Source organism: Plantibacter sp. Leaf1 (assembly GCF_001421315.1).
Taxonomy (GTDB): domain Bacteria; phylum Actinomycetota; class Actinomycetes; order Actinomycetales; family Microbacteriaceae; genus Plantibacter.
Genome location: NZ_LMJX01000003.1, coordinates 386263 through 442906, shown reverse-complemented (window position 1 = coordinate 442906; position 56644 = coordinate 386263). Strand labels below are relative to the sequence as shown.

The window sequence follows — 56644 nt, the reverse complement described above, 5'->3', positions numbered from 1 at the left end:
CGGTTGATCTTCTTCGACCTCGCGGGGTCGGCGTGCACCGCCGGGTCGGCGAGCTGATCCTGGAGATCCTTGTGCTCGGCGACGAGCGTCTCAACTGATTCGAACATCGTTCACTTCCTTCATCACCATCATGCGGCACCGGGGCGAAACAGGACCGACCCCATCCGTTCCCGGCGCCATGAGGGCTCCGGGTACGGATGGGGTCGGTCGGGACCGCTAGCGGTGGTTGTTCTCGTGTCCGTGGCTGTGCGAGGTCGGTGCGGGCATCGACTTCTGCATCTGGACGAGGAACTCCACGTTGGACGTGGTCTCCTTGAGCTTGCCGAGGACGACCTCGAGGGCCTGCTGCTGGTCGAGGCCGGCGAGGGCGCGACGCAGCTTCCAGGTGACCTTGACCTCGTCGGGGGCGAGCAGCATCTCCTCGCGGCGGGTCGAGGACGCGTTGACGTCCACGGCCGGGAAGATCCGCTTGTCGGCGAGCTGGCGCGAGAGACGGAGCTCCGAGTTGCCGGTGCCCTTGAACTCCTCGAAGATGACCTCGTCCATCTTGGACCCGGTCTCGACGAGCGCCGTCGCGAGGATGGTGAGCGAGCCACCGTTCTCGATGTTGCGCGCGGCACCGAAGAAGCGCTTCGGCGGGTACAGCGCCGCAGCGTCGACACCACCGGAGAGGATCCGGCCCGAGGCCGGAGCCGCCAGGTTGTAGGCACGGCCCAGACGCGTGATCGAGTCGAGCAGCACGACGACGTCGTGACCGAGCTCCACGAGACGCTTGGCGCGCTCGATCGCCAGTTCGGCGACCGTGGTGTGGTCCTCCGCCGGGCGGTCGAACGTGGAGGCGATGACCTCGCCCTTCACCGTGCGCTGCATGTCGGTGACCTCTTCAGGCCGCTCGTCGACGAGCACGACCATGAGGTGGACCTCAGGGTTGTTGATCGAGATGGCGTTGGCGATCTGCTGCAGCACGATCGTCTTGCCGGCCTTCGGCGGCGCGACGATGAGGCCACGCTGACCCTTCCCGATCGGGGCTACGAGGTCGATGATGCGCTGCGTGAGCTTGTTCTGCTCCGTCTCGAGGCGGAGGCGCTCCTGCGGGTACAGCGGCGTCAGCTTGCCGAACTCCACCCGCGTGCCGGCCTCGTCGACGGACAGACCGTTGACCGAGTCGACCTTGACGATGGCGTTGTACTTCTGACGGCTGCTGCTGTCGTTGTCGCGCGGCTGGCGGATGGCACCGACCACGGCGTCGCCCTTGCGCAGGTGGTACTTCTTCACCTGGCCGAGGGAGACGTAGACGTCGTTCGTGCCGGGCAGGTAGCCGGAGGTGCGCACGAAGGCGTAGTTGTCGAGCACGTCGAGGATGCCGGCGACCGGGATGAGGACGTCGTCCTCGGAGATCTCGGGCTCGACGTCGTCGTTCTGCACGGACCCACGACGCTTGCGGTCGCGGTAGCGGCTGCGTCCACCGCGTCCTTCGGCGTCGTCGCCCTGAGCACCCTGGTTGCCCTGGTTGCCGCGGTTCTGACCGGGCTGCTCCTGCTTCGCTTCGGCCTTCTGACCGGCGTCGGCGTTCTGGTTGCCGGCGTTCTGGCCACCGTTGTTCTGGCCACCGTTGTTCTGGTTGCGGCCTCGGCCACGACCGCGGCGTCCGCCGGAGGACTGACCGTCCTGCTGCTCGGCGTCCTGGTTCTGGGACTCGTCGGCATCCGTGCCTGCGGCGTCGTCGTCGGCGGCGTCCTGCTCGGGAGCGTTCTGGGCGGCGCGGTTCTGCTCGCCGCCACCCTGCTCGGCGGCGCTCTGCTCGGCGTCGTCCGTGTTGCGGTCGCGATCGCGGCCACGGCCACGGCGGTTGCCGCGAGAACGCCTCGGGGTCTGCTCGGGCGTCGCCTCGTCGGCGTCGGTGGACTCGGAGGTTCCTGCGGAACGGTCGTCGCGCGACTCGGCGGCGTCGGCCTCGACGGGAGCGGAGAGCTGCGAGCCGTCGGACTCGGCCGGCGCTGCCGGCTCGGCCGGGGCGGTTGCGGCGGGCGCCTGAGCGACCGGCTCCTGCACTGCGGGTGCCTCGACGACGGGCGCGCCGACGATCGGGGCGGCGTTCGGCGCGACGGTGGCGGTCGTGGCACGACGCGACTTGCGTCGCGCCGGCGGAGCCGCCTTCTCGGCGCCGAAGGCCTGGTCGAGCGCGAGGTCGAGCTCGGGCAGCTTGGACTGCACCGGCGCCTCGGGGGCGACCTCGAGCGCGGAGACCGACTCGATGACGTCGGACGTCTCGGTGGTCGCCGCGGCGGTGTCGGTGCTGTTCTGGATAGTCTGGATGGCTTCGACCAGTTCGCCCTTGCGGAGCTTCGAGGCTCCGGCCACTCCGAGAGCGGCGGCGAGACGCTGGAGGTCGGCGACCTTCAGTGTCTTCGGGTCGGCATCCAGCGAGACGCCGGAGGCGCCTTCGTTGACGTCTGTCACGTGTGTCTTCCTTCCCTTGCGTCGAGACAGAGCTGTCTCGCGCAGGCGGCGATCGCACCGGAATCCTGTGCGGCGGGTGGGTGATGTTCACACGACGCAGAGCCTGTGCGGATAGCCCGGTGCGACGATCCGGCGGAGCGATGCTCAGCAGGATGGAAACACGGTGGGACCCGAACAGACGCGATCAATTGGTGCGAAAGCGATGATTGTGCGGAAATGCCCCGGAAGCCGGTTACGCCGAAGAGGCGGGGTGGGCCGGGTGCCCTCCTACTGTAGCACCCTTGAAGTCGACCGCGAGCATGAGCGACTGCCACGGGGTGGCGGAGTGCTCGGCGACGAGGGCGGTGGCCTCGAGCCGGCGGCCCGGGTCGTCCGCGAGGACGAGGATCGACGGGCCGGCGCCGGAGACGACCGCGGCGAAGCCGTGCTCGCGCAGCATCGTGATGAGGCTGTTCGTCTCGGGCATGGCCGCGGCACGGTAGCTCTGGTGCAGACGGTCCTCCGTGGCCGCGAGCAGGAGCTCCGGGCTCTGGGTGAGCGCCGCGACGAGCAGCGCCGACCGGGAGACGTTGAACGCGGCGTCGGCGTGCGGCACGTTCGCGGGCTGCAGGCTGCGGGCGAGTTCGGTCGACATGGTGTGCTCCGGCACCAGCACGAGGGGCGAGACGCCACGGTGCACGATCAGCTTCTTGTGCTGGGGCCCGTCGTCCGTCGTCCACGCGATCGTGAGCCCGCCGAACAGCGCCGGCGCGACGTTGTCGGGGTGGCCCTCCATCTCCGTGGCGAGCCGGAGGAGGTCGTCCGGGCCGAGTTCGACCTGTCCCTCGAGCAGCCCCTTCGCCGCCATGATGCCGGAGACGATCGCGGCACCCGAGGATCCGAGCCCGCGGCCGTGCGGGATCACGTTGCGAGCGACGACGTCGAGACCGGGCAGCTCCCGACCGTAGGCGCGGAGCGCGTGCGCGATCGCGGTGATGACGAGGTTCGTCTCGTCGGTCGGGACCTCGCCGGCTCCGACGCCGATCACCTCGACGAACACGCCGGGCTCCTCGCGGACCGTGACGGTCAGTTCGTCGTACAGCGCGAGCGCCAGTCCGAGCGTGTCGAACCCGGGGCCGAGGTTCGCGGTGGTCGCGGGGACCTTGACGGTGACGGTGCGCCCGATCTCCAGCGTGTCGGAAGAGCTCATACGGTGGCCTGCAATCTGAAGAGGGGTCGGGGTTCGACGCGGTCGGGGGTCGTGCTGCTCGGCACCTACTCGGCTCCTTCGACCCGGAGCACGGACACGACCCGCTCGACATGGGCGTTCGAGGCGAGCTGCTCGACGGTGGCCGCGAGAGCCGATTCGAGCGCCCGGTGGGTGCCGATGACCAGGGTAGCGGTCGACAGCGTGCCGTCCGAGGAGGCCACGGACTGCTGGAACGTCTCGACCGAGACGCCGCCGTCGCTGAGGATGCCGGCGACGGACGCGAGGACACCCGGCTCGTCCGCGACCTCGAGGGTCACCTGGTACCGGGTGGTGACGCGACCGATGTCGAGCACGGGCAGGTCCGCGTGGGTCGACTCGCCGACCCCCGGTCCGCCGGCCACGTGACGCCTGGCCGCCGAGACGAGGTCGCCGAGCACCGCGGAGGCGGTCTCCTTGCCGCCGGCGCCGGCGCCGTAGAACATGAGGCTGCCGGCGTTCTCGGCCTCGACGAACACGGCGTTGTTCCCACCGTGCACGGCGGCGAGCGGGTGCTCGCGCCCGATGAGCGCGGGGTAGACGCGGGCCGACAGGCCCTCCTCGCCGGTGGTCTCGTCGACGATCCGCTCGGCGATCGCGAGCAGCTTGATGACGTAGCCCTCGCTCCGTGCGAGGTCGACCTGCGCCTTGGTGATGCCGGTGATCCCCTCGCGGTGGACGGCCTCGACGGGCACGGTGGTGTGGAAGGCGAGACTGGCGAGGATGGTCGCCTTCTGGGCGGCGTCGTACCCCTCGACGTCGAGGGTCGGGTCGGCCTCGAGGTAGCCGAGCTCGCTCGCCACGGCGGCCGCCGCCTCCATGGTGTCGCCGAATCGGTCCATCCGGTCGAGCATGTAGTTGGTGCTGCCGTTCACGATGCCGAGCACGCGGTTGATGCGGTCGCCGGCGAGGCTCTCGCGCAACGGGCGGATGATCGGGATGGCGGCCGCGACCGCCGCCTCGTAGTAGAGCTGCGCGCCGACCTGCTCGGCGGCGTCGAAGAGCTCGGGACCGTGGGTCGCGAGCAGCGCCTTGTTGGCGGTGACGATGTCGGCACCGGCGTTGATCGCCTGCAGGATGTGGCTCCGCGCCGGCTCGATGCCACCGATGAGTTCGATGACGATGTCGGCACTCAGGATGAGCTGTTCGGCATCCGTCGTGTAGAGCTCGCGTGGCAGCTCGACGTCCCGTGGGGCGTCGACGTCGCGCACGGCGATGCCGATGAGCTCGAGGCTCGCTCCGGCGCGGGACGCCAGCTCGTCGGCGTGCTCGAGCAGGAGGCGGGCAACCTGCGAGCCCACCGATCCGGCGCCCAGCAGGGCCACTTTCAATCCGCGGTATTCGATCATTCCGTGTCCAATCCCGCATCGCGGCTGAGGAGGTCGTGCTCGGTCTCGCCACGCACGATGATGCGGGCCTCACCGCCTGCGACGGCGACGACGGCCGGGCGACCGAGGTAGTTGTAGTTGCTCGCCAAGGACCAGCAGTAGGCGCCCGTTGCCGGGACGGCCAGGAGGTCGCCGTCGCGCACGTCGGCGGGCAGGTAGTCGGCGTTCACGACGATGTCACCCGACTCGCAGTGCTTGCCGGCGATCCGGACGAGCGCTGGGCCCGCCTCGCTCACCCGGTCGGCGATGCGGACCGTGTAGTCCGCGCCGTACAGCGAGGGGCGCGCGTTGTCGCTCATGCCGCCGTCGACGCTGACGTAGCGGCGGACGGCCGTCTCGCCCTCGTCGTTCCACGCGACCGTCACGTCCTTGATCGTGCCGACCTCGTACAGCGTGATGCCGGGACCGCCGATGATGGCGCGACCCGGTTCGAACGCGAGCTTCGGGATCGGGACGCCATGGAGCTCGGCGGCGGTCCGCACCCCGGCGAGGATGTCGGCGGCGAGCTGTTCGATCGGCGTGGGGTCGTCCGCACTCGTGTAGGCGATGCCGAAGCCGCCGCCGAGGTTCAGTTCGGGCACGGGGCCGGTCTCGAGCAGGCGTGCGTGCACGGCGAGGAGTCGGGCGGCGGACTCCGCGAAGCCGTCCGACCCGAAGATCTGGGAGCCGATGTGGCAGTGGAGCCCGAGGAAGTCGAGCGAAGCGTGCGAGCGGATCCGTGCCACGGCGTCGGCCGCGTCCTCGAGGGGCAGTCCGAACTTCTGGTCCTCGTGCGCCGTCGCCAGGTACTCGTGCGTGTGCGCGTGGACGCCGCTGTTGACCCGCAGCCGGACGGACTGGACGCGGCCGGCGCGCTCCGCCGCCGCAGCGACCCGCTCGATCTCGACCAGGCTGTCGAGCACGATGGCACCGATCCCGACGCCGACGGCGCGCTCGATCTCGGCGACGGACTTGTTGTTGCCGTGGAATCCCAGCCGGCCGGGGTCGGCCCCGGCGGCGAGGGCGACGGCGAGTTCTCCCCCGCTGCAGATGTCGATGCGGAGGCCCTCCGCCGTCATCCAGCGGGCGACCTCGGAGGACAGGAACGCCTTCCCGGCGTAGTAGACGGCGACGCTCGTCCCGTGCGCGGCCGCCTCACGTTCGAAGGCTTCGCGCAGGCGGCGCGCCCTGCTCCGGGCGTCGTCCTCGTCGACGACGTAGAGCGGCGTCCCGAACCGTCGACGGAGCGTGTTGACGTCGACCCCGCCAACGCGCAGGACGCCGTCGGCGTCGCGGGCGGCCGAGGCCGGCCACACGGCCGGATCGAGGGCGTTCGGGTCGACCGGCTCGGCGAGCCAGTCTGGGGCGAGGGGGTTTCTGGCCACGGGGTTGTCCTGAGTCCTGGTGAGCGGAAGAGGAGGTTCTCGTTGGGCGAGCGGACCCGGTTTGGCCCCTGAAGCACCGATTTGGAGAGCACCGATGAAGGTGGGTGCGCGCGGCTCGGGCGGGTGTCCCGGTCGACCGCACCCATCGCCGCCCGGTTGGAACGACTGAGGTGTAACACGAGCCTTCCGGCCCGACGGCACACGTCACCGCCCGGTCGGAGCAGTGGGTGTGGAGAAAGTCTAGCGAGCCGTCAAGGCTCCTGCAGCATCGTGACGTCCCGCCGGTTCACCGAGGCGGTCGCGAGCCATCGGCGCAGCGCTCACCCGCAGCTGCCGAGGGTCTGCAGGGAGGCCTCGTCGAGGCGGAGCGTCGTCGACGTGAGCGTGGCCGTCGCCGCTTCCGGAGTCACCGAGAGACCGTCGAGGTCGACGCCCTCCGGCAGGTACTGGGCGACGCAGATGCTCGGCGGATCCCCCTGCAGGAATCCGGTCACGAGGGCCCGCAGGTCGATCACACCGAGGAGGCCCGTGTCGACGTTCACCGACGTCGGCATGAGGTTCACCCGCTCGGCCGTCGTGGTCGGCGCCACGGAGAAGTCGTACGGGATGGTGAACCCCAGCACGGTCGCCTCGCCCGCGTACCCGACCTCGTCGTCCCCCAGGGTGAGCGTGCCGGGGAGCCCGGCGGTCTTCGCGAGCGCCGCCGCCCCGTCCGCGTCGATCCGGATCGTCGCCACCACCCGGCCGATGGTCTGCTTCGGATCGAGCGGCACCGCGTCGGCGCTGACCCGGACGTCCAGAGGGATGCCGTCGACGCTCGCGCCCGGCGCCCGCAGGTCCACGTGCTCGAACGTGCCGGTGAGGTACTGGGCGATGACCGAGGCTCCGCCGATCGACGCGGTGACGTCGGCGTCGACGCCCTCGGGGAGGCTCTGCTCGATCTGCGAGGCGACACGATCCTCGGCGATGCCTCGGACGATGGTGTCGGCGATCAGGAACGCGCCGACGAGGACGACTATCACCCCGGCCACGACGATGATCGGAACCCAGGGACGCCTGCGCTTGCGAGACGGTGCACTCATGCTCCGAGCGTAGCGAACCGTGGTCGGGGAGCAGACGTCAGCAGGGCTGGTCGAGCTCCGCCTCGGCCATGTCCAGCACGCGCCCGCTGAACCGTTCCCACTCGGCGGCCGAGGTCGGGTGGAAGGCCGCCAGGGTGTAGCCCTCCAGCTCGGTGAGGTTCGCGTCCTCCAGCGATCCCCGCGCGACCACGTCGGCGGAGGTGAACGCCGCCCGGACCGGATCACCGGGGATGACGAACGCCGGTGCGACCGTCTCACCGCCGTCGCCGGTGACGACGACCGCGAGCGCGTCCGGCAGTTGCAGCGTGCTCGCCCCCACCTCCTGCAGTTCGATCTCGAACGGCGCGCACTGGACCGCCGGCCAGACGATGTTCTGGAGGTAGTCCATCGTGCCGACACTCCCCGCGTGCAGCCCGTCCGGGAACTGCAGACGGATCGAGACGCCGGCGCCCTCCGTGCCGAACGGCGCGAAGGCGCGGAGGTCGACGGCCGAGGACGGCGACGTGCCACTCGGCGTCGGGGTGCCGGACGCGTCCGGGCCCGTGCCGACGCAGCCGGCGCAGGACAGGACGGCCAGGACCGCGGCGGCAGCGAGGATCGGGCGGAACCGGGGCGGATGCATGCTGCCACGGTATCGGAGGGTCCGCCTCCCGCCCGGCACGTTCACCGGCGGAGCTGACGCGCGCAGGAGCCATCCCGAAGGACGGTCCGGCGCGCGCCGAAGCCCTGGCGCGGTGACGCTACATGCGCTCCGGTGCGGAGACGCCGAGGAGGGCGAGGCCGTTGCGGATGACGGTGCCGGTGGCGTCGTTCAGCCACAGCCGCGTGCGGTGGAGGTCGGTGACCGGCTCCTCGCCCATCGGGACGACCCGGCAGCTGTCGTACCACTTGTGGTACAGGCTCGCCGTCTCCTCCAGGTGGCGCGCGACCCGGTGGGGTTCGCGCAGCTGCGCGGCCTGTGCCACGATGCGCGGGAACTCCTGGAGCACACCGAGGAGCGCGGACTCCGTCTCGTGGGCGAGGAGTTCGGGGGCGAACACGCTGCGGTCGACGCCCGCCGAAGCAGCGTTGCGCGCCACCGAGCTCGTGCGGGCGTGCGCGTACTGGACGTAGAACACGGGGTTGTCGTTCGTGCGGCTGCGGAGCTGTTCGGGGTCGAGGGCCAGCGGCGAGTCGGCCGGGTAGCGACCGAGCGAGTACCGCAGGGCGTCCGTCCCGATCCAGGCCTGCAGGTCGTCCAGCTCGATGATGTTGCCGGCGCGCTTCGAGAGTCGGGCGCCGTTCACGCTGACGAGCTGGCCGATGAGCACCTCGATGTCGCGGTCGGGGTCGTCTCCCGCGGCACCCGCGAGGGCCTTCAAGCGGTGCACGTAGCCGTGGTGGTCGGCGCCCAGCAGGTAGACCTTGTGCTGGAAGCCGCGGTCGCCCTTGTTCAGGTAGTACGCCGCGTCCGCCGCGAAGTAGGTGTAGACACCGTTCGAGCGGCGGATCACCCGGTTCTTGTCGTCGCCGAAGTCCGTGGTGCGCACCCACACGGCACCGTCCTCGTCGAAGACATGACCCTGCTCGCGCAGGCGGTCGACGGCCTGGTCGATGAGGCTGGTGCCGTCCTCGCCCGTCGCGTGCAGGGTGCGCTCGCTGAACCAGACGTCGAAGTGGACGTTGAAGCGCTCGAGGGACGCGCGGATCTCACCGAGCTGCAGGGCGTAGGCGCGTTCCCGCGCGACCTCGCGGGCGTCAGGACGCTCGAGGAGGTCGGGGATCTCGGCCAGCACGGTCTTCGCGAGGTCGCCGATGTACGCCCCGGGATAGCCGCCCTCAGGCGTCGGCTCACCCTTGGCCGCTGCGAGGATCGAGTCCGCGAAGGTGTCCATCTGGTTGCCGGCGTCGTTGATGTAGTACTCGCTGACGAGCGTCGCGCCGGACGCGCCGAGCACGCGGGCCAGGGAGTCGCCGAGAGCGGCCCACCGCGTGTGGCCGATGTGGAGCGGGCCCGTGGGGTTCGCGGAGACGAACTCGATGTTGATGGTCTGGCCCGCGAGGCTGTCGTTGCGTCCGAAGGCCTCGCCGGCGTCGACGATGACCTTCGCGAGGGCACCGGCGGCGGCGGCATCGAGCCGGACGTTGATGAACCCCGGGCCGGCGACCTCGACCGAGGCGACCCCGTCGACCTGGACGAGCGCGTCGGCGAACTCCTGCGCGAGCTCGCGCGGATTCGCGCCCACCCGCTTCGCGAGCTTCATCGCGATGTTGCACGCCCAGTCGCCGTGGTCGCGGTTCTTGGGCCGCTCCAGCACCACGTCGTCGACCGAGACCACGACCTCCTGGTCGATCCCCGCCGCCTCGCGTCGTCGTTCGACGATCGGAACGACGATGGCGTGCAGGGCGGAGGCGAGGTCTTCAGGAGTCACGAGGAGCGATTCTACCCGGGCTCCCGGCGGGAGCGGCACGGGGCCCGCCCGGCGGAACGATGCGTCAGGCGAGCACGATCGGCTGTGCGGGATCGTCGGTGGGCAGGACGTCGATCAGCGCGTCGATCCGCATGTCCTCGACGGTGACGTTGCCGTGGTGGTTGCTCAACCAGGCGACGTCCGCCGCGTCGCGACCCGTCGCGATCCGGACGAGCGACTGGCGCGGAGCGAGCCCGGTCGCGTCGACCACGTGCCACGCGCCGTCGACGAACCCTTCGGCGACGGCGTGGAAGTCCATCGGCACGAGGCCCGGGGCGTACACGGCCGCGTACCGCGCCGGGATGTCGAGCGCACGCAGCATGGCGATCGTCAGGTGCGCGAAGTCCCGGCAGACCCCTTGGCCGGCGGCCAGGGTCGAGACCGCACTGTCGGAGACGGTCGTGGAACCCGAGACGTAGGAGAGGTGACGGCCGACCCACGCGGCGACCCACGGCAGGATCTGCAGGCCGCCCGACACCGTGCCGTCCTCGTGCAGACGACGGTGCTCGAGCAGGTATCCGAGCTCGGAGCGCGCGAGCGAGAACAGGGCGTCCGACTCGCAGTAGCGGCTCGGACGGAGGGCCGTCACCGTCTCCAGGGGGTCGACCGCTCGCGGCACCGCCTGCCCGACGACCACCGCCTCGTAGTCGACCTGCAGGCGTCCCGGCTCGGCGATCACCCGGTGGAGCCGGGTGTCGTCGGGGCCGAGGATCTCGGTGACGGCGCACGGGCCGTCCGAGGAGCGCACCTGCAGCCGTTCACTCGCCAGCGGGGTACCGCCGGCGACAGCGATGGAGAAGATGAGGTCGGCTCGATCGTGCACCCGCAGATCGAGCGACGCGGTCAGGGTGCGCTGCATGTGCCCATCATCCCACGCGGTCACGAGCACCGACCCCGCGTCGCTCCGGTTCCGGCGACGGCCTCGACTCTGGTAGCTTGGACACGTTCCGCCTTCGTAGCTCAGCGGAAGAGCGCTTCCCTCCGGAGGAAGAAGTCGCTGGTTCGAATCCAGTCGAGGGCACCATCTCATCAGGCACGACGTCGCCCGCCCACGCGGACGGGTCACTCCGCGATACTGGACGCATGTCGCGACCGAGCCGCCACCCGCAGCCCACGGTCCGACTCCTCCCCTGGGCTCGGGCGGACGGGCTCGACCTCGACGGCACCGTCGGCCGACTCGACGAGGCCTCCAGGGACCGTCTCGAGGCGTCGTCCGAGGCCGAGGCCCGCCGCTTCCTGTTCGGTCGCGCGCTCCTCGTGGACACGGTCGCTGAGACGGTCGGCGCCGACGCCCGTCGCATCACGGTGACCGCCCACTGCCCGGACTGCGGCCTCGCCCACGGACGGCCGCAGATGCGCGTCGACGGCGTGATCGTCCACGCGAGCGTCTCGCACACCGGCGGCGCCTCGGCGGTCGCGGTGTCGGTGTCGCACCCGGTCGGCGTCGACGTCGAACGGCTCGACGCGGCACGGTTCGGCGGCGTCGAGGCCGTCGCCCTCTCCCCCGCGGAACGGGAGCGGTGGCTCCGGTTGCCGGAGCGACGACGACTGCGGTCCCTCGCCGAACACTGGACGGCGAAGGAGGCGGTGACGAAGGCGCTCGGCACCGGACTCACGACCGATCCAGCGACGATCGGCCTCACCGGCCATATCGGCCGCGCCGGAGGGACGGTCGCCGAGATCGCGGGACGCCGCTTCGTCGTCGACCATCCGACCCTCGCACCGGACACCGTGGTGGCGACGGCCCTCCTGCTCCCCTGAGCCGGGCTCAGCGGGTGGGGAACGGCGGCAGCGCCTCGCGGAACAGCCAGGCGTCGAGCAGCGACTCGATCGGCTCCGGCGCATGGCGGTCGGCGGTGCGCACGAAGTCCTCGGTCGACACCGTGGCGAACCGGAACGTCGCCACCCAGTCGCGGAGGAGGTCGAAGAACGCGTCGTCGCCGAGGAGCAGCCGGACGGCGTGCAGGGCGATGGCGCCGCGCTTGTACACGCGGTCGTCGAACATGTCCGCGGCCCCCGGGTCGCCGACGACGATGTCCTGCGGTGCTCGACGGAGCACCGCGTAGTGGGCTCTGGCGCAGGCGTCCGCGGTCTCGGCCCCCGACTGCTCCGACCACAGCCACTCGGCGTAACAGGCGAAGCCCTCGTGGAGCCAGATGTCGCGCCACGCGCCGATCGTCAGGCTGTTGCCGAACCACTGGTGCGCGAGCTCGTGGGCGATCAGTCGCTCGGAGCCGCCGACGCCGTCCACGTGGTTGCGTCCGAACACGCTCATCCCCTGCGCTTCGAGCGGGATCTCCAACTCGTCGTCGGTGACGACCACCCCGTAACTCTCGAACGGGTAGGGGCCGAAGGCGCGCTCGAAGCAGGCGAGCATGTCGACCTGCTCGGCGAAGTCGTGACGGAAGTCGGCGGTGAGGTCGCGCGGGAGGTGGGCGACGACCGGCACGGCGGAGGCCGCCACCCGGGCGTCCACGGCGAGGCGCTGGTAGCGCCCGATCTGCACGGTGGCGAGATAGGCCGCCATCGGCTCGCGCTGCTCGTACACCCAGGTCGTCCGACTCGCCCGCGCCGTCCGTGAGACGAGCTCGCCAGGGGCGACGACCGTGTAGGCCGAGGCTGCGGTGACACTGATGCGGTAGGCCGCCTTGTCGGAGGGGTGGTCGTTGCACGGGAACCAGCTCGAGGCGCCGCAGGGCTGCGAGGCCACGATGACGCCGTCCTCGAGCTCCTCCCAGCCGATCTCGCCCCAGTGGCTGCGGACCGGACGGGGCGTCCCGGCGTACCGGACGAGGACGGTGAACTCGGCTCCGGCGGCGATCGGATTCCGCGGGGTGAGGGTCAGTTTCCCCGAGCCGTGCGTGCGCTTCGCGTCGACACCGTCCACCTGGGCGCGGGTGACGCGCAGGGCAGCGAGGTCCAGGGAGAAGCGGGTGAGCTCCTCCGTCGCGACCACCGTCAGGCGTGCCGTCGCGCTCAGGCCGTTCCGGTCGATCGCGTAGTCGAGGTCGAGCTCGTAGCGGACGACGTGGTAGCCGCGGTTGCCGCTCGTCGGCGTGTAGGGATCGCCTGCGCTGCGCAGGCGGGCGAGCGCCTCCCCCATCAGGACGCGACCTGGGGCTCCCGGTACTCCGCCGTCGTCACCTCGCGCCACGGGCCGATCGGGTTGCCGCTCCACCTGGTTCCGGCGGGGACGCGTTCCCCGCGCATCACGAGGGAGGCGGGGCCGACGGTCGCGTCGTCGTCGATCCGGGCTCCGGGAAGGATGACGCTGTGCGGTCCGAGCGTGGCGCCCGCAGCGAGTTCGACCTGATCCATACTCATGATTCGATCATGGAACAGGTGTGTTTGCACAACGCAGCCCCGGTTGACCGTCGCGCCGTCGCCCAGCTCGACGAGGTCGGCCTCCGGCAGCCAGTAACTCTCGCACCAGACACCGCGACCGATCCGGGCGCCCAGTGACCGCAACCACCAGGTCAGGGCGGGGGTGCCGGTGGCGGGCGCGGCGAACCACGGCGCCGCGACCATCTCGACGAAGGTGTCCGACACCTCGTTGCGCCAGATGAACGAGGACCACAGCGGGTGCTCCCCGGCACGGATCGGTCCGACGATGAGCCACTTGGCGACGGTCGTGATGCCGGCCGCGACCGCACCGGCCGCGAGGAGGACGGCACCGCTGACCGCGACAGCCACGCCGAGACCCCAGGTGTCGGCGAACCAGGCGAGCGTGAGCAGCACGAGCAGGGCGATGCCCGTCGTCACCATGACCGGGACGATGCGACAGACCTCCCAGAGGGACCGGGCGATGCGGAGCCGCAGCGGCGGCGCGTAGGTGCGGTCGAGGTCGGCGTCCGACACCTGCCTGCGGAGTCTCATCGGCGGGCTGCCGAGCCACGACGACCCGGACTTCGCCTTCCGCGGGGCGGCCGACAGCACCGCCACGAGTCCGTTCTTCGGGACGTGCATGCCGGGGCCCGCCATCCCGGAGTTGCCGAGGAACGCTCGCTTCCCGACGGACGCGCCCGCGATCCGCATCCACCCGCCACCGAGTTCGTAGGACGCCACCATCGTGTCGTCGGCGAGGAACGCGCCGTCACCCACGGTCGTCATGCGCGGCAGGAGGAGGACCGTCGACGCCTCGACGTTCTTGCCGACCTTCGCGCCGAGCAGGCGGAGCCACACCGGCGTGAAGAGGCTCGCGTAGATGGGGAAGAGCAGGGTGCGGGCGGCGTCGAGCAGGCGCTCGGTGGCCCACACCTGCCAACCGACACGACTGCGCACCGGGAAGTAGCCCTCCCGCAGCCCGATGCCGAGCAGACGGACCAGGCCGATCGTGCTGATCGCGAGGACGAGGAACCACACGATCGTCGCGACCGGCACCCAGAGGAGCGCGCGCCAGGAGAACTCGACGAGGGACCCGGCACCGGCGGCTCCGGCGGCCACGACCGCGGCGGCGAGCACGAAGGCGAGGAAGGGCAGGACCGAGAGGAGCGCCGAGCCGACACCGTAGGCGAACAACCAACGCCGCCGCCTGGGCGGGCGCTCGGTGGGCCAGACGGGCTTCGCCTTGCCGACGCGGACGGCGGGTGAACCGGACCACAGGTGGCCGGAGGGCACCCGACCGAACACCGACGATCCCGGGGCGATCTCGGCGCGCTTGCCGATCCGTGTGCCGGCGAGCAGCGTGCTGCGAGCGCCGACCGTGCTCTCCGCACCGATGTGGACGTGGCCGAGTCGGAGCGTGTCGCCGTCGACCCAGTACCCGCGGAGGTCCACCTCGGGCTCGATCGAGGCGCGGGCTCCCACGGTCAGGAAGCCGGTGACGGGCGGAACGCTGTGCAGGTCGGCGTCGGGGCCGATCTTCGCGCCCAGGGCCCTCGCGTAGTGCGAGATCCAGGGGGCGCCGGCGAGGCTCACCGCACCGACCGTGTCGGCGACGCGTTCGGCGAGCCAGAGCCGGACGTGGACCGAACCGCCGCGTGGGTAGTCGCCCGGTCGCACACCGGCGAGCAGCAGCCGCGAGGCGACGACCGAGATCGCCATCCGCCCGATGGGGGTGATGACGAGGAGGAATCCGAGCGCGATCCACCACCACGAGACCATGGGTAGGTAGGGCACGTCGGCGACGAGGCCGAGCACGCGGCTGCCGGCGAGCAGGTACACGAGCCACCGGAGGCCCACGAGGATGAGCAGCGGGATCCCGAGCAGGGTCTGCACCCACTGGGTGGTGAGCGGGGTGGGACGGACCGGGTCGGCCACCGCAGCGCGGGTGCGGCGCTCGGGGCGTCGGCCGTCGAGCTCGGCGGCCATGGCGCCGAGTCGCGGGTGGCCGTAGATGTCGGCGACGGTGAACTCCGCGTCCCTCGTGCGGATGAGCGAGACCAGCTGTGCGGCGGCCAGGCTGCCACCGCCGAGGCTGAAGAAGTTGTCGCCCTCCGCCGTGACCCGGACGCCGAGCACGGCCGTCCACTGTTCGGCGAGCCAGGCGGCCGTGCCCGACAGGGTCGAGGCGTCCTCCCCGTCGGTCCCGCCGAGCGGCCACGGCAGCGCCGCCCGGTCGACCTTGCCAGAGGTGCGCGTGGGCAGTTCGGACACGACCGCGAGCAAGGGCACGAGCGGTGCGGGCAGTTGCTCGCGAAGGGCGCCCAGCGCGCCGTCCAGGGAGAAGGCGTCACCGTCAGGGACCGCGAGATAGCCCACGAGGACCGGGTTGCCGGCGGCGGTGCGCTGGACGGCTGCTGCGGCACCCGAGACCCCTGGGAGGGCCTGCAGGGCGGCCTCGATCTCGCCGAGCTCGACGCGACGGCCGCCGATCTTGACCTGGTCGTCCGCGCGTCCCTGGAAGACGAGTCCCGCGGCCTCGAAGCGGACGAGGTCGCCACTGCGGTAGGCCCGGTGCCATCCGAGGCTCGGCATGGGCGCGTACCGTTCGGCGTCCTTGACGGGGTCGAGGTACCTGGCGAGACCGACGCCGCCGATGATGAGCTCGCCGACACCGCCCTCCTCCACCGGCACCCCGTCCGCGTCGACCACGGCGAGGTCCCAGCCGTCGAGCGGGAGACCGATCCGCACGGGCTGTTCTCCGGTGAGGAGCGCCGCGCAGGCGACGACCGTGGCCTCCGTCGGGCCATAGGTGTTCCAGACCTCGCGCCCGTCGACGGCGAGTCGAGCGGCGAGCTCCGGCGGGCAGGCCTCGCCGCCGAAGATGAGCATGCGGATGTTCTCGAGCGACTCCGCCGGCCACATGGCCGCGAGCGTCGGCACCGTGGACACCACGGTGATGCCCTTCGCGGTGAGCCAGGGACCGAGGTCCATCCCGCTGCGGACGAGCGACCGTGGCGCCGGGACGAGGCAGGCACCGTGGCCCCAGGCGAGCCACATCTCCTCGCACGACGCGTCGAAGGCGACAGAGAGCCCGGCGAGCACCCGGTCGCCCGGACCGAGGGGCTCGGCTTGCAGGAAGAGGCGGGCCTCGGCGTCGACGAACGCCGCGGCGGACCGGTGGGAGACGGCGACGCCCTTCGGCGTCCCCGTCGATCCCGAGGTGAAGATGATCCAGGAGTCGTCGTCGAGCCGAGGAGCCTCGAGGATCGGGATCGCCCGGGTCGCCGGGTGCGGCGTCCCCTCGACGGCGAGCCGGATCGGCTCCCCCGAGGTCTCGTCCCCGGTTCCCCCGGCGGCCCCGACCGCGGATCCGAGGCGCCGGAAGACACCGCCGTCCTCGAGGACCCCGACCACGGCCGCCTCACCGAACACGAGCCGGGCGCGCTCCTCCGGGTCGTCTGCGTCGACGGGCACGTACGCGGCTCCCGCGAACAGGATGCCGAGGATGCCGAGGTACAGCTCGCGCGAACCCGATGCGATCCGCACCCCCACCCGGTCGCCACGTCGGACACCGGCGGCGAGCAGGGCCGCCGCGAGGCGTTCGGCGCTCACGATGAGTTCGCGGTAGCTGAGCGCGCCGGCAGCGTCCTCGAGTGCTGAGGCCTCGGGGTGCGCCGCGGCGACGGCACGCAGCACGTCGATCAGGGTGCGTTGGGCGGGCGCACGTCCGCCGCCGAGCAGCGTCGGCTGCCGCTCTGCGAGCAGGGCGGTGGTGGTCTCAGCGTCCATGCGCGATCCTCTGTCGTCCGGCCATCAGCGTCGCCAACGCTAGGGAGCGCAGGTGGACGGCCGGTGAACCCCAGTCAACCGCGAGGTGTCGCGGGCGCGACGGCGACCCACCGCACGCCCGGGGGAAGCTCGGCGCACTCGCGCCTACCATGGCCTGCATGACCATCGAATACTCCGTGCCCCAGGAACGCCAGCTCGTGACCGCCATCCCCGGTCCCCGATCGCTCGCCCTCACGGAACGGCGCCGCAGGGCGGTGTCGCGCGGCGCGGGCAACCTCGCCCCGGTGTGGATGGACCACGGCTCCGGCGGCATCCTCGTGGACGTCGACGGCAACCGCATCATCGACCTCGGCACGGGCATCGGGGTCACGACCATCGGTCATGCCAACCCCGACGTCGCCGCGGCCGCCGCTGAGCAGGCCACGAAACTCACCCACACGCTCTTCACGGTGACGCCGTACGAGAACTACCTGCGGGTGGCGGAGAAGCTCGCCGAGATCACCCCCGGCGACTTCGAGAAGCACTCGATCCTGTTGAACTCCGGCGCCGAAGCGGTGGAGAACGCCGTCAAGATCGCCAAGAAGTACACGGGCCGCCGCGCGATCGTCGCGCTCGACCACGCCTTCCACGGCCGCACGAACCTCACCATGGCGATGACCTACCGCCCGGCCCCCGAACGGCTCGGCTTCGGACCGTTCCCCGGCGAGATCTACAGTGTCCCGCTGTCCTACCCCTTCCGCGACGGGCTCACCGGGCCGGAGGCCGCCGAGGTCACGATCGACTACATCGAGCGGCACATCGGAGCGAGTGAGGTCGCCGCGTTCTTCGCGGAACCGGTCCTCGGCGACGGTGGCATCGTGATCCCCGCCCCCGGCTACTTCTCGCGCATCAGCGAATGGTGCACCGAGAACGGGATCGTGTTCGTCGCCGACGAGATCCAGGCCGGCATCGGTCGGACCGGCGCGTGGTACTCGATCGAGCACCACGGCGTCGTCCCCGACCTCATCACGAGCGCCAAGGGCATCGCCGGCGGCTTCCCGCTCTCGGCGGTCACGGGGCGGGCCGAGATCATGGACTCGGTGCAGCCCGGTGGCATCGGCGGCACCTTCGGCGGCAACCCGGTGTCCACCGCCGCGGCGCTCGCCACCTTCGACGTCATCGAGCGGGAGGACCTGCTGGGCGAGGCCCGCCGCGTGGGAGCCACGCTGCAGTCGCTCATGGGCGACTGGGCCGAGCGGTTCGACATCGTCGGCGAGGTCCGGATCATCGGCGCGATGGCCGGCGTCGAACTCGTCGTCCCCGGCACGAAGCAGCCGCATCCCACGGCGCTGCAGACGGTCATCGACGCGGCGATCGCCCAGGGCGTGCTCGTGCTCGACGCCGGGTCATGGGACTCGGTGCTCCGGCTGCTCCCGAGCGCGGTCATGTCCGACGAGCTGCTGCGCGACGCGGTCTCGGTCCTCGAGGACGCCCTGGCGCAGGTCACGTCCTAGCGGACCGGCCGGGCGGGCGGCTCAGTCGACGGTGACGAAGTCGATGAGCTGCTCGACCCGGCCGAGCAGCTCGGGTTCGAGGTCGTTGAACGTCCGGACCTGACCGAGGATGCGCTTCCAGGCGCGGGCGATGTCGGCCTGCGTGTCGTGGGGCCAGCCGAAGGCCTGGCAGATCCCCTTCTTCCACTCGATCGACCGCGGGATGGTCGGCCACTCCTGCAACCCGACCCTCGCGGGCTTCACGGCCTGCCAGACGTCGACGTACGGGTGGCCGACGATGAGGACGTTCCGGCCGTTCGGCCCGGACATGACCGCATCGGCGATGCGCTGCTCCTTCGAACCGCGGACCAGGTGGTCGACGAGCACCCCGACGCGCCGGTCGGGGCCCGGCCGGAACTCGGCGAGCGCGGCGTCGAGGTGGTCGACGCCGGCGAGGTACTCCACGACGACGCCCTCGACCCGGAGGTCGTCGCCCCAGACCCGCTCGACGAGTTCCGCGTCGTGCCGCCCCTCGACGAAGATCCGGCTCGCTCGAGCCACCCGGGCGGTCGTCTCCACGGCGAAGGACCCGGACGCCGTCCGTGCACGACCGGTGGGAGCACGTTTGGGCACGACGAGGACGACCGGCTCCCCCTCGAGGAGGAAGCCGGCCCCCATCGGGAACACGCGACGCTTGCCCCGGTAGTCCTCGAGCTCGACCGTCTTCGCCTCGACGCGCGTGATCGCACCGCAGAAGCCGCCGAGCTCCTCGATGACGAGGTCGGTCACGGCCTCGACCTCTCGGGCGACCACCCGGTTCTTCTTCCGCCAGTCACCCGCGAGGACGTCCTGGCCATACCTGTCTTCGAACACCCGTCAACGCTACGACAGCGCGGTGGACAAGCCAGGAGCGCTCCGGCGTGGCGTCGCGCGGCCGTCACCGGAGGCGGGCGGTCCCGACGTCGTCCTCGCCCGTGGACGAGACCCGGTTCAGGCGGCTGCGCGCTCCGCTTCGCGGGCGAGGCCACCGAGCAGCAGCTCGAGCTGGTCGTCGACGGTGCCGGGGTCCTCCGGGTGCCACTGCACGCCCGTGATGGGGAGGGTGTGGTGCTCGATCGCCTCGACGGTGCCGTCGGAGGACCAGGCGACCGCTCGGAGTCCCTCGCCGAGTTCGCCGACCGCCTGGTGGTGGGCGCTCTGCACCTGGAGGTGCCGGGCCCGCAGCCGGAACGCGAGGGCGCTCGACGGGTCGAGCTCGACCTCGTGGGGCGTCATGCTCTGATCGACCGGGACGCCGTCGTTGCGGTGGGTGCTGTGCGCACCGAGGTCCTGGACGAGCGTGCCGCCGAGGGCGACGTTGATGATCTGGTGCCCGCGGCAGATGCCGAGGAGCGGCGTGCCACGTTCGGCGGCCCGTCTCGCGACGGCGAGCTGCGCGCGGTCGGCCTCAGGGAAGTGCTGGCCCTCGGCACGGTAGCCGGCGGCACCCCCGTAGTGGATGGGGTCGATGTCGGCCCCGCCCATGAGGACGACGGCCGAGGCGCCGTCGGTCGCGGCGAGCAGGGCCTCGGTGCCGAGGTCCTCCGCGGCCCACCGCGTCACCCGCCACCCGGCCCGTTCGGCCGCCGCAATGGTGCGACCGAGGAGGATCTGCACGTACTCGTGGTACGCCTGGTCGTCCTCGCGGAACCTCGTGACCTCGATGAGCGCCAGCATGGGTGAGACGTGTCCTTGCATGATGCTCCTTCCAGGGGTTCCGCGACGGGGACTCGTCCAGTCTCGCCGCGCCGACCCGGGGACGCGACCGGACGCGTCACGCTCGGTAACAGAGCGTCGACGTGCACGGGGCGTCGACGTGCACGGGCGACGACCGCCGCATAGCACAGCTCGCAGCAGGCTCCCCCGCCCGGAGGCACCGGTAGAGAAGTCCGGGCCCCGGACCTAGACTCGGACCCGAGCCGCGGGGTGGGGCTCGACGGGTCCGGACGAGTGACGAGGTGACCGATGCGGGTTCGCTGGGCGGTATCGATCTGGGCGTTCTGCCTGGCCGTGCTCCTCGGCGCGGGGGCGACCGCCGCCTTGGCCGACAGCCCGGTCCAGCTCGGTTCCGCACGCATCGCCGACAGCGCCGGCATCCTCGACGGCTCCGAGCGGGCGATGGTCACCGACAGCATCGACGACCTCGCCTCCGAACATGGTGTCGACCTGTGGGTCGTGTACGTCCCGACCTTCACGGATCCGAGCGACGCCGAGGGGTGGGCGAACCAGACGGCCGAGGACAACAACCTCGGACCGAACCAGTACCTCCTGGCCATCGCGACCGAGGACCGCGCCTACTACCTCTCCGGCTACTCCAGCGGCCCGGTCAGCGGCGACCAGCTCACCGAGATCGAGCAGCGACTCATCCTGCCGCAGCTGCGCGACGAGGACTGGGCCGGCGCCGGCGCCGCAGCCGCCCAGGGGCTCGGCTCCGCGGTGGGCGGCGGGTCGACCGGGGCCGCCGGCAGTGGTGGCTCGACCGGATGGCTGACGGTCCTCCTGATCGTCGTCGTCGCCGTGGTGGCCGTCGTCCTCCTGGTCGTCTTCCTCCGTCGGCGGCGCGTCGCGGCCGGCCAGGGTCCGGCTCCGACCGGGCGGGCGGGCGCACCGGTCGATCCGCTCACGACCACCCCGATCCCCGAACTCGAGCGACTCGCCGGAAGCGCCCTCGTCCAGACCGACGACGCCGTCCGCACGAGCGAGGAGGAGCTCGGCTTCGCGACCGCCTCCTACGGCGAGCAGGCCACGGCGGCGTTCACCGCAGCCCTCGCCGGAGCGAAGGAGCAGCTCACGCAGGCGTTCGCACTCCGGCAACGGCTCGACGACGCCGAACCGGACACCGAGCAGCAGCAGCGCGACTGGAACATCGAGATCATCCGGCGCTGCGAGCACGCGAACCACGTGCTCGACGAGCAGGCCGCCTCCTTCGACGAGCTCCGCGCCCTCGAGCGGAACGCGCCGGCGGCCGTCGAAGAGCTCCGAGCGAGGACGGCAGCCGCGGAGCCAGCGGTGCAGACGGCTCGGGAGACGGTGACCGCCCTGCAGGCGAGGTACACCCCCGACGCACTCATCACGGTCCTCGACAACCCGTCGGAGGCGGCGGAGCGCCTCACCTTCGCCACGGCGGCCGTCGCCGACGCCTCGGCCAGGCTCGCCGCCGGCGATTCGGGCGAGGCGGCCGTCGGCATCCGCGCAGCGGAGGAGGCACTCGACCAGAGCACGCAACTGACCGGTGCCGTCAAGCGCCTGCAGGCGGATCTGACGGCCGCGGAACAGCAGGTGGCCGCCCGGATCGCCGAGCTCGACGGCGACGTCGCCGCCGCGGCCGGCCAGGCGGATCCGACCGGAGGCCTCGCGGCGGCCGTCGCGAGCACGTCGGCCACGGTCGCCCAGGTGCGCACCGCGCTCGGCGCCGCGAACAACCCGATCGCCCTGCTCGCCCGGCTGGACGCGGCGAACGCCCAGATCGACGGTGCCCTGCAGGGGGTCCGCACCGCCGCGGAGCAGCGGCAGCGCGCGGTCGCCGCACTCGGCCAGACGCTCCAGACCGCGCAGGCACAGGTGTCCGCCGCGGAGGACTTCGTCGTGTCGCGACGCGGCGCCGTCGGGCCGGAGGCGAGGACCCGTCTCGCCGAGGCCGGCCGCACCCTCGTGCAGGCGCAAGGCCTCGCCCCGAACGACCCGACGCAGGCGCTCTCGCTCGCCCAGCGCGCCACCTCGCTCGCCGGCCAGGCCGTGCAGCTCGCCCAGGCCGACGTCGGACAGTTCCAGAACCAGTCGGCCGGCGGCCTCGACGGGATGTTCGGCGGCGGCGGTCAGGGCGGCGGCAACGGCATGCTCGGCGCCGTCCTCGGCGGCATCCTCATCAACTCCGTCCTCGGCGGGGGCGGAGGCGGCGGTTCGCGCTCCGGCGGCGGCATGTTCGGCGGCGGTGGTGGCGGCAGCCGGTCCCGGAGTGGCGGCGGCATGTTCGGCGGCGGCGGTCGCTCACGCAGCGCCGGCAGCTTCGGCGGCGGCGGCACCCGCTCGAGGCGCGGCGGCGGCCGATTCTGACCCCGCGCCGCCGTCAGACCCCAGTGTCCGAGACGAACCCAACCGATCCAGCAGGACCAGAGAGAGGAACCACACCATGGCAGAGAAGCAGTCCATCTTCGGACGCATCGCCCAGCTGACCAAGGCCAACATCAACGCGCTGCTCGACTCCGCCGAGGACCCGCAGAAGATGCTCGACCAGATGGTCCGTGACTACACGAACTCCATCGCCGACGCCGAGAGCGCGATCGCCGAGACCATCGGCAACCTCCGTCTCCTCGAGCAGGACCACCAGCAGGACGTCGAAGCGGCCTCGGAGTGGGGCACGAAGGCGCTGGCCGCGAGCCGCAAGGCCGACGAGTACCGCCAGGCCGGCAACAGCGCCGACGCGGACAAGTTCGACAACCTCGCGAAGATCGCCCTCCAGCGTCAGATCGGCGCGGAGAACGAGGCCAAGCAGGCCGAGCCGCAGCTCGCGTCGCAGACGAAGGTCGTGGAGCAGCTCAAGAACGGCCTCAACGGCATGAAGTCGAAGCTCGAGCAGCTGAAGACGAAGCGCAGTGAGCTCGTCGCCCGCGCGAAGACCGCCGAGGCGCAGCGCAAGGTCGCGGATGCGGTCGGCAGCATCGACATCATGGACCCGACGAGCGACCTGAGCCGCTACGAGGACAAGATCCGTCGCGAGGAGGCGAAGGTGCTCGGGCAGCAGGAGCTCGCCGCCTCGAGCCTCGACGCGCAGTTCAACGACCTCGAGGACCTCGGCGAGCTGACCGAGGTCGAAGCCCGCTTGGCCGCACTGAAGAGCGGCGCTCCGTCGTCGCCCGCGATCGAGTCCTCGGGCCCCGAGTTCACGCCGAACGCCGGTCGGTAACGACGACCCGACGGGTCCCCGGGGCCGCCCGGGGCCCGTCGCCATCGCCCCACGCACCGTCGCACCACCCCCAGGAAGGCACCGCATGACGCAGTTCGTCGTCGTACCCCAGTGGCAGGGCTCCGGTTCGTCCAGGGCCATGCAGTTGATCGATGGAGCCGAAGCGATCCGCGGAGACCTGCCGGTCGCGGCGACCACCCTCGTCCATGTCCCCGCCGAGGCGGGAGAGGCCCTCGACACCGGCATCCGGCGGGCCAGTTCGCTGGCGACGACCGTCGGCCTCCAGCGGCAGGCGCTCGCGGGGATTGACGAGCCGGTCATCACCATCGGCGGGGACTGCGGCGTCGAACTCGCCTCCGTCGGCGAAGCCCTCCGGCGCGACCCCGGGATCGCGGTGGTCTGGTTCGATGCGCACGGCGACCTCAACACCCCGCTCAGCTCACCCTCCGGCGCGTTCAGCGGCATGGTGACGCGGGCGCTCACCGGAGAAGGCGCGGCGATGCTGTTGCCGGAGGCGCCGCTCGACCCCGAGCGGCTGGTCCTCGTCGGCGTGCGGGATCTCGACGACGGTGAGCTCGCGCACATCGAGGAGCGCGGCATCCCGATGGTCTCCTCGGTGATGACGAGCGCGGCCGAGGTCGTCGCGGCCGTCGAGGCGACCGGTGCCGAACGGGTCTACCTCCACGTGGACGTCGACGTCCTCGACCCCTCCGTCATCGCCGGCGTCAGCTCGGCCGTCCCGTTCGGTCTGGAACTCGGCACCCTGATGGAGTCCATCACCGCCCTGCGCGCCCGCTTCGGCTTCGCCGGTGCCGGCGTCACCGGTTTCTCGCCCGCCACCCCGGAGGCCGCGTCCGACGACCTCGGCACCATCCTCCGCATCATCGGCGCGATCAGTCGCGACCCGAATCCGAACCGCACCAACCCGACAGGAGTCACCCCATGAGCCGTACCGTCGATCTCGTCGTCATCGGAGCCGGACCCGTCGGCGAGAACGTCGCCGACTACGCCCACCGCGGCGGGCTCAGCGTGGTCGTCGTCGAGAGCGAACTGGTCGGGGGTGAGTGCTCCTACTGGGCCTGCATGCCCTCGAAGGCGCTCATCCGCTCGGGGGCGGCACTCCGAGCCGCGAAGCGCACCGGTGGGTCCATCCCCGAGGACACTGCACTCGACCCGCTCAAGGTCCTCGCACGCCGCGACTCGTTCACGAGCGACTGGTCGGACGCCGGTCAGGTCGAGTGGCTCGAGGGGGCCGGCATCGAGCTGGTCCGCGGGCACGGCCGCCTCACCGGTGAGCGCGAGGTCACCGTGACGGCAGCCGACGGCACGACGACCGTCCTCTCGGCGACCCACGCCGTCGCCGTCTGCACCGGATCCGCCGCCCTCCTCCCCGACATCGCGGGACTGGCCGAGGTGCGCCCCTGGACGAGCCGTGAGGCGACCAGCGTGCAGACCCTGCCGAGCTCCGTCGCCTTCCTCGGGGGCGGGGTCGTGGCCGTCGAACTCGCGACCGCCTATCGCTCGCTCGGCGTCGATGTGACCCTCGTCGCGCGCAGCGGTCTGCTCGGCGCCAACGAACCCTTCGCCGGGGAGCTCGTCGAATCGTCCCTCCGCGAGCTCGGCGTGACGATCGTGCACGCCTCCCCCACCGCCGTGTCGCGGGCCGACGGCGGTGCCGTGACGCTCGAGTTCGACGAGCACGACGCCGTGACCGCCGAAGAACTCGTCGTCGCCACCGGCCGGACGCCGCGGACGGACGATCTCGGACTCGAGACCGCCGGGCTCGAACCGGGCGCGTGGATCGACGTCGATGACCAGCTCCGAGTGCCGGGCAGCGACTGGCTGTACGCCGTCGGCGACGTGAACCACCGGGCGCTCCTGACACACCAGGGCAAGTACCAGGCACGTGCCGCCGGCGCGGTCATCGCCGCGCGGGCGAACGGCGAGGACGTCGACACCAGCCCGTGGAGCGACCACGCAGCGACCGCCGACCACCGCGCCGTGCCGCAGGTCGTCTTCTCCGAGCCCGAGGTCGCCGCCGTCGGGCTGACGGCCAAGCAGGCCGAGCAGGCGGGGATCGACCACCGGGTCGTCGACTACGACCTCGGTGGCATCGCAGGCTCGAGCCTCCACGCCGACGGCTACACCGGGCAGGCGAGGATGGTCGTCGACGAGGAGCGCGGCGTGATCGTGGGGATGACCTTCGTGGGCCAGGACGTGGCCGAACTCGTCCATGCGGCGACCATCGCCGTTGTGGGTGAGGTGCCGTTGCACCGGCTCTGGCACGCCGTGCCGTCCTACCCGACGATGAGCGAGATCTGGTTGCGACTCCTCGAGACCTACCGGAGCGGTGCATGACCGATCGGTCGGGGGACGCGGCGCGGAGCAGGCGGTCCGGAGGACCGTGGCTCGACTCGCCCGTGAGCCGCCTCGGGTACTGGTACGCCACGCTCACGGGCCTCGTGTGGGGCGCGATCTGGAGCACCGGTCCCGTGGAACGACGAGGCGGGATGATCGTCTTCCGCGGCATGCCCTCGTGGACTTTCGGGCGCGGCGGATCCTGCGTCGGCGGGGTGTACCTCACGGACCGGAACGTGTCGACGCGCGTCCTGGAGCACGAGGCGGTGCACAAGCGTCAGTGGCAGCGCTACGGGATGCTCTTCCCGCTCATGTACGGCATCGCAGGGCGCGACCCGTTGCGGAACCGGTTCGAGATCGAAGCCGGCCTCGAGGCCGGCGGATACCTGCCGAAACGTCGCTGAGCCACCCGTCGTCGCGGCGGAGCCGGTCAGTGCGAGGCGCGCTCCTCCGAGTGGCGACGCAGGCGTGCGTCCATGCCGGCCAGGGTCATGCGGAGGTCGTTGCGGAGACCCGTGAGGTGCTCCGTCTCGCCGCCGATCCACACGTGGTATTCGGCCGACTCGTGGCCCTCGACGTCGAGCATCTCGCTCGCCCAGGCCCGGGTGGCGCGCGCAGCCGCCTGGCCACGGGCGCAGCTCGCGCCGGTTCCCGGCTCGCCGGAACGGGCCGCGCGGACGAGCCAGGTCACGACGACGCGACCGGGTGACTGCAGGGTGGCGATGGAGGCGGCGTCGTCGACCTCGACGAACACCTGGCCACGGGCGCAGATCGGCAGGAGGGCGAGTACCTCGGACAGCTCTCCGATGGACGACTCGTCGCCCGCCAGCAGCACGTGCCGCGCGTCGGCGACGGCGAATTCCGCCGGATCCTCGAAATAGCTCACGCGATCAGTATAGGCATGCCTAAGCTCACTTCCGTCCCGTCCGAGGCGGATTCCGAGCCGGTGGAGCACATCACGATCCGATCACTCTGTGACGCCCGCCGACCACCTGGCTGGCACCCCCACACCGACCCGGGTACGCTCGCTGGAGCCCCAGCGAAGCGGCTTTTCCGGACGCGGTCCACTATCCGTCCGGCCGACGCGGGAATCCCCGCTGCCCGGAACCGGTTGTGCGTCTCAGATGCCTGCCACCCTGCATCCCCCGAAAGGACCACCATGCGTCATCGTCAGCTGCGTCGTCAGCTCCTCACCGCCGCGATCGCGGTCACCGGCGCCGCGCTCGTCCTCACCGGTTGCGCCGGCCCCGCCGCCACACCGACGCCCGACGCCGACGCCAGCCTGCGGGTCGGCCTCGTCCTCGAGCCCTCGGACCTCAACATCCGCACCACCTCGGGCGCCGCGCTCGACCAGATCCTCATCGACAACGTCTACCAGGGGCTCGTCTCGCGCACCGAGGACAACCAGATCGTCGACACGCTCGCGAAGAGCCACGAGATCAGCCCCGACGGCCTCACCTACACCTTCGTCCTGCGCGACGGCGTGACCTTCCACGACGGCGCGACGATGACCGCGGCCGACGTCGTGAACTCCATCACCCAGGTGCAGCAGGACCCGTCCTTCGTCGACAACGTGGCGCTGCAGAAGCTCGCCACGATCACCGCCGTCGACGACACGACCGTGCAGCTGCAGCTCACCTCGCCCGACTCCAACCTGCTCTGGACCCTGACCGGTCGTGCAGGACTCGTCCTCCAGTCCGGCGCCGACAACGACCTGTCGACCACCGCGAACGGCACCGGCCCGTTCACCCTGAAGACCTGGAAGCAGGGCGACAGCATCACCTTCGAGCGGTACGACGGCTATTGGGGCGACGCCCCGAAGGTCAAGGAGGTCGTCTTCAGCTACATCCCCGACGCCGCCTCCGCCGTGAACGCGACCCTCGCCGGCGAGCTCGACGTGCAGACCGCGCTCGACGCGAACCTCAAGGACCAGATCACCCGTGCCGAGGGCTTCACGGTCACCGAGGGCAAGACGACCGACAAGTACACCCTCGCCTTCAACAACCAGCGTGCACCCCTCAACGACCCCCTGGTCCGCCAGGCCCTGCGGACGGCCATCGACCACGCGGCCATCGTCGAAGCCGTCGGCGGCGCAGCGGTCGAACAGTACGGGCCGATCCCGGAGCTCGACCCCGGGTATGAGAACCTCAAGGAGCTGGTGGACTACGACCCCGATCAGGCGAAGGCGCTCCTCGCCCAGGCCGGCCAGGAGAACCTGTCCCTGACGCTCACGATCCCGAGCTTCTACGGCACCTCCGTCGCCAACGTCCTCGTCTCCGAGTTCAAGGCCATCGGCGTCACCCTCACGGTGAACAGCGTCGAGTTCCCCACCTGGCTGAACGACGTGTACACGAACAAGGACTACGACCTCAGCTACGTGAACCACGTCGAGTCGCGGGACTTCCAGAACTGGGCGAACCCGAACTACTACTTCGGCTACGACAACGCGCAGGTCCAGTCGCTCTATGCTGAATCCGTAGCGGCGACCGATCCGGCCGTCGCAGCCCAGAAGCTCAAGGAGGCGGCGTACCTCGTGTCGAAGGACAACGCCGCCGACTGGCTCTACACCGCGATCACCCTCACGGTGGTGCGCGACGGCGTGACCGGCTTCCCCGTGGACTCGGTCAACTCGCGCATCAACCTGGCGAAGGTCGCCGTGACCGGGTGACCCGGTTCCTCCTGACGAGGCTCGTGCTCCTCCTCGTCGGGCTCCTCGCCGCGAGCGCCCTGATCTTCTTCACCATCAGGGTGCTCCCCGGCGACGTCGCCCAGGTCATCGCCGGGACCGATGCGACCCCCGAGGCGGTCGCCGCGATCCGCGACCGCTTGGGACTCGGGCAGCCGGTGCTCCTCCAATACCTGGACTGGATCGGCGGGCTGCTCCGCGGCGACCTCGGGAACTCCCTCGTCACGGGCACCCCCGTCGCGAGTGAGCTCGCCGAGAAGGCGCAGGTCACGGTGCCGCTCGGCCTCATGGCCCTCGTCATCGCCCTCGCGTTCAGTGTGCCGCTCGGCGTGCTGGCGGCAGTGCGACGCACGCGCGCGACCGGCACGATCATCTCCTTCGCCTCGCAGGGACTCGCCGCCGTCCCGGTCGTCTGGGCCGGCATGATGCTCGTGCTCCTGTTCGCCGTCGTCCTCGGTTGGTTGCCCGCGCAGGGCTTCCCCCGCGCCGGGTGGGACGACCCGCTGGCGGCCATCCGTTCCCTCCTCCTCCCGGCCCTCACGATCGGCGTCGTCGAGGGCGCCGTCCTCCTGCGCTTCGTGCGTTCCGCCGCGCTCGACGCCATCGGCCAGGACTACGTCCGGACCGCGGCCGCCAAGGGGCTGACACGCTCGCAGGCGCTCGTCCGCCACGGACTGCCGAACGTCGCCCTCTCGGTCGTCACCGTGCTCGGGCTCCAGATCGCCGGCCTCATCGTCGGGAGCGTCATCATCGAACAGCTCTTCACCCTGCCGGGGATCGGCCGCATGCTCGTCGCGGACGTCGGCAACCGCGACCTCGTGAAGGTCCAGGGTGAGCTCCTCGTGCTCACGGGCGTGGTCCTCGTGATCGGGGCCGTCGTGGACGTCGTGCATCGGCTGGCCGACCCGCGACTCCGGGAACGGGAGCGGACCGCATGACCGCCCTTCAGGCCGAGCGGTCGCGTCGCGCGGGAGCGAGCGGACTCCGCGCCCTCCTGGGCAGCCCCGCCGGGGTGTTCGGGCTCGCGGTCGTCGCCCTGCTCCTCGTGAGCGCCGGCGTCTCCCTCCTCTGGACACCGCACGACCCGCAGCTCACCGACCCGTTCTCGAAATGGCTGTCCCCCTCACCCACCCATCTCCTCGGGACGGACGAGGTCGGGCGGGACATCTTCAGCCTCCTCCTCGTCGGAGCCCGCGTCACCGTGGCCGTGGCGATCGGTTCCGCCGTGGTGTCGACCGTCATCGGGGTCGCACTCGCCGCCCTCGGCTCGTTGACGCGGCGGTGGGTGCGGGAGACGGTGGCCGTCCTCATCGACATCCTCATCGCGTTCCCGACGCTGCTCATCGCCATGATGATCGCCTCCGTGTTCGGCGGCTCGCTGTGGGTCGTCGTCTGGGCCGTGGGGATCAGCTTCGGGGTGAACATCGCCCGCGTGACCCGCCCCGAGATCCGCCGCGTCTCGAACAGCGAGTATGTGCTCGCGGGGAAGGCCGCAGGACTCGGCCCGTTCCGGAACCTCACCCGCCACCTCCTCCCGAACGTCGCGCCGGTGTTCATCGTGCAGTTGTCCTGGTCGATGGCGGTCGCGGTCCTGGCCGAGGCGGGCCTCTCCTACCTCGGGTACGGTGCGCCCTCCAGCGTCCCGTCCTGGGGGCGCATGCTCAGCGAGCTGCAGACCTACCTCGCCGTGCACCCGCTGTCCGTGCTGTGGCCTGGGCTCGCCATCACGATCACCGTCCTCGGCCTCAACCTCCTGGGGGACGCCCTGCGCGACGCGACCGACCCGACCCTCGGCCCGCGCGGGCCCGCCTCGACGCCCACCTCACCGCAGGGGGTGACCGCATGAGTCTCGACGTCGAGGACCTCGTCATCACGCTCGGTGGTCGCCGCGTCGTCGACGGGGTCGGGTTCAGCGTGCCGGACGGTGCCCGCTTCGGCATCATCGGCGAGTCCGGGTCGGGGAAGTCGTTGACCGCGCTCGCGATCCTCGGCCTGCTCCCCGACGGCGCGACGGTGAGCGGCAGCGTCCGGTGGCAGGGCGAGGAACTCGTCGGCCGCGACGACCGCGAGCTCGCGAGGATCCGCGGCCGGGAGATCGGCATCGTGTTCCAGGAGCCGCGGACGGCGCTCAATCCGATCCGGACGATCGGACGGCAGATCGGTGAGCCACTCCGCATCCACGAGGGCGTGTCGAAACGGGAGGCGCTCGCCCGAGCCGTCGACCTCGCCGCACGGGTGCGGCTGCCCGAGCCCGAGCGCATCGTCCGCCGGTACCCGCATCAGCTCTCCGGCGGGCAACGGCAGCGGGTCGCAGCGGCCATCGCCCTCGCCTGCGGTCCGTCGCTGCTCATCGCGGACGAACCGACCACGGCGCTCGACGTCACGATCCAGTCGGAGATCCTCGGCCTCTTCGAGCGCCTCGTGAGCGAGACGGGTGCGTCACTCGTCTTCATCACCCACGACCTCGCCGTCCTGTCCCGGATCGCGAGCGAGGCCGTGGTGCTCGCGCAGGGGAAGGTCGTCGAGGCAGGACCCGTCGCGCGCCTGCTGTCTGCTCCGGAGTCGCCTGTGACGCAGCGACTCCTGGCGGCCGCGAAGACGATGAGCTGGAAGGGCGAGGACGATGACTGAGCCGCTGCTGCGCGCCCAGGGTGTCGGCCGGGTGTACACGAACCCGCGGGAATCCCTCTTCCAGCGCCCCAGCCGCACGGTCGCGCTCCACCCGAGCGACCTCGTCGTCGCTCCCGGGGAGGCGGTCGGGATCATCGGTGAGTCCGGGTCGGGGAAGTCGACGCTCGTCCGGCTCCTCCTCGCGCTCGACACCCCGACCTCTGGCTCGGTCGAGTTCGACGGCCGCCCGGTGAGCGCCGCGGCGAGCGCCCGCAGCCTGCACTGGTTCCGCCGGCAGACCGGTGTGGTGTTCCAGGACCCCTACGCCTCCCTCGATCCGCGGATGCGGGTGGGCCGGATCGTCGCCGAACCCCTCGAGGCGCTCGGGATCGAGGGTGACCACCGTTCCCGGGTCGGCGAGGTGCTGCGCCTGGTCGGGCTCGATGCGGACGCCGCCGACCGCTTCCCCCACGAGTTCTCGGGTGGGCAACGGCAACGCATCGCCCTCTCCCGCGCCATCGTGCACCGCCCGCGGCTGCTCGTCGGCGACGAACCGCTGAGTGCGCTCGACGTCACCGTCCGCGCGCAGATCCTCGATCTGCTCGGCGGGCTCCGCCAGGAGCTCGGCCTGGCGATCGTGCTCGTCTCGCACGACATCGGCGTGGTGCAGCATCTCTGCGACCGGGTCGTCGTCATGCGCGACGGGGCGATCGTCGAGGAGGGTCCCGTGTCACGAGTCCTCAGTCGGCCCTCGCACCCCTACACGACGCAGCTGCTCGCCTCGGTCCCCCGTCTCTGACGCCGTCCCGGGCCTGAGCCGCCATCCCTGTCCCTGAGCCCCATCCCGGTCCCTGAGCCTGTCGAAGAGCGTCAGGCGGACGGGTCGGCCAGTCGTCGGTGGCGGCGCAGGGCCGCGCGCTGGCTGGGTGACTCACCGTGGAGCACGAGGCCGACGACCCAGAGGACGACTCTCGTCGCGGTCACGACCGGCAGCGGGATCGGGCCGAGGTGCGCCTTCCGGAGCCCGAGGATCCGGCGGTACTCGGGCGGGAGCGTCGCCACCGCTCCGGCGAAGAGGATCGAGTACGCGGGGAGCAGCGAGCGGTCGAGCGGCGGCCGACGGAGGAACGCCAGGGTCTCATCCACCCGCGGTCCGCCGGTGAGTTCACCCCGGTCGAGATATCCGCGCAACTGTCTGGCCAGCTCGGCCTCGGAGCGCGGCGGGTCGACGACCCCCATCAGCTCGCCCGCGAGTGCCCAGTCGGCCACGTAGGCGTCCGCGCCACCCGGGATCGGGCCGCCCCAGGTCTGCCGCACGCTCAGGAACGCGTCGGTGAACGCCAGGTGGACCCACCGCAGGAGGTACGGGTCGTTGGCCGCGTACGGGCGCGTCGCCCCGTGGGCGTCCAGGTACTCGCCGACGACGCGTTCGTGGAGCTTCAGCACGTAGTCGCTCGTCCGCCTGGCCGTGCCGCGGTCGCCGTAGGTGACGGTGAAGATCCAGCGGATGGTCCCGTCGAGCCGCCCGAGCGGATCCTCCCGGTAGCGGGACCAGTCGTGCACCCCGGCCAGGGCTCCCGGGTGGGCCGCCTGCAGGAGCAGGGCCCGGAGGCCGGCAACCATGGTCTCGACGCCACCATGGACGACCCAGGCGGCGGAGCCCGGCGTGAAGTGCCCGGTGTCGGTGCCGTCCTCGAGGTCGAGCGTCCACTGCGGTGGGCGATCCTGCTCCACCGCGAAGACCGCGAGGATCCGCGAGCGGAGCCCGGCGAGCAGTCGGGTGCGTATCCGCGAGACCGGTCGTCGCCCCGTGCCGGTGTCCACCACCCGATCGTCCTCCACTCGCTGTCACCACGAGCCTATGTCGGGATGCCGCCGCCCCCACCCGTAGGAGGCTCGATCACGGAACGGGCTTGCGCGCTTCGATCAGGGTCCGTGAGGAGTGTGCGACGAACGGACCGTCCTGCAGGGACCGGTGCAGTTCCTGCAGCCGGTCGAGGTACCGAGCGGAGGTGAACCCCGGCACCATCCAGATCACCTTGCGCAGGAACCAGACGATCGCCCCGATGTCGTGGAACTCGATGCGCAGGCGTTCCGTCCGCAGCTCGACGATCTCGAGACCCGCCGCTCGGGCTCCTGCGGCCTCGTCGTCAGGGTGCCGACCGCGACGCACGGCCTCGGGCTGCGGGCCGAGGAAGGCCTCGACGAGCTCGAACACGCTCGCCGGTCCGACGTGCTGGGCGAGGTAGCTTCCACCCGGCGCGATCACCCGCGCCACGTCGGTCCAGTCCACGGCGACGGGGTGCCGGCTCGACACGAGCGCGAACGAGTCGTCGGCGAACGGCAGTGGAGCGCCCTCCTCCGTGCGCACGACGACGACGCCGCGCGGGTGCAGGCGGGCGGCGGCGCGGGCGAGGTTCGGTGGCCAGGACTCGGTGGCGGCGGCGAGCGGCGGCAGCACCGGCGCCGTGTCGAGCACCTCTCCCCCGCCGGTCTCGAGGTCGAGCGAGGACGGGACACCCGCCAAGCGGCGGCCGAGCAGCTCGGCGAACCGCCACGACGGACGCTCCTCCGTGGCTCGACCGTCGAGCCAGGCGAAGTCCCACCCGTCGACCGAGGCGGCATCAGCCTCGGCGACGAGCTCGTCGAACGAACGCGACATAGTCTGCTCCACACTCCGCGTGGTGGTCGAGGCACTCACCCGACGGCTTCGAACCGGCTCGGATCGAGCCGCTCGACGTCGAACCGCGGGACCGCGTCGAGCAGCTCCCGAGTGTACGCGTGCTGCGGTCGATCGAGCACGGCGGAGGCCGGCCCCGACTCGACGACGCGTCCCTCCGAGAGCACCGTCACCTCGTCGGCGATCTGCCGGATGAGGCCGAGATCGTGCGAGATGAACAGGTAGCTGAGCGCGTGCTCGTCGCGGAGGTCGAGGAGCAGGTCGACGATCTGTGCCTGCACCGAGACGTCGAGGGCGGAGGTCGGTTCGTCCAGGACGAGCACCGAGGGCGCGAGGATGAGCGTTCGCGCGAGCGCGACCCGCTGGCGCTGACCGCCCGAGACCTCCCGGGCACGACGGCCCAGGACGCTCGCCGGCAGGCCGACCTGATCGAGGATCGACGCGACGCGACGCCGTCGTTCCACCGCACTCCGCACCCCGTGGATGCGCAGCGGCTCCTCGATGATCTGCCCCACGGTGTACCGCGGGTCGACCGCGGAGAGCGGGTTCTGGGCGACCAACTGGAGGTCCCGGGCGAAGGGGTTCGCGACGGCGTGCTCCCTCGGCAGCTCCCGGCCAGCCACCCGTACCGAGCCGTCGTCGAAGGACGTGAGCCCGGCGACGATGCGGGCGAGGGTCGACTTGCCCGACCCCGACTCACCGACGAGGGCGTGGATCGATCGCGGTCGGAGGACGAGCGAGGCACCGTCGAGCGCGGGCGGCGTCCGCGGATCGCGTCCGAACCGCTTCGACACGTGCGACACCTCGACCACCGCGGCTGTCGTGCCCGTGTCGCCGCGCTGCTCCGCCTGCACCTGCTCGGCCGCAGCGCGGATGCGTTCCCGGTAGCGCAGCGGCGAGGACGCAGGCGAGTCCGAGAGCAGCCGGATCGTGTACGGGTCCCGCGGCGTGAGCAACACCTGCTCGGCAGGGCCCGACTCCCGGACGTTCCCGTCCTGCAGGACGACGATCGCATCGCTGCGCTCCTGGGCGAGGGCCAGGTCGTGGGTGATGAAGAGGATGCCGAGCCCGAGCTCCTCGCGGAGGCCGTCGAGGAGGTCGAGGATGCGCCGCTGGACGGTCACGTCGAGCGCGGACGTCGGTTCGTCGGCGATGAGCAGCCTCGGCCTCGCGGCGATGGCGATCGCGATGAGCACCCGCTGCAGCTGCCCGCCGGAGAGCTCGTGCGGGTACGCGCGCACCCGGCTCGCGGCTTGGCGGATGCCCACGTGCTCCAGGAGTTCGATCACGCGCGCCGGGACCTCCGAGCGCGGGGTGTCGCCCGTCACCTGGACCGCCTGGGCGATCTGCACGCCGATGCGCTGCAGCGGATCGAGCGACGACAGCGGGTCCTGCGGGATGAACCCGAGCGTCGAGCCCCGCAGCGGCCGCCACTGCTTCCGCGAGAAGTCGGCGACCTCATGCCCGGCGACCGAGATCCGACCGGCGGTGACCGAACCGTTCGCCGGGAGGAGCCCCGCGACCGCCCGGGCGATCGTGCTCTTCCCGGAACCGGACTGCCCCACGAGTGACACCGTCTCACCGCGCCCGACCTGGAAGGACACCTCGCGGACGGTGTCGGCAGAGAGCCTCGAGCCACGGCTCCGGTACCCGACGGCGAGCCCGTCGACGAGCAACGGGACCGAGGCCGCGCCGACGAGGTGGAAGGTGCTGAGCTGCTGGGCTGCCTGGTTCATGCGGTGGTCCTCTCGCGGGTGAGCTGGCTGAGACGGCTGATGGCGAGCACGGTGACGGCGATCACGAGGCCCGGGACGACGACCAGCCACGGCGACGACACGACGTACTGTCGACCCTCGGAGACGAGCAGTCCCCACTCCGGGTCGGGCGGCGGCGCCCCGTACCCGAGGAAGCTGAGCGAGGAGATCCAGATGATCGCGAGGCCGAACTGGAGGGCCGTGAGCGAGAGGACGGCCGAGTAGGAGTTGGGGAAGACGTGCTTCACGAGGACGTAGGCCCGCGACCCGCCGAGGTGGTGACTCGCCTCGACGAACGGCAGGTCCTTCACCGTCAGCACCTCGGAGCGCATGATGCGGGTGAAGGCCGCGATCGAGGAGATCCCCACGGCGACGGCGGCGTTGAGGGTGCCGAAGCCGAGCGCGACGACGACCACCATCGCGAGGAGCAGCCCGGGGATCGAGAGCAGCACGTCGACGATGCGGCTGATGACGGCGTCCACGACACCGCCGAACGACGCGGCGACGAGACCGAGGACCGTGCCGGCGCCGAGACCGATGAGGACGGCGACCGCCGAGCCGAGCAGGGTCCGTCCGGTGCCGTGGATCACCCGGGACAGCAGGTCCCGACCGAGCGAGTCGGTCCCGAACCAGTGCGCGAACGATGGTGCGGCGAGCGCGTTCGCATCGTCGGGTTCGAGCGGGTCGTACGGCGCGAGGAGGCCCGGTGCGACGACGGAGACGAGGACGAGACCGACGACGACGATCGCCAGGACGTCGGCGACGCCGAGGCGGGCGCGGAGTCGCCGGAACGCGTTCGGTTCGCGGTCGGCCGCGGTGACGTCGCGGTCCGGTTGGAGTCGGAGGCTCATGCGTCCACGCTCGCTTTCGTCGGGGTACCACCGGGGGCTGCCGTCGCCGAGGCCACCGCTGTGGTGACATCCGGCCTGGCGAGGCGGGAGCGTCGGGACCGCCCGTGCCCGGGCCGGACGATGCGCGGGTCGAGGATCGGGTAGACGAGGTCGGTCACGAGGTTGATCCCGACGTAGATGGAGGAGATGAGGATGACGACGGCCAGGATCACCGGGGTGTCCTGATCGCGCACGCTCTCGAAGGTGATGAAACCGAGCCCGGTCCGGGTGAAGACGGCTTCCACGACGACGGCCCCGGCCAACAGTTCACCGACGACGAGGGCGAGCATCGTGATCGACGGGATCGCCCCGTTCTTCAGGACGTGGCCGAGCGCGATCCGGACCTCGCTCGTCCCTATCGCGCGGAGCACGGTGACGAAGGGTTCGTCCGCGGCCTTCCGGAGCCCCTGGATCAGCACCTGCGTCAACGGACCGTTGACGGCGAGCGCCAGGGTCAGCGCGGGCAGCAGGTAGGAGACGAAGCCCTGATCGCGCACCGACGACACCCAGCCGAGCTGGAAGGAGAAGATCGCGAGGAGCACGAAGCCGATGAGGAAGCTCGGTGCGGAGATCGAGGCGATGGGCGCCGAGGCGGCGATGCTCCTGATCGTCCTGACGGGGGCGTAGACGGCGGTGAGTGCGGTCGCGAGCGACAGCAGGATCGTCAACACGAATGCGACGCCCGCGAGCACGATCGTGTCCGAGAAGCCCTGCGCGACGAGGTCCGACACGGCACGGCCGCTGACGAGCGAGTAGCCGAGGTCCCCGTGGAGGAGCCGGCCGACCGTCAGCGTGAACTGTTCGATCGGCGACAGGTCGAAGTGGTAGTACGCCCGCAACGCTTCGCCGGCAGCCGGGGGCAGTGGATTGAGCGGGCTCGTCAGCTTGTTCTCGATGGGGTCGCCGGGCAGGACGAAGAGGGTGAAGAAGACGAGCGTGTAGACGAGGGCGATCACGAGCAGCGCTTGGGCGACGCGCCTGACGAGGTACTCGCGGTACTGCCGGCGTCGCGTGTCCGTCGCGCTGACGTTCGGATGCTGCTTGGACATAGGGGCCTCCTCTCGGAAGGGACGGGATCTGAACCGGGAGGGCCGTCCGGTCGACGGCCCTCCCGAACGCTCAGTCCTCGATCGAGGTGTTGTAGAACTCCGGCAGGGCGCCGTCGGTGAGGGAGAAGCCCTGCACCCGCTGCTGGGTGACGAACACCTGGCTGTCGTTGAGGATCGGGACGACGTAGGCCTGGTCGATCAGGTGGTCCTGGATCTGTCCGAGGATCGCCGCACGGGTGTCGTCGTCCGTCGCGGCGTTCTGCGCGTCGAGCAGCGACTGCAGGGTCGTGTCGGAGCCGGCGAGACCGAGGAGGTCGGAGCCGTCCTTGCCGTAGTACTCGCTGAGGCCCTTCGACGGGTCGGGGTGCGGCCAGCCGACCCGGAGCGCCCCGACCTCCGGGTCCGCGAACGCGGTCGCCCAGTAGGTGGAGTAGTCGAGCTCGTTGAGCGACAGCTCGATCCCGACGTCCTTGAACTGGTTCTGGATCTGCTGGAAGAGGCTCTTCGCGGTGTTGTCGTACACGTCGATGTAGGTCTTCACCGTGAGCCGCTCGCCACCCTTCGTGCGGTAGCCGTCCGCGTCGCGCTCGGTCCAGCCGGCACCGTCGAGGAGGCTGTTCGCCGCATCCGGGTCGTAGGCGAACTTCGCCGATTCGTCGACGTAACCGAAGGTGCCGGGCGACAGGACCGAGGTCGCAGGCGTCCAGCTGTCGGTGTACTGCGTCTCGATGATCTGGTCACGGTCGATCGCGTGCAGGAGCGCTTTCCGGACGTCGACGTCGTCGAGGAACGGCGCCTGACTGCGGAGGAACCACTGGTTGCTGAGCCCGACACCCGTCTTGGACACGATGTCGTAGCCGGCGTCGACGAGCCCCTGTTCCTCGCTCGGCTGGACGTAGCGGATGACGTCCGCCTCGCCGGACTTCAGGGTGCCGAGCCGGACGCTGTCCTCCTGCACGGGGATGACCGTGACCGAGGCGAGGTGCGCCTCGCCCTGGTTCGGCGAGGACGGCGGGGCCCAGGCGTAGCCGTCCCGACGGTCGAGCACGATCTCCTTGCCGTAGGTCTCGGACGCGACGACGAATGGGCCGGAGCCGATGAGGTTCACGAACTTCGACTGCTCCTCCTTGCTGGCGTCGATCGTGGCGTCGGCGACGAGCCCGGATCCCCACCCGGTGAGCACGTTGAGGAAGGGTGCGTACGGGGCGGCGAGGACGACGGTGACGGTGCTGCTCGCGTCATCGGGCGTCGCGACGAGGCCGGACGGGAACTGCGCGTTCGGCGTCGTCCCCTTCGCCTCGTCGCCCGCCGACTGCCAGTTGAGGTTCTTCGCGACGCTCGTGGCGTCGACGTCGGTACCGTCGCTGTAGGTGACGCCGTCACGGATCACGAAGGTGTACGTGAGACCGTCGGGGCTGACGGTCCAGGAGTCCGCGATCCACGGTTCGAGTTCACCGGTCTCGGCGTTGCGGTAGAGCAGGCGGTCGGTCACGTTCTGCTGCAGCGCACGGGTCTGCCAGGTGCCCGCCTCCTGCACCTGCGCCGAGGTGGGGATCTCCGCGTCGAGGTAGGTGAGGCTGCCACCGTCCGCGTCGGATGAGGCCGATGCCGCCGAGCAGCCGGTCAGCGCGATGCTCACGGCGACGAGGGCTGCGGCGGCGAGTCGTGCTCGCCGTCTGGTGGTTGGGGTCATGACGGGTGCTCCTGGAGGTCGGGGTGGTCCGGTGCTGTGCCGGTGTGGTTGCCCATCCTGGTCGGCACGCCGGGCCACCCCGCCGCTCTGTTACGACAGGTTTCCCGCGGGTTCCCTCGATGACGCCGTGTGTCCCTCGGAGGTTGTGGCCCCGTGCCCGCCGAGGTTCCGCCCGCCGCGGTAGCGGGCGGCCGGGTGGTCGGCCGGGAGCCGGGCGGCTCCCCCGGTCAGGCGCTCTCTGAGCGTCTCCCCCGGCAGATAGCTGTCGCGCAGCCGTCCCCGGCGACGGAGCTCCGGCACGACGAGCTCGACGAAATCGGTGAGCGTGTCGAGGCTGTGGTACTGGCGCAGGTTGATGCCGTCGATGCCGACATCGTCGAGCCATCGCTCGATCTCGTCCGCGACGACCTCCGGGGTGCCGACGGCGAAGAAGTCCCGTTCGAGATCGCTGCCGGCTCGCGCGATGAACTCGCCGACGGTGCCGGCCGTCACCTGCGGCGGCAGGGCGTCGGCCGGGACCCCCTCCGCGGCGAGCGCCTCGGCGACCGTCCGGTCCTCCGGGTGCGCCAGCGGGTCGAAGGGCAGGCTCGCGTGCACGAACCGGCCGACGAGGCTCGTGTGTTCCCGGTACTGTGCCGCCTTCGCCTCGGCCTCCTCCTGCGTGGCCGCGACGATCACGGCCGCCTGGACCACGATCTTCAGGGCGGCACCGTCGCGGCCGTTGTCGGCCGCCGCCGCACGGAACCGCTCGAGGAGCGGCCCCGCACCGCCCGGTCCGCGCACGCCGGTGAACACCGCTTCGGCATGCCGCCCGGCGAACGCGATCCCGGCCGGCGAGGCGGTCGCGGTGTACAGCAGCGGTGTCCGTTGCGCGCTCGGCTCGGACAGGTGTGGTCCGGCGACCTGGAAGTAGCGCCCGACGTGGTCGATGTACCGGACCTTGTCGGGGTCGGAGTAGACCCCGGCCTCGCGGTCGCGGACGACGGCGTCGTCGTCCCACGAGCCCTCCCACAGCTTGTAGAGGACGTCCAGGTACTCCTCGGCGATCGCGAAGCGCTCGTCGTGCGGGATCTCCTCGGCCAGGCCGAAGTTCCGTGCGGCGTTCGGCAGGTACGAGGTGACGATGTTCCAGGCGACGCGGCCGTTCGTCAGGTGGTCGAGGGTGCTCATGCGACGGGCGAAGGCGAACGGTGGTTCGTAACTCGTCGAGAAGGTGATCCCGAACCCGAGGTGCTCGGTCACGGCGGCCATCGCCGGCACGATGAGCAGCGGGTCGTTGTTCGGGATCTGCAGGCCCTCACGCAGGGCGTCCGCCGGTCCGCCGCGGAAGACGTCGTACGTCCCGACCACGTCGGCGATGAACACGGCGTCGAAGCCGCCGGCCTCCGCCGTGCGGGCGAGCTCGGTCCAGTAGCGGATGTCGGTGTACTGCTCGCGCCGATTGCCCGGCAGCCGCCAGAGGCCGTGGGTGATGTGGCTCACGCAGTTCATCTCGAACAGGTTGAGGATGAGGCGTTTGGGACTGGACTGGACGGCGATGACGGGCTCCTCTGCTGGAGCGGTCCGATCGATCCGTTCCGAACGGGCCGCCTCAGCACCCTAGGCGCGAGGGGCCGTGTCGGGCGGGGCGACCGCGTCACATCCCGTCATACGTCGCCCGGCCGGTTCAGCTCGCGATGGGCGGGACCCGGTCCTGCCAGCGCAGTCGGCGCTCCAGCTGGGCGCCGAGGGCGAGGAGGGTGGTCTCGCCGCCGGGACGGCCGATCAGCTGGACGCCCATCGGCAGCCCATCGGCCGTCTGGTGCACCGGGAGGGTGATGGCCGGGAGGCCGGTCGCGTTCACGAACGAGGTGTGCGGGGCGTAGCGCACCTGCTGCTCGAAGTTCAGCTCGGGCGACGCCGCGTCGTACCAGCCGATCGGTCGCGGTGTCTGCGCGAGCGCGGGGGTGATGATCGCGTCGAACGGGGCGAACTGGGCGAGGACGCTGCGCTCGAACCGGTGGAGGCTGGCGAGCGTCTCCATGAGCCGTGTGGCCGGCAGCGCCCGACCCCGTTCGACGAGCGACCTCGTGATGGGCTCGAGGAGCGCCAGCTCCGCTTCGGAGGAGGCCGGGACACCGGCGGCGGAGGCCTGCCAGATCGTCGTGAAGTCGGCCGGGTAGCGTTCGGCGTCGCGGAGGGCGAGCTCGTCGATGCCGTGGCCCATCGCGGTGAAGGCATCGACCGCGACACCGACCGCTGCCCGGGCCTCCGGATCGTAGGCCAGCTCGTAGGCGCTGTCCCACGGGGACCCGTCGAGGACCGCCAGTTGGAACCGTCCCTCACCGCGGATGGCATGGCCGAGCAGCGGACCGTCGTCGGCGTCGGGCGCACGGAGGGTGAAGTGGTGGTCGATCCGGCCGTGGACGCGTTCGATCATCGCGTCGAGGAGGAGCGCGGCATCGGCGACGGTCCGGGCGATCGGGCCGGGGACCACGAGTCCGGCGAGCCGGTCGACGCCGGACCCGGCCGGGACGAGTCCCCTGGTCGGTTTCAGGCCGACGAGCCCGCAGGCGGCAGCCGGGATGCGGACGGACCCGCCTCCATCCGAGCCCGGCGCGAACGGCAGCAGTCGGGCGGCGACGGCAGCGGCGGCTCCACCGCTCGAACCGGCGGCCCCGCGGTCGAGGGCCCACGGGTTGCGCGTCGGCTCGGCGCCGATCGGCTCCGTGTAGCCGTAGAGTCCGAACTCCGGCGTCGCGGTCTTGCCGAGACTCACCGCACCGGCGCGATCGAGCACGGAGACCAGCTCGTCGTCACTCGTCGCGACGAACTCAGCGGTGAGCCGGGACCCGAAGCGGACGGGCTGCCCCGCGCGGGACACGAGGTCCTTGTCGCCGATCGGTAGTCCCCAGAGCGGTGCGGTCCTCGACAGCTGTTCGACCGCCTCCACCCGCCCGGCGAGCGATCCGGCGGCGACCGAGGTGAACGCCCCGATCGCGTCGTCGAGCCGTTCGATGCGATCGAGGTAGTGCCGTGCCAACTCCGTCGGTGACACCTCGTCGCGTTGCAACGCCTGCCACTGCTCGAGCGCCGTCAGCTCGTGGAGTTCCGCCATGGGATCAGCCTAGGCCGCGACCCCGGTCTCGGAGCCGCCCTCTGGTCAGCGCTTGAGTGACTTCTGCAGGAGGACCGTGCCGATCCACCGGTCGAACTTGAACCCGACGCGGCCCATGCGCCCCACCTCGGTGAAGCCGAACTTCTCGTGGAGCTTGATCGACGCCTCGGCGCCCTTGTCGGCGATCACCGCGAGCATCTCCTTGAGGCCCGCGGCCTTCGCCCGCTCGATGAGTTCGCCGAGGAGGTCGGTGCCGAGCCCCTTGCCCGTCGCCGCCGCTCCGAGGTAGATCGAACTCTCCACCGTGAACCGGTACGCGCGCTTCTGTTTCCACGGCGCGCACAGGGCGTACCCGAGGATCTGTCCGGTCGGGTTGACCGCGACGATGAACGGCAGCTGGAGCCGCTGGAGGTAGGCGAACTTGGAACGCCACTCCGCGAGCGTCATCGCGTCCTCGTCGAAGGTCACCATGCTGTTGGCGACGTAGTGGTTGTAGATCGCACGGATGTCGGGCAGGTCGGCCGCGGTCGCGTCCCGCATGGTGAAGGCGAACGGCGTCTCCGGCGTCGGCGGCTTCCGCAGGTGCGGTGGCAGTCGGCGCTTCGGCTCGTACTCCTCTTCCAGCATCCCCCCAGCCTAGCCAGGGGGCGCGGCCACGGACAGGCCTTGCGGCCCGCGCGGTGGCGGGCTGCTCAGTCGAGGGACCAGTCGATGGGGTCCGCCCCGCGCGAGGCGAGGAAGTCGTTCGTGCGGCTGAACGGTCTCGATCCGAAGAACCCGCGCGAGGCGGAGAGCGGACTCGGGTGGGCGGAGACGATCACGTGGCGGTCCGGGTCGTCCGGGGACGCGAGGAGCGGGGCCAACCGTTCGGCGTCCTTCCCCCAGAGGATGGACACGAGCGGCACAGGACGCGCGGCGAGCGCGCGGATGGCCTGCTCGGTGATCGCCTCCCAGCCTCGCCGGCGGTGGGAACCGGCGGCACCGGCTTCGACCGTGAGGACGCGGTTGAGGAGCATGACGCCCTGTCCGGTCCAGGCGCTGAGGTCGCCGTGCTCCGGGGTCGGGACGCCGAGGTCGTCGCGGAGTTCGCGATGGATGTTCACGAGACTGCGCGGCAGCGGGCGCACCCCGCGGTCCGCGGCGAACGACAGCCCGATCGGGTGACCGGGCGTCGGGTACGGGTCCTGGCCGACGATGAGGACGCGGACCGCGGTGAACGGGGTCCGGAAGGCCCGCAGAACGAGCTCCGGTGCCGGGAGCCAGGGGGTTCCTGCAGCCGTCTCCGAAGCGAGCCAGGCATCGATCCCGGCCAGGCGGTCGGTGACCGGTTCGAGCGCTGCCGCCCAACCGTCGTCGATCAGTCCGGCCGCGGCGAGTTCCGCCGGGCTCCCACCCAGCACACCGTCCGTCATCGCCTACTGCTGCTGCTCGGCGCCGATCGTGCGCACGACCACACCGTGCTCGGCGGTGAAGACCTGCCACACGCTGCCGCCGCCCAGCACGGTCAACGCACCCTGCCCGACCACGAGGGCCGTGTTCTCGTCGATCGCGACGCCGCCGTCGACGACCCCGGCCTCGGTCGCGGCCACGAGGCGCCCGAGGGTGCCCCACTGCGCGGCGTGCGCCTCGACCGCGATGTCCACGAGCCCCAGGCCATCGCCGATGGTGACCTCGTCGAGTTCCTCGGACGCGGCCTCCGGGCTCACCGGGACCTCGCCGACACGCCACCCACCGATGATCGCGTGCTCGGCGGCGATCATCGCGCCGGCCGAGATGCCGAGGTAGGGCAGGCCGGCGGCGACCAAGCGACGGATGTCCGTCGCGACGGGAGCCACGGCCTCCGCGTAGGCGGACGGCAAGCCGCCGCCGACGATGACGCCGTCGACCTCGGCGAGCTGCGCCTGCGCGACGACGCCGCCCTCGCGGACCACGACACGCACGGCCTCGATCTCACCAGCGCGGGCCACGGCGCGCTCCAGCGCAGCGGACTGCTCGAGCCCGTCCCCGTCGTGGACGACGACGATCGCGATCCGCGGGGCGAGCCGGCCGGCGACGACCGCGAGGGCGGCCGCCTCGGCGATGAACGCTGCGTAGACGGTCGACTCGGTCTCTGGGGCGGCCGGACCGCCGAGGAGGAAAACACTCACCCTGCGACCCTACCCGGCGCCCGGGCTGCGAGGGGTCCGGTCAGGCCGTGATCGTCGGCAGGGTCGACCAGGGGAAGGAGATCCACCGGTCGACGCGCTTCCACACGTAGTCCGGGCGCAGCACCGTCTGCGGCTTCTCGTACAGGGTGACCGTCCGCACCTCCGCCCCGCTGGCCTGCATGAGTTCCAGCACCATCGCGAGGGTGCGTCCGGAGTCCGAGACGTCGTCCACGAGGAGCACGCGGCTGCCAGGCAGTCCGGCCATGTCCAGCAGCGGGGGCAGGACGACGGGCTCCGGAAGCCTGGCGTCGACGCCGGTGTAGAACTCCACGTTCAACGCGCCGCACGCCTTGACGTCGAGGGCGTAGGCGATGGCACCGGCCAGGAGGAGGCCACCGCGGGCGATGGCGACGACCGAGTCGGGCCGGAACCCGCTCGCGACGATCTGGCTGGACAGCTCACGGGACGCGTCACCGAACGTGGGCCAGTCGAGGACCTCTCGCTCCGGGGACGCTGCGCTGGGGTTCTCGGTCGACATCCTCCAACGCTATCCTGCCGGACCGGGCGCCTGTACCATCCCCCTCATGACGCGAGATCGGCAGGCCAACGGGGCGGCGGCCGGCGGGTGGCGGACGTCCCTCCGCGGTTCGACGGCGGGCATCACGGCGGGACTCATCGGCTGGTTGTTCCTCGTCGAGATCACGAGCGGGGTACTGCAGGGGTACTACGTGCCGCTCATCCCCGACCTCGTCCGGCACCTCGGGGTCGTCGACGCGGACTTCAACTGGTTCGAGGCCGCCCAGCTGCTGCTGTCGGCGCTCGTGGTCCCGATCCTCGCCAAGCTCGGCGACCTGTACGGGCACAAGCGGATCCTGCTCGTCTCGACGGTCCTGACGGCCGGCGCGAGCTGGTGGCTCGTCGTCGCCGGCGACTTCTGGTCCTTCCTCGCAGCGTGGGCGCTCCAGGGGTTCTACGTCGTGTGGCTGCCCCTCGAGATCGCGCTGATCTTCGAACGCGGCCGGCGTTCCGGCACCGGGGCCTCGCAGACCCGTCGGGCCGCGGGCCTCCTCGTCGTCGCGCTCGAAGCGGGTGCCATCATCGGTGCGTTGTCCGGTGGGCGCATCCTCACGGCCCTCGGTGGTGACATCGCCGTCACGCTCATGCTCCCGGCCGTCGCCGTCACCCTCGTCTTCTTCGCCATCCTCTTCGGCGTCCCGGAGTCGGAACCGCTGCCCGGCAGGACGCTGGACCTCGCCGGCTTCGTGCTGCTCAGCCTCGCGCTCCTGCTCATCACCTCCGGCCTCACCTTCCTGCGGCTCAATGGTCCGGAGACCTGGTGGGTCTGGGCGCTCATCGGCGTCGGCGTGCTCGCGTTCCTCCCCTTCGGCCGCCACGAGCTCCGGCAAGCCGACCCGGCGATCGACCTCCGCGTCCTCCGGCAGCCCACCATGTGGCCGGTGCAGCTGACCGCCGGTCTGATCGGGATCAGCCTGCTCGGCGCCCAGGCTCCGCTCAGCACCTACGCCGGCACGCCGCGCGAGAACGGCTACGGCCTCGGACTCGACGCGGGCGACATCTCCACCCTGATCGGCGCGTACCTGATCTCGATGATCGTCGGCGCACTGCTGTTCCCCCTCGTGTCACGCTGGGCGTCGCCACGGATCGCGCTCATCGTCGCGGCGACGCTCGTCGCCGTCGGATACCTGCTGTTCCTGCCGTTCCACCTCGAGACCTGGCAGGTCTTCCTCAACATGGGGATCGCCGGACTCGGCTCGGGCGCGCTCGTGGGAGCCATGCCTGCCGCGGCAGCAGCCGCAGCGCCACGCGGCCAGACAGGTGTCGCCGCCGCGTTGACGAACACGACGAAGACGATCGGCGGGTCGTTCGCGTCGGCCGTCTTCGGTGTCGTCCTCGTGGCCGGCGCCGCCCAGGCGGTGACCGCGGGGGCGTCCAGCCTCTCCGGCTACCTGACGGTCTGGGCGATCTGCGGTGTCGGCGCGCTGGTCGCCGCCGTCCTGCTCTGCTTCGTGCCGAAGCTGGCCTTCGCCGACGCGGCTCCCGTCGACGCGGCCCTGATGCCGAGCGCCGATCGGGCCGTCGAGCGCCCGACAGGGCTCTGAGCGCCCCACCGGTCCCTGAGCGCCCCCTCGGTCCCTGAGCGCCCCGTCGGTCCCTGAGCCTGTCGAAGGGCCTACTCCGCGACGCGCAACGGCCCCTTCGCCAGACGGTACGGGGCCGCCTGCGCGACCGGCTTGATCGTGATGTGGTCGAGGTTCACGTGGGGTGGCAGCGAGGTCGCGTGGACGATCGCCTCGGCGACGTCGTCGGCCGACAGCGGGTCGGGTACGTCCTCGTAGACGGCGTCGGCGCGCTCCTGGTCGCCGCCGAACCGGACGAGCGAGAACTCCTCCGTGTGCACCATGCCCGGGGCCACCTCGATCACGCGGATGGGTTCACCGTTGAGCTCCAGGCGGAGCACCTCGAAGAGGGCGCGCTCGGCGAACTTCGCGGCGTTGTACCCGCCGCCGCCGACGTACGCGACGTGTCCGGCGATCGACGTCACGCCGACGATGGTCGCCGCGCCGCCGTCGGGGATGCTCCGGCGGAGGATCGGCAGGAGCGCCTGCACGACCCGCTTCGTCCCGAGCACGTTGATGTCGTACATGCGCGCCCAGTCGTCGACGTCACCGTCCTCGACAGAGGCCAGGCCGAAGGCACCGCCCGCGTTGTTGACGAGGGCGTGCGCCCCACCGAGCCCCTCGACCCGGGCCGCGAGGGCGTCGACGTCGGCCTGGACGGTCAGGTCAGCGACGACGGCCGTGCCGCCGATGTCGGCGACGAGCGTCTCGAGGCGGTCGGCCCGGCGGGCCACCGCGACCACGTCCCAGCCTTCGGCCGCGAAGCGTCTCGCCGTCGCCTCACCGATCCCCGAACTCGCACCGGTCACCACCACACGTCTCGTCGTCATGCTTCCAGGGTAGCCACGCGCCGAGGGCGTTACGTCGTGTTTCCGCGCGGTTGGCCCGTCCAGGCGGGGCCGGTAGCCTCGGGTTCACGACGGACCACCGTCCTGGGACGCCCCGACGACATGGATGTCGGACCGAGCGGCCGACCGGCGGCATTCGACACCCGAGCAGCACCGACCACCCGAGCAGAGGGGACCATCCATCATGAGCGATGCCACGAACGACTGGAAGTTCGAGACGAAGCAGATCCACTCGGGAGCCGCGCCCGATCCCGTCACGAAGGCCAGGGCGACGCCGATCTACCAGACCACGAGCTACGTGTTCGACAACGCCGACCACGCGAAGAACCTCTTCGCGCTCGCCGAGTTCGGCAACATCTACACGCGTATCCAGAACCCGACGCAGGCCGTCGTCGAGGAGCGCCTCACTGCGCTCGAGGGCGGATCGGGTGCGCTCCTCCTCGCGTCCGGTCAGGCCGCCGAGGCGTCCGCCGTGCTGAACATCGCGCAGGCGGGCGACCACATCGTGTCGTCCTCCTCGATCTACGGCGGTACGTACAACCTCTTCAAGTACACGCTCGCGAAGCTCGGCATCGAGACCACCTTCGTCGAGAACCAGGACGACGCCGAGGAGTGGCGTCGCGCCGTGCGTCCGAACACGAAGCTGTTCTTCGCGGAGACCATCGGCAACCCGAAGATCAACATCCTGGACATCCGTCTCGTCGCCGACGTCGCGCACGCGGCCGGTGTGCCGCTCATCGTCGACAACACGATCGCGACGCCCTACCTCATCCGCCCCTTCGAGCACGGGGCGGACATCATCGTCCACTCGGCCACGAAGTTCCTCGGCGGCCACGGCACGGTCATCGGCGGGGTCATCGTCGACGGCGGCACCTTCTCGTGGACCGGCCACGCGGAGCGGTTCCCGGGCCTCACGACGCCGGACCCCTCGTACCACGGGGCCGTCTACACGGACGCCGTCGGAGACGCCCTCGCCTACATCATCAAGGCCCGCGTACAGTTGCTGCGCGACCTCGGTGCGGCCATCGCCCCGGCGAGCGCCTGGCAGCTCATCCAGGGCATCGAGACGCTCAGTCTGCGGATCGAGCGTCACGTGCAGAACGCCCAGCACGTCGCCGAGTGGCTCGACGCGCACCCCGACATCGCGAGCGTCAACTACTCGGGGCTGCCGTCGAGCCCCTGGTACGCCACCGCCAACCGGTACGCCCCGAAGGGGGTCGGCGCCGTGCTGTCCTTCGAGCTGAAGGGCGGCGTCGACGCCGGTCGCGCGTTCGTGAACTCGCTGAAGTTGTTCTCGCACCTCGCGAACATCGGCGACGTCCGTTCGCTCGTCATCCACCCGGCGTCGACGACGCACTCGCAGCTGTCGCCCGAGCAGCAGCTCACGGCCGGGGTCACGCCGGGTCTCGTGCGCCTCTCCGTGGGGCTCGAGAACATCGACGACATCACGGCGGACCTCCAGGCCGGTCTGACCGCCGCGAAGCAGGTCGTCGAGGCTGCCCGGGTCTGATCCCGTCCGGGGTGTGCCAGCGCGATGCGCTGACGCGAGCGCACCCCACCACCGCGAGCGCGGGTCTCCAGAGACCCGCGCTCGCGTCGTTCACGAGGCGCTCGCGCCGGTTCCGGGTCGCTCGGGCCGAGACAGAAGCGCCGAGGCCGACGGGCGTGCGCTCGCGTCAGCGCACCGCGCCGACCACCACCGAACCGGTGACGTAACACGGCCGGTCGGCGCGCCAGGGCACGCCACAATGGAGACCTATGGACTGGCAGATCCCGGAAGACAGTGTGCCCTCCCGCTTCGTGACCGAAGCCGAGGTCGGCGCCCTGCTCGCGAACCCGCCCTCGAGCGGCGCGTGGCGGGACGGCGACCGCCCGGGCGACCGGTTGTTCGCGCCGCTCGGCCGCCTCGACTTCGAGCACGGCGGCAGCATCCCGCACGCCAGGCTGGCCTACGAGACCTGGGGCACCCTCGACGACGACGGCGGGAACGCGGTCCTCGTGCTCCACGCCCTCACGGGCGACAGCCACGTGCTCGGCTCCGCAGGCAACGGGCACGCGACGGCCGGTTGGTGGGCCGGCGTCGTCGGCCCCGGCCTCGCCGTCGACACGGACCGCTGGTTCGTCGTCGCACCGAACATGATCGGCGGTTGCCAGGGCAGCACCGGCCCCTCGTCCTTCGCCCCCGACGGCGTCGAGTGGGGTTCCCGGTTCCCGTACACCTCCGTCCGCGACCAGGTGGAGGCGCAGCACCGGCTCCTCGGACACCTCGGCCTCGACCGGTGGGCCGCCGTCATCGGTGGGTCGATGGGCGGCATGCACGCCCTCGAGTGGGCCGTCACCCATCCGGACCTCGTCGAGCGCCTCGCCGTGATCGCGGCTCCCCCGGTGACGACGGCCGACCAGATCTCCTTGAACTTCGTCCAGCTCGAGGCGGTGCGGACCGACCCGAACTTCCAGGGCGGCGACTACTACGACGCGCCCGACGGCGACGGTCCGCACCGCGGGCTCGCCCTCGCCCGTCGCATGGCGCTGCTCAACTACCGCAGTCCGGGTGAGTTGAACGCGCGGTTCGAGCGCAGCTGGCAGTCGAGCGTCAGCCCGCTCGGCCGGGGCGGACGCTTCGCCGTGGAGTCCTACCTCGACTTCCACGGCAACAAGTTCACGCGTCGGTTCGACGCCGGAAGCTATGTGACGCTCGTCGAGGCGATGAACTCGCACGACGTCGGGCGCGACCGCGGTGGGGTCGGGGCCGCGTTGCGCGGCTATCCGGGGCCGTCGCTCGTCCTCGGGATCGACAGCGACCGGCTCTTCCCGGTCAGCGGGCAGGAGGAGATCGCCCTGCACCTCTCGGGCAACCTCGACGGCACCCGACCGGCGGTCTTGCGGTCCGATTTCGGACACGACGGATTCCTCATCGAGAACGCGTTGGTCGGCCCGCACCTGCGCCGACTCCTGGACGTCTGAGGGCGGCCGCCCGGCCGCCCAACAGTCGTTCCGTTGCGCGTGCGTCACCCGATAAGGTGACTCCTCAGAGGAGCGTGAGCATGGAACGCGAGGCGAGGACCAAGCGACGTCTACTGCGGCGCACGACCCGCTTGTTCGGGCTCTCCGGATGTGTCACCGCCGCCATGATCCTCAGTGTCCCCGGGGTCGTGTCCGGAGGCCGATACGCCGCCGTGCTCCTCCTCGTCGGCGCGCTCGCCGTCACGCACATCGCCGCGGAGCAGTACGACAGTCCCCGCTGGCTCGCCCTGGTCTTCCTCGCCGGCGTCGTCGCGGTGGTCGTCGTCGGCCTGTCCGACGGCGGCACCGGCAGCGTCGGTCAGGCGGGCGCCATCGCCGCCATCGCCTCCCTCGGGATGGGGGCGATCGCCGCGAGACTCGTGCCGTTCCGCCGCGCCTGGCCGTTGCTGCTCGGGGCGTTCCTCCTGACCGCCGTCGCGATCGTCGTCGTCACCGGGGCGACCAACCTCACGATCCCCACGATCGGTCTCACTGCGGCCGTGTGGGTGACGATCGGAGCGTTCGGCGGATGGCTCGACTCGAGCGTGCCCCGACTCATCCGCCGCGTCGACAACATCGGCAGCGCCTACAACGCGGAGCGGCTCGCGAGCCAGGCCGAGTCGCAACGACGGCAGGACGCCCGGCTCCTCCACGACACCGCGCTCGCGACCCTGACGCTCCTCGCCCACTCCGGGCGGGGCGTCGACGCCACCGCCCTCCGTTCGCAGGCGCGCAACGACGCGCACCTGCTCCGGAGCCTCCGGCTCGGCGAGGAGCTCAGTCCCGTCTCCTCCGGCACCTACATCCTGCAACGCAGTGCCGATTTCACCCTCGACGAGGGCATCGAAGCCGTGACGGACCGCTTCGCCGGACTCGGGCTCACCGTCAACGTCTACGGCGGTGGCCAGGCGAAGCTCGACCCCCGGGTACGCGAAGCCTTCCTCCTCGCGCTCGGCGAATGCCTCGAGAACGTGCGACGCCATTCCGGCGTGGATTCGGCCGACGTCACCGTCTCCATCGACGAGCAGACGGCCAGGCTCCTCATCACGGACGCCGGGAGCGGGTTCGATCCGACAGCGGTGCCGGATGGTCACCTCGGCGTCGCTGAGTCGGTCGTCGCGCGCATCCAGGAGGTCGGCGGTCAGGCGCGCGTGTTCTCCGCACCGGGCGCCGGCACGACCGTGATCCTGGAGGTCCCACAGGCATGAGCATCGACCGCCTCGCCGCCGCCTCCGGGCCGACCCGTCGGTATCGGCATCGACGCGCCCTGGACCACCAACGGTCGTCGCTCGGGACGAGACAGCTGGGGATCGGGCTGTCGGTGTCCGGTCTCATCCTCGTCGCCTACGCGGCGATCCGGTTCCTCGAGTCGTTCTGGCACTATCCACGGCCGCTGCTCACCGTGGTGGCCTGGCTGCTCCTCGCCGGCGCGGTCGCGTCCACCTTCCTCCTGCTCCGCCGTTCCGCGTTCCACCTCTCGGACCGGTTGTTCGTCGCGCTGCTGATCGAGCTGGTGGTGGTCGCCACCCTCGACCTGGCGAGTGTGTGGAGCCGCGACGCCATCGGGGTGTATCCGACGGCCGCCGCGGCCGTCGGTGGCGTGCTCCTCGCCGTCGTGACCCTCCGGCCCGCGCGCGACGTCGCCGCAGCGACGGTGGTGCTCGGGCTCCTCCTCGTCGGGTCCATCCTCACCATCACGCGGACGCAGAGCCCGACGCTCGGGGCGGAGCTGATCTTCGCCGCGATCGCCGTCGTCCCACCGCTCATCGCGTGCGCGATCGTCGCCCAGTACCGTCGGATCGTCCGCCTCGAACTCGACCGGGTGATGGTCGCCTCCACCGTCGCGAGTGTCCGCGACGCCCTCGGGTTCTTCGACTCCGAGGAACTCGTCGCGCTCGACCTCGAGGCCGAGGAGTTGTTCGACGGGGTCGCCGACGGCTCCGTCGACCTGCCGCTCAGTCCCGAGCTCGCCGCCCGCGCCTCGCGCCTCGCCACGGAGCTCCGGCGCCACCTCATGTCGGAGGGCAAGGAGACCTGGCTCGAGCACGCGTTCCAGGAGTCCTCCGTGCTGTCCGAGCGCGCGACCCTGCGCGATCCCGAACGCCTGGCGACGTATCTCGCAACGGATCAGCGGGATGGCCTGCTCTCTGCAGTATGGTTGCTCCTCGGGGAAGCAGACGCGCAGACTGCCACAGCTGTGCTGACGCTCGGGCCGGTCGACCGCTCCGAACGACAGGGCCGTCCGGGAGCACTCACCCTCCCGATCGTCCTCGAAGCGAGCGGGGTGCAGCGCGCCAAGGTGGATCCCGCGGTTTGGGAAGCACTCGGACGAGTGGGCTCCTCTTCGGACACGTACCAGAAATCCCGCATCAGGATCGACGTCGACAGCACCGTCGACAATCCCGCTGCAGGCCAGCGGAAAGGGGAACGTCAATGACGTCACAGGAGTCACGGATCAGGGTCGGCATCGTCGATGACCACCGGATGCTGCTCGGCGCGCTCACCGAATGGATCAGGAGCGTCGCCGACGACATCGAGCTCGTCGTCGTCACGCCCTCGTGGCCGGAACTCCTGACGCACCCGGCCTTCCCCGTCGACGTCCTCCTGCTCGACGTCGACCTCAAGGACAACGTCCCGGTGGCCGTGAAGCTCGCGACGCTGAAGACCACCGGGGTCACCACCGTCCTCATGAGCACGTACAGCGACCCGGCCGTGGTGCGCGAGGCCCTGGCGGCCGGCGCGCTCGGCTATCTCGCGAAGAGCGAGGACGCGGAGACCATCGTGCACGCGCTCCGCGCGGCATCCCGTGGCGAGTCGTACATCTCCCCTGAGCTCGACCTCGCGCTCGCGAGCGGCGCGTCCGGGACGGGACCCCGCCTCAGCGCGCAGGAGCGTCGGGTCATGGCCCTGTACGCCGCCGGTGAGCCGGTGAAGATGGTGGCCGAGAGCCTCGGGATCTCCGACGAGACGGCGAAGAGCTACCTCAAGCGCATCCGTGAGAAGTACCGCAACGCGGGTATCGACGTCGGCACGAAGGTCGCGCTGCGGAAGCGCGCGATCCTCGACGGCATCATCGTCGACTAGCCGCTCCGATCACGGCCCAGGCGCCCCTTCCCCGATGGCGGGAGGGGCGCCTGTTCCGTCTTCAGACGGGGATTGGCGCCGTCGGCGGGTTGCGGTCCGCGACGCGTCGGTCCTCGGTCTCGTTCGCCCTGGCGAGCTCGCGTGCGAGCTGACGTCGCTCCACCCGGAAGCTCGTGATCACGATCACCAAGCCGACGCCCGTCAGCACGACACCCGTCCACACCGGGGCGAGGTAGCCGAGGCCGCCGGCGATGACGAGCCCGCCGAGGAAGGCCCCGAGGGCGTTCCCGATGTTGAGGGCGGAGTGGTTGAGCGCCGCGGCGAGCGACTGGCTGTCGCCGGCGACGTCCATGAGTCTCGTCTGGATGGCCGGTCCGAGCCCCTGCGAGGCGAAGCCGACGGCGAAGACGAACAGGAACATGGTCGGCGTCCATGACGCGGTGAGCGCGAGCGCGGTCAGCACGACGATCATGAGGCTGAAGAACACGATGAGCGCCCGCTTCACGCCGCGATCGGCGAGGTGTCCGCCCACGAGGTTGCCGATCGTCATGCCGACACCCATCGTCGCCAGGGCCCACGGCACGAGTGATGCGGACTCACCAGCCACCTCCGTCACGAGCGGGGCGAGGTAGCTGTAGACGGCGAAGAGTCCACCGAACCCGATGGATCCGAAGCCGAGCACGAACCACACCTGGCTCCGCCGGAACACCCGGAGCTCCCGTCGCATCGTCTGCTGCGGGTTCCCTGCCTGGACGGGCACGGCGAACCAGATGGTGACCGTCGCGAGCGCGAAGATCGCGGTGACGATGAGGTAGGCGGACCGCCAGCCGAACTCCTGGCCGACCCAGGTGGCGAACGGCACGCCGATCACGTTGGCGATCGTCAGGCCGGTCATGACGAGCGCGACGCCCTTGCCGCGCTTGCCCGGTCCCATGAGACTCGCGGCCACGAGCGCCGCCATCCCGAAGTAGGCGCCGTGCGGGAGCGCCGCGACGAAGCGGGCCAGCAGGACGAGGCCGAAGCTCGGCAGCAGCGCGGACGCGAGGGTGCCGACGGTGAACGCGACGCCGAGCCAGAGGAGCACGGTCTTGCGGCGGTAGCGGGCGACGAGTGCGGCGATCGTCGGGGCTCCGACGACCACACCGAGCGCGTAGGCGGTGATCAGCCAGGCGGCCTGGGCGTTCGCCTGCTCCTGGCTGCGCGCGGCGAGCTCCGGGAGGAGGTCGGTGGCGATGTTCGGCAGCAGCCCCATCGCGACGAACTCGGTGGTACCGATGCCGAAGGCACCCACGGCGAGCGCGAGGATGGCAAGACGAATGCGGGTCGGCGACAGCTGCGTCGACCCGTCCATGATGGTGGGCATGGATCGAGTGTACGCGAATCCTCGAATCGATTCGAGTCCCATCCGCGGACGAGCGGTGGAGGCACCCCGCAGGGATCAGCCGTCGTTGTGGAGCGCGGCGTCGAGCCGATCGAGCTTGGCCGTCAATTCACCCGTGTAGCCGGGCCGGATGTCGGCCTTCAGGACGAGGGAGACGCGGCTCCCGTAGGCGCCGACCGCTTCGGTGGCCTCCTTGATGACGGCGAACACCTCGTCCCACTCCCCCTCGATCGTCGTGAACATCGAGTCGGTCCGGTTCGGCAGTCCCGACTCACGGACGATCCGGACGGCCGCTGCGACGGCGTCGTGGACGGAGCCGTCCGACTTGCCGGTGCCGCTGGGTGCGACGGAGAAGGCGACGAGCATGGGTCACTCCTTGAGGGTTCGAGCATGGACACGGACGGCATCCGAAGACGACACCGCGTCGTCCTCGGGGTGGGCGGGGGCGAAGAGCGCGTGGACGGCCCACCCGGCGAGGACCAGGTAGGCGAGGTTGCGGACGGTCAGCACCGTCACGAGCACCGGATCGACGTTCAACAGCCACAGGTACAGGTACGGGTACACCAGCTGTGTGAGCGCCGCGATCACCAGGGTGATCACCGCCGGTACGATGAAGCGCCGACGCTGGAGCACGAGCCCGAGGATCACCGGTGCCGCCAACCACATCGCGAACTGCGGCGACCCGACCTTGTTGAAGACGATGAGCGTGAGGACGAACAGGAGCGCGAGCGGCGCCAGCACGGTCACGAGGGGCCGCCCGGTCCGGACGGTGAGGACACCCAGCAGCACCACACCCGCGACGGCGATCGCGAGCAACGGCGTCATGACGGCGATCGCGGTGTCGACGCCGGGACCGGTCACCTGGAAGGTCAGGATGTCGCGGTCGTAGTAGACGAAGCTCTGCGGGACGCGCAGCACGGCAAGCCAGAGGTAGGCGTTCCCGATGAGGGACTCGATCTGCAGGCCACGACCGGTCTGCTCCGTCACGAAGCTCACCGCGTTCGCGCCGCCGAGGAGCAGCCCCACCCCGAGCACGACCGCCGAGGTCGCCGCGGCGGCGGCCACCACCCGTCCGCGGTGCCGGTGGGCCAGGACGATCGCGCCGACGAGCGCCGCCGGCCAGATCTTCATCCAGGCGGCGATCGTGAGGAGGACCGCGGCGACGCGCGGGCGTCCGGCGACCCAGAGGAGTCCGACGATCGCGATCGGCACGGTCACCGAGTCGATCCGTGCGAGGGCGATCGGTCCGAGCAGCAGCAGGAACGCGAGCCACCACCCCGCCGCGATCAGCCGCGGGCGCGAGTGACCGTTGCCGAGCAGCACCGCGAAGGCGCCGGCGTTCAACACACTCACCATGAGGAGCCACCCGACGCCGTACCAGGCGCTGCCGAGCAGGAGCGGGATCAGCATCGGCACGATCGCGAGGATCGGATAGACCCAGGGTGCGTCGACGGCGGGGATGGGGCCGCCGGAGGTCGCCTGCTCCACCCACGGGCGGTACACGAGGACGACGTCGCCGAGCGGGAGCCCCTCGGCCACGAGGCAGAGCCAGCCGACGAGGAGATGCACGAAGCCGAACCCGCACCAGAGGACCCAACGCCGCATCACGTGGACCATCCTAGGCTCGCGCAAGGCGTCGGGGCCGATCCGCCACTCGCGCGGCGGTCGACCCCGACGGGTGCGGCCTGGTGCCGATCAATACCCGCTGAAGGCGTCGGTGTGGACCCGGC

Annotated in this window: 49 protein-coding genes and 1 tRNA gene (2 of these 50 running past the window's edge); 19 read left to right on the top strand and 31 right to left on the bottom strand. The window is 71.1% G+C overall.

Annotated elements, in window-relative coordinates; genetic code table 11:
- The 9 genes from prfA to ASE44_RS15845 all read right to left on the bottom strand — a co-directional run.
- Positions 1–107, bottom strand: the 5' portion of a protein-coding gene (prfA, locus tag ASE44_RS15885; RefSeq protein ID WP_056012468.1) for a peptide chain release factor 1. 973 nt of this gene lie to the left of the window's left edge; 107 of the gene's 1080 nt are visible here — the first part of the coding sequence; its start codon is at positions 105–107; the stop codon falls past the left edge of the window.
- 109 nt (positions 108–216) lie between these two features.
- Positions 217–2460, bottom strand: a complete 2244-nt coding sequence (rho, locus tag ASE44_RS15880) for a transcription termination factor Rho (protein ID WP_056781797.1) — start codon at positions 2458–2460, stop codon at positions 217–219.
- Between the two features lie 232 nt (positions 2461–2692).
- Entirely contained in the window at positions 2693–3649 is a 957-nt protein-coding gene (thrB, locus tag ASE44_RS15875) for a homoserine kinase (RefSeq protein WP_056781795.1), read from the bottom strand.
- A gap of 65 nt (positions 3650–3714) precedes the next feature.
- Positions 3715–5034: a homoserine dehydrogenase gene (locus tag ASE44_RS15870; RefSeq protein WP_056781793.1), complete on the bottom strand. Its 1320-nt coding sequence runs from the start codon at positions 5032–5034 to the stop codon at positions 3715–3717.
- A complete protein-coding gene (gene lysA / locus ASE44_RS15865) occupies positions 5031–6437 on the bottom strand; it encodes a diaminopimelate decarboxylase (RefSeq protein ID WP_056781789.1) in 1407 nt (468 codons plus the stop codon). Before lysA ends, ASE44_RS15870 begins: the two co-directional genes overlap by 4 nt.
- A 320-nt stretch (positions 6438–6757) precedes the next feature.
- The gene (locus ASE44_RS15860; RefSeq protein WP_082456151.1) at positions 6758–7519 is read right to left on the bottom strand and encodes a DUF2993 domain-containing protein; all 762 of its coding nucleotides are present in this window, start codon (positions 7517–7519) and stop codon (positions 6758–6760) included.
- Between the two features lie 37 nt (positions 7520–7556).
- The gene (locus tag ASE44_RS15855) at positions 7557–8141 is read right to left on the bottom strand and encodes a hypothetical protein (RefSeq protein WP_056781785.1); all 585 of its coding nucleotides are present in this window, start codon (positions 8139–8141) and stop codon (positions 7557–7559) included.
- Between the two features lie 118 nt (positions 8142–8259).
- Positions 8260–9930, bottom strand: a complete 1671-nt coding sequence (locus ASE44_RS15850; protein ID WP_056012486.1) for an arginine--tRNA ligase — start codon at positions 9928–9930, stop codon at positions 8260–8262.
- A 64-nt stretch (positions 9931–9994) separates the two neighbouring features.
- Entirely contained in the window at positions 9995–10828 is an 834-nt protein-coding gene (locus tag ASE44_RS15845; protein ID WP_056781783.1) for a transglutaminase family protein, read from the bottom strand.
- Between the two features lie 90 nt (positions 10829–10918).
- Here ASE44_RS15845 and ASE44_RS15840 point away from each other — a divergent pair.
- Together ASE44_RS15840 and ASE44_RS15835 are read left to right on the top strand one after the other, a co-directional pair.
- Positions 10919–10993: transfer RNA gene (locus tag ASE44_RS15840), tRNA-Arg, on the top strand.
- A gap of 59 nt (positions 10994–11052) precedes the next feature.
- Positions 11053–11730, top strand: coding sequence for a 4'-phosphopantetheinyl transferase superfamily protein (locus tag ASE44_RS15835; RefSeq protein WP_056781781.1), 678 nt, complete (start codon positions 11053–11055; stop codon positions 11728–11730).
- A gap of 7 nt (positions 11731–11737) precedes the next feature.
- Here the strand turns inward: ASE44_RS15835 and ASE44_RS15830 are convergent, their stop codons facing one another.
- A complete protein-coding gene (locus tag ASE44_RS15830) occupies positions 11738–13072 on the bottom strand; it encodes a M1 family metallopeptidase (RefSeq protein WP_056781780.1) in 1335 nt (444 codons plus the stop codon).
- Entirely contained in the window at positions 13072–17082 is a 4011-nt protein-coding gene (locus tag ASE44_RS15825; RefSeq protein ID WP_056781777.1) for a Pls/PosA family non-ribosomal peptide synthetase, read from the bottom strand. The genes ASE44_RS15830 and ASE44_RS15825 overlap by 1 nt, the downstream gene beginning before the upstream one ends.
- A 149-nt stretch (positions 17083–17231) precedes the next feature.
- On the opposite strand from ASE44_RS15825, the gene ASE44_RS15820 reads away from it, so the two are divergent.
- The gene (locus ASE44_RS15820; RefSeq protein ID WP_056781776.1) at positions 17232–18575 is read left to right on the top strand and encodes an aminotransferase class III-fold pyridoxal phosphate-dependent enzyme; all 1344 of its coding nucleotides are present in this window, start codon (positions 17232–17234) and stop codon (positions 18573–18575) included.
- Positions 18576–18596: 21 nt separating this feature from the next.
- Here ASE44_RS15820 and ASE44_RS15815 read toward each other — a convergent pair whose 3' ends face one another.
- Together ASE44_RS15815 and ASE44_RS15810 are read right to left on the bottom strand one after the other, a co-directional pair.
- Positions 18597–19427, bottom strand: coding sequence for a DUF3097 domain-containing protein (locus ASE44_RS15815; RefSeq protein WP_056781774.1), 831 nt, complete (start codon positions 19425–19427; stop codon positions 18597–18599).
- Between the two features lie 117 nt (positions 19428–19544).
- Positions 19545–20291: a gamma-glutamyl-gamma-aminobutyrate hydrolase family protein gene (locus ASE44_RS15810; protein WP_056781772.1), complete on the bottom strand. Its 747-nt coding sequence runs from the start codon at positions 20289–20291 to the stop codon at positions 19545–19547.
- 267 nt (positions 20292–20558) lie between these two features.
- Between ASE44_RS15810 and ASE44_RS15805 the strand changes: the two genes are divergently transcribed.
- The 5 genes from ASE44_RS15805 (at position 20559) to ASE44_RS15785 (ending at position 26258) form a co-directional block, all read left to right on the top strand.
- On the top strand, positions 20559–22646 hold the full coding sequence (locus tag ASE44_RS15805; protein WP_056781769.1) for a TPM domain-containing protein: 2088 nt from the start codon (positions 20559–20561) through the stop codon (positions 22644–22646).
- Between the two features lie 76 nt (positions 22647–22722).
- Positions 22723–23496 carry a PspA/IM30 family protein gene (locus tag ASE44_RS15800; RefSeq protein ID WP_056012508.1) on the top strand — a complete coding sequence of 258 codons (774 nt, stop codon included), beginning with the start codon at positions 22723–22725 and terminating at the stop codon, positions 23494–23496.
- A gap of 85 nt (positions 23497–23581) precedes the next feature.
- Complete coding sequence (locus tag ASE44_RS15795; RefSeq protein ID WP_056012511.1) at positions 23582–24442, top strand: arginase family protein; 861 nt, start codon at positions 23582–23584, stop codon at positions 24440–24442.
- On the top strand, positions 24439–25854 hold the full coding sequence (locus tag ASE44_RS15790) for an NAD(P)/FAD-dependent oxidoreductase (RefSeq protein ID WP_056012514.1): 1416 nt from the start codon (positions 24439–24441) through the stop codon (positions 25852–25854). The genes ASE44_RS15795 and ASE44_RS15790 overlap by 4 nt, the downstream gene beginning before the upstream one ends.
- Positions 25851–26258, top strand: a complete 408-nt coding sequence (locus ASE44_RS15785) for a hypothetical protein (protein ID WP_056781768.1) — start codon at positions 25851–25853, stop codon at positions 26256–26258. The genes ASE44_RS15790 and ASE44_RS15785 overlap by 4 nt, the downstream gene beginning before the upstream one ends.
- Before the next feature lie 26 nt (positions 26259–26284).
- On the opposite strand, the gene ASE44_RS15780 is transcribed toward ASE44_RS15785, so the two are convergent.
- A complete protein-coding gene (locus ASE44_RS15780) occupies positions 26285–26740 on the bottom strand; it encodes an SIP domain-containing protein (RefSeq protein WP_056012519.1) in 456 nt (151 codons plus the stop codon).
- Between the two features lie 273 nt (positions 26741–27013).
- On the opposite strand from ASE44_RS15780, the gene ASE44_RS15775 reads away from it, so the two are divergent.
- From ASE44_RS15775 to ASE44_RS15755, 5 genes are read left to right on the top strand one after another with little or no spacing between them, the layout of a single operon-like run.
- Positions 27014–28522, top strand: coding sequence for an ABC transporter substrate-binding protein (locus ASE44_RS15775; protein WP_056781766.1), 1509 nt, complete (start codon positions 27014–27016; stop codon positions 28520–28522).
- Positions 28519–29478 (top strand): ABC transporter permease, encoded by a 960-nt coding sequence (locus tag ASE44_RS15770; RefSeq protein ID WP_056781764.1) that lies wholly within the window; start codon positions 28519–28521, stop codon positions 29476–29478. The genes ASE44_RS15775 and ASE44_RS15770 overlap by 4 nt, the downstream gene beginning before the upstream one ends.
- On the top strand, positions 29475–30386 hold the full coding sequence (locus ASE44_RS15765; RefSeq protein ID WP_056781762.1) for an ABC transporter permease: 912 nt from the start codon (positions 29475–29477) through the stop codon (positions 30384–30386). Before ASE44_RS15770 ends, ASE44_RS15765 begins: the two co-directional genes overlap by 4 nt.
- Positions 30383–31171, top strand: coding sequence for an ABC transporter ATP-binding protein (locus ASE44_RS15760; protein ID WP_056781760.1), 789 nt, complete (start codon positions 30383–30385; stop codon positions 31169–31171). The genes ASE44_RS15765 and ASE44_RS15760 overlap by 4 nt, the downstream gene beginning before the upstream one ends.
- Complete coding sequence (locus tag ASE44_RS15755) at positions 31164–31949, top strand: ABC transporter ATP-binding protein (protein ID WP_082456150.1); 786 nt, start codon at positions 31164–31166, stop codon at positions 31947–31949. The genes ASE44_RS15760 and ASE44_RS15755 overlap by 8 nt, the downstream gene beginning before the upstream one ends.
- Positions 31950–32020: 71 nt before the next feature.
- Here the strand turns inward: ASE44_RS15755 and ASE44_RS15750 are convergent, their stop codons facing one another.
- From ASE44_RS15750 to ASE44_RS15695, 12 genes are all read right to left on the bottom strand, one after another.
- A complete protein-coding gene (locus ASE44_RS15750) occupies positions 32021–32974 on the bottom strand; it encodes an oxygenase MpaB family protein (protein WP_235522664.1) in 954 nt (317 codons plus the stop codon).
- Positions 32975–33050: 76 nt separating this feature from the next.
- Positions 33051–33812: a hypothetical protein gene (locus ASE44_RS15745; RefSeq protein ID WP_056781759.1), complete on the bottom strand. Its 762-nt coding sequence runs from the start codon at positions 33810–33812 to the stop codon at positions 33051–33053.
- A 35-nt stretch (positions 33813–33847) separates the two neighbouring features.
- The gene (locus ASE44_RS15740) at positions 33848–35566 is read right to left on the bottom strand and encodes an ABC transporter ATP-binding protein (protein ID WP_056781757.1); all 1719 of its coding nucleotides are present in this window, start codon (positions 35564–35566) and stop codon (positions 33848–33850) included.
- A complete protein-coding gene (locus ASE44_RS15735; RefSeq protein ID WP_056781753.1) occupies positions 35563–36435 on the bottom strand; it encodes an ABC transporter permease in 873 nt (290 codons plus the stop codon). Before ASE44_RS15735 ends, ASE44_RS15740 begins: the two co-directional genes overlap by 4 nt.
- On the bottom strand, positions 36432–37523 hold the full coding sequence (locus ASE44_RS15730) for an ABC transporter permease (RefSeq protein ID WP_082456149.1): 1092 nt from the start codon (positions 37521–37523) through the stop codon (positions 36432–36434). The genes ASE44_RS15735 and ASE44_RS15730 overlap by 4 nt, the downstream gene beginning before the upstream one ends.
- Positions 37524–37593: 70 nt before the next feature.
- Positions 37594–39216, bottom strand: coding sequence for an ABC transporter substrate-binding protein (locus tag ASE44_RS15725; RefSeq protein WP_056781751.1), 1623 nt, complete (start codon positions 39214–39216; stop codon positions 37594–37596).
- Between the two features lie 90 nt (positions 39217–39306).
- Positions 39307–40707 carry an NtaA/DmoA family FMN-dependent monooxygenase gene (locus tag ASE44_RS15720; protein WP_082456148.1) on the bottom strand — a complete coding sequence of 467 codons (1401 nt, stop codon included), beginning with the start codon at positions 40705–40707 and terminating at the stop codon, positions 39307–39309.
- 175 nt (positions 40708–40882) lie between these two features.
- Positions 40883–42313 carry an amidase gene (locus ASE44_RS15715; RefSeq protein WP_056781749.1) on the bottom strand — a complete coding sequence of 477 codons (1431 nt, stop codon included), beginning with the start codon at positions 42311–42313 and terminating at the stop codon, positions 40883–40885.
- A 45-nt stretch (positions 42314–42358) separates the two neighbouring features.
- Positions 42359–42940: a GNAT family N-acetyltransferase gene (locus ASE44_RS15710; RefSeq protein ID WP_056012546.1), complete on the bottom strand. Its 582-nt coding sequence runs from the start codon at positions 42938–42940 to the stop codon at positions 42359–42361.
- Between the two features lie 65 nt (positions 42941–43005).
- Positions 43006–43725, bottom strand: a complete 720-nt coding sequence (locus ASE44_RS15705) for a uracil-DNA glycosylase (protein ID WP_056781748.1) — start codon at positions 43723–43725, stop codon at positions 43006–43008.
- Between the two features lie 3 nt (positions 43726–43728).
- On the bottom strand, positions 43729–44460 hold the full coding sequence (locus tag ASE44_RS15700) for a Type 1 glutamine amidotransferase-like domain-containing protein (RefSeq protein WP_056781747.1): 732 nt from the start codon (positions 44458–44460) through the stop codon (positions 43729–43731).
- A 40-nt stretch (positions 44461–44500) separates the two neighbouring features.
- The gene (locus ASE44_RS15695; RefSeq protein WP_056012559.1) at positions 44501–44998 is read right to left on the bottom strand and encodes a phosphoribosyltransferase; all 498 of its coding nucleotides are present in this window, start codon (positions 44996–44998) and stop codon (positions 44501–44503) included.
- A gap of 46 nt (positions 44999–45044) precedes the next feature.
- Between ASE44_RS15695 and ASE44_RS15690 the strand changes: the two genes are divergently transcribed.
- A complete protein-coding gene (locus ASE44_RS15690) occupies positions 45045–46580 on the top strand; it encodes an MFS transporter (protein ID WP_082456147.1) in 1536 nt (511 codons plus the stop codon).
- Positions 46581–46651: 71 nt separating this feature from the next.
- Here the strand turns inward: ASE44_RS15690 and ASE44_RS15685 are convergent, their stop codons facing one another.
- Positions 46652–47428 (bottom strand): SDR family oxidoreductase, encoded by a 777-nt coding sequence (locus ASE44_RS15685; RefSeq protein ID WP_200921129.1) that lies wholly within the window; start codon positions 47426–47428, stop codon positions 46652–46654.
- A gap of 202 nt (positions 47429–47630) precedes the next feature.
- On the opposite strand from ASE44_RS15685, the gene ASE44_RS15680 reads away from it, so the two are divergent.
- From ASE44_RS15680 to ASE44_RS15660, 5 genes are all read left to right on the top strand, one after another.
- Positions 47631–48956 carry a bifunctional o-acetylhomoserine/o-acetylserine sulfhydrylase gene (locus tag ASE44_RS15680; RefSeq protein WP_056012565.1) on the top strand — a complete coding sequence of 442 codons (1326 nt, stop codon included), beginning with the start codon at positions 47631–47633 and terminating at the stop codon, positions 48954–48956.
- 248 nt (positions 48957–49204) lie between these two features.
- Positions 49205–50410: a homoserine O-acetyltransferase gene (locus ASE44_RS15675; RefSeq protein ID WP_056781745.1), complete on the top strand. Its 1206-nt coding sequence runs from the start codon at positions 49205–49207 to the stop codon at positions 50408–50410.
- A gap of 80 nt (positions 50411–50490) precedes the next feature.
- Entirely contained in the window at positions 50491–51657 is a 1167-nt protein-coding gene (locus ASE44_RS15670) for a sensor histidine kinase (protein ID WP_056781744.1), read from the top strand.
- On the top strand, positions 51654–52886 hold the full coding sequence (locus ASE44_RS15665; protein ID WP_056781742.1) for a hypothetical protein: 1233 nt from the start codon (positions 51654–51656) through the stop codon (positions 52884–52886). Before ASE44_RS15670 ends, ASE44_RS15665 begins: the two co-directional genes overlap by 4 nt.
- Positions 52883–53533, top strand: a complete 651-nt coding sequence (locus tag ASE44_RS15660; protein ID WP_056012577.1) for a response regulator transcription factor — start codon at positions 52883–52885, stop codon at positions 53531–53533. The genes ASE44_RS15665 and ASE44_RS15660 overlap by 4 nt, the downstream gene beginning before the upstream one ends.
- A gap of 61 nt (positions 53534–53594) precedes the next feature.
- Here the strand turns inward: ASE44_RS15660 and ASE44_RS15655 are convergent, their stop codons facing one another.
- From ASE44_RS15655 to ASE44_RS15640, 4 genes are all read right to left on the bottom strand, one after another.
- Positions 53595–54896, bottom strand: coding sequence for an MFS transporter (locus tag ASE44_RS15655; RefSeq protein ID WP_157580026.1), 1302 nt, complete (start codon positions 54894–54896; stop codon positions 53595–53597).
- A 75-nt stretch (positions 54897–54971) separates the two neighbouring features.
- Positions 54972–55280: a thiamine-binding protein gene (locus ASE44_RS15650; RefSeq protein WP_056781741.1), complete on the bottom strand. Its 309-nt coding sequence runs from the start codon at positions 55278–55280 to the stop codon at positions 54972–54974.
- 3 nt (positions 55281–55283) lie between these two features.
- Positions 55284–56519: a glycosyltransferase 87 family protein gene (locus tag ASE44_RS15645; RefSeq protein ID WP_082456146.1), complete on the bottom strand. Its 1236-nt coding sequence runs from the start codon at positions 56517–56519 to the stop codon at positions 55284–55286.
- A 90-nt stretch (positions 56520–56609) separates the two neighbouring features.
- Positions 56610–56644: the 3' end of an FAD-dependent oxidoreductase gene (locus ASE44_RS15640; protein ID WP_056781739.1), read on the bottom strand. 1507 nt of this gene lie beyond the right edge of the window; only the last 35 of its 1542 coding nucleotides appear in the window; the start codon falls outside the window, past its right edge; its stop codon occupies positions 56610–56612.

What these genes read in the sequence shown, in the direction of transcription:
- ASE44_RS15775 (WP_056781766.1), top strand. Translation starts at nt 27,014, where the DNA reads ATGCGTCATCGTCAGCTGCGTCGTCAGCTCCTCACCGCCGCGATCGCG.
- ASE44_RS15710 (WP_056012546.1), bottom strand. Translation starts at nt 42,940, where the DNA reads ATGCTGGAAGAGGAGTACGAGCCGAAGCGCCGACTGCCACCGCACCTG.
- ASE44_RS15685 (WP_200921129.1), bottom strand. Translation starts at nt 47,428, where the DNA reads ATGACGACGAGACGTGTGGTGGTGACCGGTGCGAGTTCGGGGATCGGT.
- ASE44_RS15725 (WP_056781751.1), bottom strand. Translation starts at nt 39,216, where the DNA reads ATGACCCCAACCACCAGACGGCGAGCACGACTCGCCGCCGCAGCCCTC.
- ASE44_RS15765 (WP_056781762.1), top strand. Translation starts at nt 29,475, where the DNA reads ATGACCGCCCTTCAGGCCGAGCGGTCGCGTCGCGCGGGAGCGAGCGGA.
- ASE44_RS15740 (WP_056781757.1), bottom strand. Translation starts at nt 35,566, where the DNA reads ATGAACCAGGCAGCCCAGCAGCTCAGCACCTTCCACCTCGTCGGCGCG.
- ASE44_RS15745 (WP_056781759.1), bottom strand. Translation starts at nt 33,812, where the DNA reads ATGTCGCGTTCGTTCGACGAGCTCGTCGCCGAGGCTGATGCCGCCTCG.
- ASE44_RS15705 (WP_056781748.1), bottom strand. Translation starts at nt 43,725, where the DNA reads ATGACGGACGGTGTGCTGGGTGGGAGCCCGGCGGAACTCGCCGCGGCC.
- ASE44_RS15800 (WP_056012508.1), top strand. Translation starts at nt 22,723, where the DNA reads ATGGCAGAGAAGCAGTCCATCTTCGGACGCATCGCCCAGCTGACCAAG.
- ASE44_RS15735 (WP_056781753.1), bottom strand. Translation starts at nt 36,435, where the DNA reads ATGAGCCTCCGACTCCAACCGGACCGCGACGTCACCGCGGCCGACCGC.
- thrB (WP_056781795.1), bottom strand. Translation starts at nt 3,649, where the DNA reads ATGAGCTCTTCCGACACGCTGGAGATCGGGCGCACCGTCACCGTCAAG.
- ASE44_RS15720 (WP_082456148.1), bottom strand. Translation starts at nt 40,707, where the DNA reads ATGAACTGCGTGAGCCACATCACCCACGGCCTCTGGCGGCTGCCGGGC.
- ASE44_RS15805 (WP_056781769.1), top strand. Translation starts at nt 20,559, where the DNA reads ATGCGGGTTCGCTGGGCGGTATCGATCTGGGCGTTCTGCCTGGCCGTG.
- ASE44_RS15655 (WP_157580026.1), bottom strand. Translation starts at nt 54,896, where the DNA reads ATGCCCACCATCATGGACGGGTCGACGCAGCTGTCGCCGACCCGCATT.
- ASE44_RS15760 (WP_056781760.1), top strand. Translation starts at nt 30,383, where the DNA reads ATGAGTCTCGACGTCGAGGACCTCGTCATCACGCTCGGTGGTCGCCGC.
- ASE44_RS15860 (WP_082456151.1), bottom strand. Translation starts at nt 7,519, where the DNA reads ATGAGTGCACCGTCTCGCAAGCGCAGGCGTCCCTGGGTTCCGATCATC.
- ASE44_RS15645 (WP_082456146.1), bottom strand. Translation starts at nt 56,519, where the DNA reads ATGCGGCGTTGGGTCCTCTGGTGCGGGTTCGGCTTCGTGCATCTCCTC.
- ASE44_RS15835 (WP_056781781.1), top strand. Translation starts at nt 11,053, where the DNA reads ATGTCGCGACCGAGCCGCCACCCGCAGCCCACGGTCCGACTCCTCCCC.
- ASE44_RS15680 (WP_056012565.1), top strand. Translation starts at nt 47,631, where the DNA reads ATGAGCGATGCCACGAACGACTGGAAGTTCGAGACGAAGCAGATCCAC.
- ASE44_RS15790 (WP_056012514.1), top strand. Translation starts at nt 24,439, where the DNA reads ATGAGCCGTACCGTCGATCTCGTCGTCATCGGAGCCGGACCCGTCGGC.
- ASE44_RS15670 (WP_056781744.1), top strand. Translation starts at nt 50,491, where the DNA reads ATGGAACGCGAGGCGAGGACCAAGCGACGTCTACTGCGGCGCACGACC.
- ASE44_RS15660 (WP_056012577.1), top strand. Translation starts at nt 52,883, where the DNA reads ATGACGTCACAGGAGTCACGGATCAGGGTCGGCATCGTCGATGACCAC.
- ASE44_RS15690 (WP_082456147.1), top strand. Translation starts at nt 45,045, where the DNA reads ATGACGCGAGATCGGCAGGCCAACGGGGCGGCGGCCGGCGGGTGGCGG.
- ASE44_RS15785 (WP_056781768.1), top strand. Translation starts at nt 25,851, where the DNA reads ATGACCGATCGGTCGGGGGACGCGGCGCGGAGCAGGCGGTCCGGAGGA.
- ASE44_RS15695 (WP_056012559.1), bottom strand. Translation starts at nt 44,998, where the DNA reads ATGTCGACCGAGAACCCCAGCGCAGCGTCCCCGGAGCGAGAGGTCCTC.
- ASE44_RS15820 (WP_056781776.1), top strand. Translation starts at nt 17,232, where the DNA reads ATGGCCTGCATGACCATCGAATACTCCGTGCCCCAGGAACGCCAGCTC.
- ASE44_RS15650 (WP_056781741.1), bottom strand. Translation starts at nt 55,280, where the DNA reads ATGCTCGTCGCCTTCTCCGTCGCACCCAGCGGCACCGGCAAGTCGGAC.
- ASE44_RS15825 (WP_056781777.1), bottom strand. Translation starts at nt 17,082, where the DNA reads ATGGACGCTGAGACCACCACCGCCCTGCTCGCAGAGCGGCAGCCGACG.
- ASE44_RS15795 (WP_056012511.1), top strand. Translation starts at nt 23,582, where the DNA reads ATGACGCAGTTCGTCGTCGTACCCCAGTGGCAGGGCTCCGGTTCGTCC.
- ASE44_RS15665 (WP_056781742.1), top strand. Translation starts at nt 51,654, where the DNA reads ATGAGCATCGACCGCCTCGCCGCCGCCTCCGGGCCGACCCGTCGGTAT.
- ASE44_RS15845 (WP_056781783.1), bottom strand. Translation starts at nt 10,828, where the DNA reads ATGCAGCGCACCCTGACCGCGTCGCTCGATCTGCGGGTGCACGATCGA.
- ASE44_RS15855 (WP_056781785.1), bottom strand. Translation starts at nt 8,141, where the DNA reads ATGCATCCGCCCCGGTTCCGCCCGATCCTCGCTGCCGCCGCGGTCCTG.
- ASE44_RS15870 (WP_056781793.1), bottom strand. Translation starts at nt 5,034, where the DNA reads ATGATCGAATACCGCGGATTGAAAGTGGCCCTGCTGGGCGCCGGATCG.
- ASE44_RS15755 (WP_082456150.1), top strand. Translation starts at nt 31,164, where the DNA reads ATGACTGAGCCGCTGCTGCGCGCCCAGGGTGTCGGCCGGGTGTACACG.
- ASE44_RS15830 (WP_056781780.1), bottom strand. Translation starts at nt 13,072, where the DNA reads ATGGGGGAGGCGCTCGCCCGCCTGCGCAGCGCAGGCGATCCCTACACG.
- ASE44_RS15810 (WP_056781772.1), bottom strand. Translation starts at nt 20,291, where the DNA reads ATGCAAGGACACGTCTCACCCATGCTGGCGCTCATCGAGGTCACGAGG.
- ASE44_RS15730 (WP_082456149.1), bottom strand. Translation starts at nt 37,523, where the DNA reads ATGTCCAAGCAGCATCCGAACGTCAGCGCGACGGACACGCGACGCCGG.
- ASE44_RS15675 (WP_056781745.1), top strand. Translation starts at nt 49,205, where the DNA reads ATGGACTGGCAGATCCCGGAAGACAGTGTGCCCTCCCGCTTCGTGACC.
- ASE44_RS15715 (WP_056781749.1), bottom strand. Translation starts at nt 42,313, where the DNA reads ATGGCGGAACTCCACGAGCTGACGGCGCTCGAGCAGTGGCAGGCGTTG.